At 54.0% G+C, this 57,131-nt stretch carries 57 protein-coding genes (2 of these 57 cut by a window edge); 6 read left to right on the top strand and 51 right to left on the bottom strand.

What is annotated here, in order from left to right:
• The 19 genes from M0R70_06610 to M0R70_06520 all read right to left on the bottom strand — a co-directional run.
• Positions 1-1,006 carry the 5' portion of a diguanylate cyclase gene (locus tag M0R70_06610; protein MCK9419031.1) on the bottom strand. Its footprint begins 326 nt before the window's first position, so only the first 1,006 of its 1,332 coding nucleotides appear in the window; the start codon lies at positions 1,004-1,006; its stop codon lies off the left edge, out of view.
• A 5-nt stretch (positions 1,007-1,011) separates the two neighbouring features.
• Positions 1,012-1,461, bottom strand: coding sequence for a response regulator (locus M0R70_06605; GenBank protein ID MCK9419030.1), 450 nt, complete (start codon positions 1,459-1,461; stop codon positions 1,012-1,014).
• A gap of 275 nt (positions 1,462-1,736) precedes the next feature.
• Entirely contained in the window at positions 1,737-2,180 is a 444-nt protein-coding gene (locus M0R70_06600) for a response regulator (GenBank protein ID MCK9419029.1), read from the bottom strand.
• Positions 2,167-4,092: an ATP-binding protein gene (locus M0R70_06595; GenBank protein MCK9419028.1), complete on the bottom strand. Its 1,926-nt coding sequence runs from the start codon at positions 4,090-4,092 to the stop codon at positions 2,167-2,169. Before M0R70_06595 ends, M0R70_06600 begins: the two co-directional genes overlap by 14 nt.
• A gap of 47 nt (positions 4,093-4,139) precedes the next feature.
• Positions 4,140-5,513, bottom strand: a complete 1,374-nt coding sequence (locus M0R70_06590) for a cache domain-containing protein (GenBank protein MCK9419027.1) — start codon at positions 5,511-5,513, stop codon at positions 4,140-4,142.
• Between the two features lie 104 nt (positions 5,514-5,617).
• Positions 5,618-7,534: a PAS domain S-box protein gene (locus M0R70_06585; protein ID MCK9419026.1), complete on the bottom strand. Its 1,917-nt coding sequence runs from the start codon at positions 7,532-7,534 to the stop codon at positions 5,618-5,620.
• Positions 7,535-7,592: 58 nt separating this feature from the next.
• On the bottom strand, positions 7,593-9,455 hold the full coding sequence (locus M0R70_06580) for an ATP-binding protein (GenBank protein ID MCK9419025.1): 1,863 nt from the start codon (positions 9,453-9,455) through the stop codon (positions 7,593-7,595).
• Complete coding sequence (locus M0R70_06575) at positions 9,455-9,841, bottom strand: DUF2892 domain-containing protein (protein MCK9419024.1); 387 nt, start codon at positions 9,839-9,841, stop codon at positions 9,455-9,457. The genes M0R70_06580 and M0R70_06575 overlap by 1 nt, the downstream gene beginning before the upstream one ends.
• Before the next feature lie 86 nt (positions 9,842-9,927).
• On the bottom strand, positions 9,928-10,371 hold the full coding sequence (locus M0R70_06570) for a response regulator (protein ID MCK9419023.1): 444 nt from the start codon (positions 10,369-10,371) through the stop codon (positions 9,928-9,930).
• A gap of 26 nt (positions 10,372-10,397) precedes the next feature.
• Positions 10,398-12,485, bottom strand: coding sequence for a PAS domain S-box protein (locus M0R70_06565; GenBank protein ID MCK9419022.1), 2,088 nt, complete (start codon positions 12,483-12,485; stop codon positions 10,398-10,400).
• On the bottom strand, positions 12,485-13,309 hold the full coding sequence (phnD, locus tag M0R70_06560) for a phosphate/phosphite/phosphonate ABC transporter substrate-binding protein (protein MCK9419021.1): 825 nt from the start codon (positions 13,307-13,309) through the stop codon (positions 12,485-12,487). The genes M0R70_06565 and phnD (M0R70_06560) overlap by 1 nt, the downstream gene beginning before the upstream one ends.
• 121 nt (positions 13,310-13,430) lie before the next feature.
• Positions 13,431-14,303, bottom strand: coding sequence for a phosphate/phosphite/phosphonate ABC transporter substrate-binding protein (gene phnD, locus M0R70_06555; GenBank protein MCK9419020.1), 873 nt, complete (start codon positions 14,301-14,303; stop codon positions 13,431-13,433).
• Between the two features lie 241 nt (positions 14,304-14,544).
• Positions 14,545-15,825: a Tol-Pal system beta propeller repeat protein TolB gene (gene tolB / locus M0R70_06550; protein MCK9419019.1), complete on the bottom strand. Its 1,281-nt coding sequence runs from the start codon at positions 15,823-15,825 to the stop codon at positions 14,545-14,547.
• Positions 15,826-15,907: 82 nt separating this feature from the next.
• Positions 15,908-16,696 (bottom strand): cell envelope integrity protein TolA, encoded by a 789-nt coding sequence (locus M0R70_06545; GenBank protein MCK9419018.1) that lies wholly within the window; start codon positions 16,694-16,696, stop codon positions 15,908-15,910.
• Positions 16,693-17,112, bottom strand: a complete 420-nt coding sequence (locus M0R70_06540; GenBank protein ID MCK9419017.1) for a biopolymer transporter ExbD — start codon at positions 17,110-17,112, stop codon at positions 16,693-16,695. Before M0R70_06540 ends, M0R70_06545 begins: the two co-directional genes overlap by 4 nt.
• The gene (locus M0R70_06535) at positions 17,109-17,825 is read right to left on the bottom strand and encodes a MotA/TolQ/ExbB proton channel family protein (protein MCK9419016.1); all 717 of its coding nucleotides are present in this window, start codon (positions 17,823-17,825) and stop codon (positions 17,109-17,111) included. The genes M0R70_06540 and M0R70_06535 overlap by 4 nt, the downstream gene beginning before the upstream one ends.
• 112 nt (positions 17,826-17,937) lie before the next feature.
• Positions 17,938-19,869, bottom strand: coding sequence for a molybdopterin biosynthesis protein (locus M0R70_06530; GenBank protein MCK9419015.1), 1,932 nt, complete (start codon positions 19,867-19,869; stop codon positions 17,938-17,940).
• Positions 19,870-19,916: 47 nt separating this feature from the next.
• A complete protein-coding gene (locus tag M0R70_06525) occupies positions 19,917-20,648 on the bottom strand; it encodes a PaeR7I family type II restriction endonuclease (protein ID MCK9419014.1) in 732 nt (243 codons plus the stop codon).
• A gap of 63 nt (positions 20,649-20,711) precedes the next feature.
• On the bottom strand, positions 20,712-21,242 hold the full coding sequence (locus M0R70_06520; protein MCK9419013.1) for a hypothetical protein: 531 nt from the start codon (positions 21,240-21,242) through the stop codon (positions 20,712-20,714).
• Between the two features lie 136 nt (positions 21,243-21,378).
• Between M0R70_06520 and M0R70_06515 the strand changes: the two genes are divergently transcribed.
• A complete protein-coding gene (locus M0R70_06515) occupies positions 21,379-21,636 on the top strand; it encodes a helix-turn-helix domain-containing protein (protein MCK9419012.1) in 258 nt (85 codons plus the stop codon).
• Positions 21,618-22,145 carry a hypothetical protein gene (locus tag M0R70_06510; GenBank protein MCK9419011.1) on the top strand — a complete coding sequence of 176 codons (528 nt, stop codon included), beginning with the start codon at positions 21,618-21,620 and terminating at the stop codon, positions 22,143-22,145. The genes M0R70_06515 and M0R70_06510 overlap by 19 nt, the downstream gene beginning before the upstream one ends.
• Here the strand turns inward: M0R70_06510 and M0R70_06505 are convergent.
• From M0R70_06505 to M0R70_06490, 4 genes are all read right to left on the bottom strand, one after another.
• A complete protein-coding gene (locus tag M0R70_06505; GenBank protein ID MCK9419010.1) occupies positions 22,108-22,935 on the bottom strand; it encodes a restriction endonuclease in 828 nt (275 codons plus the stop codon). The genes M0R70_06510 and M0R70_06505 overlap by 38 nt on opposite strands.
• A gap of 239 nt (positions 22,936-23,174) precedes the next feature.
• Positions 23,175-23,462, bottom strand: a complete 288-nt coding sequence (locus M0R70_06500) for an AbrB/MazE/SpoVT family DNA-binding domain-containing protein (GenBank protein ID MCK9419009.1) — start codon at positions 23,460-23,462, stop codon at positions 23,175-23,177.
• Between the two features lie 45 nt (positions 23,463-23,507).
• Complete coding sequence (locus tag M0R70_06495; GenBank protein ID MCK9419008.1) at positions 23,508-24,794, bottom strand: molybdopterin molybdotransferase MoeA; 1,287 nt, start codon at positions 24,792-24,794, stop codon at positions 23,508-23,510.
• 115 nt (positions 24,795-24,909) lie between these two features.
• Entirely contained in the window at positions 24,910-25,842 is a 933-nt protein-coding gene (locus M0R70_06490) for an FAD-dependent oxidoreductase (GenBank protein ID MCK9419007.1), read from the bottom strand.
• Positions 25,843-26,096: 254 nt separating this feature from the next.
• On the opposite strand from M0R70_06490, the gene M0R70_06485 reads away from it, so the two are divergent.
• Positions 26,097-26,270, top strand: coding sequence for a hypothetical protein (locus tag M0R70_06485; protein ID MCK9419006.1), 174 nt, complete (start codon positions 26,097-26,099; stop codon positions 26,268-26,270).
• A gap of 10 nt (positions 26,271-26,280) precedes the next feature.
• Here M0R70_06485 and M0R70_06480 read toward each other — a convergent pair whose 3' ends face one another.
• From M0R70_06480 to M0R70_06455, 6 genes are all read right to left on the bottom strand, one after another.
• The gene (locus tag M0R70_06480; GenBank protein MCK9419005.1) at positions 26,281-27,405 is read right to left on the bottom strand and encodes a sensor domain-containing diguanylate cyclase; all 1,125 of its coding nucleotides are present in this window, start codon (positions 27,403-27,405) and stop codon (positions 26,281-26,283) included.
• A gap of 400 nt (positions 27,406-27,805) precedes the next feature.
• The gene (clpB, locus tag M0R70_06475; protein ID MCK9419004.1) at positions 27,806-30,406 is read right to left on the bottom strand and encodes an ATP-dependent chaperone ClpB; all 2,601 of its coding nucleotides are present in this window, start codon (positions 30,404-30,406) and stop codon (positions 27,806-27,808) included.
• A 183-nt stretch (positions 30,407-30,589) separates the two neighbouring features.
• Positions 30,590-30,976 (bottom strand): helix-turn-helix transcriptional regulator, encoded by a 387-nt coding sequence (locus M0R70_06470; GenBank protein MCK9419003.1) that lies wholly within the window; start codon positions 30,974-30,976, stop codon positions 30,590-30,592.
• Positions 30,977-31,197: 221 nt separating this feature from the next.
• Positions 31,198-32,343 (bottom strand): molecular chaperone DnaJ, encoded by a 1,146-nt coding sequence (dnaJ, locus tag M0R70_06465; protein MCK9419002.1) that lies wholly within the window; start codon positions 32,341-32,343, stop codon positions 31,198-31,200.
• Positions 32,344-32,420: 77 nt separating this feature from the next.
• Positions 32,421-33,131: a hypothetical protein gene (locus tag M0R70_06460; protein ID MCK9419001.1), complete on the bottom strand. Its 711-nt coding sequence runs from the start codon at positions 33,129-33,131 to the stop codon at positions 32,421-32,423.
• 160 nt (positions 33,132-33,291) lie between these two features.
• Positions 33,292-34,509 (bottom strand): NAD(P)/FAD-dependent oxidoreductase, encoded by a 1,218-nt coding sequence (locus M0R70_06455; protein ID MCK9419000.1) that lies wholly within the window; start codon positions 34,507-34,509, stop codon positions 33,292-33,294.
• 235 nt (positions 34,510-34,744) lie between these two features.
• Here M0R70_06455 and M0R70_06450 point away from each other — a divergent pair, with 235 nt between their 5' ends.
• Complete coding sequence (locus M0R70_06450; protein ID MCK9418999.1) at positions 34,745-36,448, top strand: long-chain fatty acid--CoA ligase; 1,704 nt, start codon at positions 34,745-34,747, stop codon at positions 36,446-36,448.
• Between the two features lie 214 nt (positions 36,449-36,662).
• On the opposite strand, the gene M0R70_06445 is transcribed toward M0R70_06450, so the two are convergent.
• The 11 genes from M0R70_06445 to M0R70_06395 form a co-directional block, all read right to left on the bottom strand.
• Entirely contained in the window at positions 36,663-37,580 is a 918-nt protein-coding gene (locus M0R70_06445) for an electron transfer flavoprotein subunit alpha/FixB family protein (protein ID MCK9418998.1), read from the bottom strand.
• A 150-nt stretch (positions 37,581-37,730) separates the two neighbouring features.
• Positions 37,731-38,507 (bottom strand): electron transfer flavoprotein subunit beta/FixA family protein, encoded by a 777-nt coding sequence (locus M0R70_06440; GenBank protein MCK9418997.1) that lies wholly within the window; start codon positions 38,505-38,507, stop codon positions 37,731-37,733.
• A 154-nt stretch (positions 38,508-38,661) separates the two neighbouring features.
• Entirely contained in the window at positions 38,662-40,656 is a 1,995-nt protein-coding gene (locus tag M0R70_06435) for a heterodisulfide reductase-related iron-sulfur binding cluster (protein MCK9418996.1), read from the bottom strand.
• Between the two features lie 17 nt (positions 40,657-40,673).
• Positions 40,674-41,120, bottom strand: coding sequence for a type II toxin-antitoxin system VapC family toxin (locus M0R70_06430; protein ID MCK9418995.1), 447 nt, complete (start codon positions 41,118-41,120; stop codon positions 40,674-40,676).
• Complete coding sequence (locus M0R70_06425; protein ID MCK9418994.1) at positions 41,080-41,340, bottom strand: AbrB/MazE/SpoVT family DNA-binding domain-containing protein; 261 nt, start codon at positions 41,338-41,340, stop codon at positions 41,080-41,082. Before M0R70_06425 ends, M0R70_06430 begins: the two co-directional genes overlap by 41 nt.
• A gap of 173 nt (positions 41,341-41,513) precedes the next feature.
• Positions 41,514-42,152 (bottom strand): hypothetical protein, encoded by a 639-nt coding sequence (locus tag M0R70_06420; protein MCK9418993.1) that lies wholly within the window; start codon positions 42,150-42,152, stop codon positions 41,514-41,516.
• A gap of 356 nt (positions 42,153-42,508) precedes the next feature.
• Positions 42,509-42,784, bottom strand: a complete 276-nt coding sequence (locus tag M0R70_06415) for a type II toxin-antitoxin system mRNA interferase toxin, RelE/StbE family (GenBank protein ID MCK9418992.1) — start codon at positions 42,782-42,784, stop codon at positions 42,509-42,511.
• A gap of 3 nt (positions 42,785-42,787) precedes the next feature.
• A complete protein-coding gene (locus tag M0R70_06410; GenBank protein MCK9418991.1) occupies positions 42,788-43,051 on the bottom strand; it encodes a prevent-host-death protein in 264 nt (87 codons plus the stop codon).
• A 118-nt stretch (positions 43,052-43,169) separates the two neighbouring features.
• Positions 43,170-44,948, bottom strand: a complete 1,779-nt coding sequence (locus M0R70_06405) for an acyl-CoA dehydrogenase family protein (protein MCK9418990.1) — start codon at positions 44,946-44,948, stop codon at positions 43,170-43,172.
• 161 nt (positions 44,949-45,109) lie between these two features.
• Positions 45,110-46,282, bottom strand: a complete 1,173-nt coding sequence (locus M0R70_06400; GenBank protein ID MCK9418989.1) for an acetyl-CoA C-acyltransferase — start codon at positions 46,280-46,282, stop codon at positions 45,110-45,112.
• Between the two features lie 173 nt (positions 46,283-46,455).
• Positions 46,456-48,843 (bottom strand): 3-hydroxyacyl-CoA dehydrogenase/enoyl-CoA hydratase family protein, encoded by a 2,388-nt coding sequence (locus M0R70_06395; protein ID MCK9418988.1) that lies wholly within the window; start codon positions 48,841-48,843, stop codon positions 46,456-46,458.
• A gap of 467 nt (positions 48,844-49,310) precedes the next feature.
• On the opposite strand from M0R70_06395, the gene M0R70_06390 reads away from it, so the two are divergent.
• Positions 49,311-49,700, top strand: a complete 390-nt coding sequence (locus tag M0R70_06390) for a metalloregulator ArsR/SmtB family transcription factor (protein MCK9418987.1) — start codon at positions 49,311-49,313, stop codon at positions 49,698-49,700.
• Between the two features lie 434 nt (positions 49,701-50,134).
• The gene (locus M0R70_06385; GenBank protein MCK9418986.1) at positions 50,135-50,626 is read left to right on the top strand and encodes a DUF4149 domain-containing protein; all 492 of its coding nucleotides are present in this window, start codon (positions 50,135-50,137) and stop codon (positions 50,624-50,626) included.
• 183 nt (positions 50,627-50,809) lie between these two features.
• Here M0R70_06385 and M0R70_06380 read toward each other — a convergent pair whose 3' ends face one another.
• The 11 genes from M0R70_06380 to M0R70_06330 form a co-directional block, all read right to left on the bottom strand.
• On the bottom strand, positions 50,810-51,025 hold the full coding sequence (locus M0R70_06380) for a hypothetical protein (GenBank protein ID MCK9418985.1): 216 nt from the start codon (positions 51,023-51,025) through the stop codon (positions 50,810-50,812).
• A 49-nt stretch (positions 51,026-51,074) separates the two neighbouring features.
• Positions 51,075-51,497, bottom strand: a complete 423-nt coding sequence (locus tag M0R70_06375) for a DsrE/DsrF/DrsH-like family protein (GenBank protein MCK9418984.1) — start codon at positions 51,495-51,497, stop codon at positions 51,075-51,077.
• A gap of 46 nt (positions 51,498-51,543) precedes the next feature.
• Positions 51,544-52,731: an FAD-dependent oxidoreductase gene (locus M0R70_06370; GenBank protein MCK9418983.1), complete on the bottom strand. Its 1,188-nt coding sequence runs from the start codon at positions 52,729-52,731 to the stop codon at positions 51,544-51,546.
• A 157-nt stretch (positions 52,732-52,888) separates the two neighbouring features.
• Positions 52,889-53,119, bottom strand: coding sequence for a hypothetical protein (locus tag M0R70_06365; protein ID MCK9418982.1), 231 nt, complete (start codon positions 53,117-53,119; stop codon positions 52,889-52,891).
• 61 nt (positions 53,120-53,180) lie between these two features.
• A complete protein-coding gene (locus M0R70_06360) occupies positions 53,181-53,534 on the bottom strand; it encodes a DsrE family protein (protein MCK9418981.1) in 354 nt (117 codons plus the stop codon).
• A gap of 169 nt (positions 53,535-53,703) precedes the next feature.
• Positions 53,704-53,934 carry a DsrE family protein gene (locus tag M0R70_06355; protein MCK9418980.1) on the bottom strand — a complete coding sequence of 77 codons (231 nt, stop codon included), beginning with the start codon at positions 53,932-53,934 and terminating at the stop codon, positions 53,704-53,706.
• 175 nt (positions 53,935-54,109) lie between these two features.
• Entirely contained in the window at positions 54,110-54,889 is a 780-nt protein-coding gene (locus M0R70_06350) for a sulfite exporter TauE/SafE family protein (protein ID MCK9418979.1), read from the bottom strand.
• Entirely contained in the window at positions 54,890-55,936 is a 1,047-nt protein-coding gene (gene selD / locus M0R70_06345; protein ID MCK9418978.1) for a selenide, water dikinase SelD, read from the bottom strand.
• A 41-nt stretch (positions 55,937-55,977) separates the two neighbouring features.
• Entirely contained in the window at positions 55,978-56,319 is a 342-nt protein-coding gene (locus tag M0R70_06340) for a metalloregulator ArsR/SmtB family transcription factor (protein MCK9418977.1), read from the bottom strand.
• A gap of 338 nt (positions 56,320-56,657) precedes the next feature.
• A complete protein-coding gene (locus M0R70_06335) occupies positions 56,658-56,948 on the bottom strand; it encodes a hypothetical protein (GenBank protein MCK9418976.1) in 291 nt (96 codons plus the stop codon).
• Between the two features lie 73 nt (positions 56,949-57,021).
• Positions 57,022-57,131: the 3' end of a TVP38/TMEM64 family protein gene (locus M0R70_06330; protein ID MCK9418975.1), read on the bottom strand. 562 nt of this gene lie beyond the right edge of the window; only the last 110 of its 672 coding nucleotides appear in the window; its start codon lies beyond the right edge, outside the window; its stop codon occupies positions 57,022-57,024.

Raw genomic sequence — 57,131 nt, 5'->3', positions numbered from 1 at the left:
TCATCCTTTTCGAGGTCTCGGTCAGCACCAGGTCGCCCACTTCGTGGCCGAAGGTATCGTTAATATGCTTGAAGTTGTCCAGGTCCATGTACAGGAGCGCCAGCACATACTGGTTGCGTCTCGCGAGCGCCAGGAGCTGGTTCATGCGGTCAAAGAACAGCATGCGGTTCGGCAGTCCGGTGAGCGTATCGTACAGTGCCAGGTGCTCGAGCCGCTTCTCCACGCGTTTCCGTTCGGTGATGTCCTTGAAGAGCCTTTGCACCGCGTGCTTCCCCTGGTATACGAATTTGATGCCCGCGACCTCCACATCGATCACACCGCCGTCGAGCCGTACGTACTTCTCCTCGATCCACGGCACCATGTCCACCTCGTTCTCCAATTGCTCCATCCGCGTCTTCACCATTTCCCTGAAATCGGGATGCACGACATCCAGCGCGGACATCCCGATGATCTGGCCCGGATGCGACGCCCCGAGAATGCGCGCCCCGGCCGGATTGATGAACACGAACTTGTCCCCGGCATGAATTGAAATGCCGTCCGGCGACAGCTCGACCAGCTTTCTATACCGCGCTTCGCTTTCCCGGACCGCTTCTTCCATGCGCCGGCCATCATCAATAAGCTGTTGTTTGTAAAGGACCTGGCTGATGACCGCGGGGAGCAGCTCCAGATACTTCATGTCCACGTCTTTGACGATATAATCCGCCGCCCCCAGTTTGAGCGCTTCGACGGCGACCTCTTCGTTGCCCTCCCCGGTCACCATGATGACCGGAGGGAACTTCCCTTTCAAGGCAAGCGCGCGGATAACGTCGATCCCGCCGCGGACCGGCATGTAGTAATCAATAAGGAGAACATCGTACCGTGCTGCTTCGACCATCTTGAGCCCGTCCTCGCCGTTGGACGCGATATCGACGTGGAAACCGATCCGCTGCAGGCTTTTTTGCATCAGAACGGCGAGCCCCGGATCGTCCTCCATGTAGAGTATGCGGAGTATGGTGTTCTCGGTCATGGTTGTCACTCCTTATTTGGCGTTTTGACGATCGAGATAAACCTGCTGAGCTTCTGGATCGTGTCGGAAAACTTATCGTATTCCACCGGTTTCGTTATGTACATATTACAACCGAGATCATAGCACCGCTCGACCTCTTGCGGATTGTCGGTGGTCGTCAGGACCACAACGGGTACCTTTTTCGTGCGCTCGTCGTTCTTGATGATCTTCAGCACCTGATATCCGCTCAAAATCGGGAGATTGAGATCGAGGAGGATAAGGTCCGGCGCCGGGCGCTCATCCGTTGCATATTCCCCCTGCTTGAACAGGTAGTTCACCGCCTTCCGGCCGTCGTCGAGCACAACGATCTCGTGGGTAACTCCTCCCCGTTGAAGATTCTTTTTGATAAGCAAAGCATGGCCGGGATCATCTTCGACAAGAAGAATCGGCGCTGCGGTGGCATTGAGAATGCTCATAATCGCCCTCCCTTGGAAAGCGGTTCGCCGTTCACCCCGACGGAGACCGGCAACGAGAAGCTGAACGTCGTCCCGGCCCTCTCTTTGTCAGTACGTCCCGCGCCGGCGCGGGATCAGGTAAAGAAAGGCCAGGCGTCTTTGAAAAATGGACATCATCGACCGTAAGAAACGGTCAATTATAACGGTAAAATAGAATTACTTTTTTCGAGACCATCAATTATATAGTATCATACTATCATCGCCGGTAACGCAAAAAAGGGAAGCTCACCGGCCGATCACTCCTTTTCCGGAACCTTGACGATCGCAAGGAACAATCCGAGCGTCTTGACCGCTTCACTGAACTTTGCATACTCCACCGGTTTGGTGACATAGACATTGCACCCGAGTTCGTAACATCGCGAGACCTCGTGCGGGTTGTCGGTGGTCGTCAGCACCACAACAGGGATCTGCCTCGTGCGCTCGTCATTCTTTATGATCTTGAGCACCTGATAGCCGTTCAGGACCGGCAGGTTCAGATCGAGGAGGATGAGGAGCGGCGCCGGATGATTGGAACCGCTGAAGGCCTCCCTCTTGAAGAGGAAATCAACCGCCTGCTGTCCGTCATCGAGTTTAATGATGCTGTTCGCGATCCCCGCCCGCCGAAGGTTCTTTTCGATCAGCAGCGCATGACCCGCATCGTCCTCAACTAATAAAATCGTCACCGCATCATGATTCTCCATGGGTACTCTTTCCTCCTTCTGGTACTGTTTGTTCGGCATGCTGGACACTATGCGGGATCGTGAAACTGAATACGGATCCTTTCCCGGGCTCTGATTCGCACCAGATGCGGCCGCCGTGTCGGCGCACGAGCGTTTTTACATAGACGAGTCCCATCCCCTGACCGGGGCCCTCCTGTTTGCCCACCCGTCGGAATAGTTCAAATACCGTGGGGATGTCCTTCCGGGAGATGCCTTTCCCATTGTCCCGAATATGGAAAATGGTCTCCTGCGCGTTCTGTTCAGTGGTGATCTCGATCTCCCCTGCGCGGTCCGGGTCGAGGTATTTGAGACCATTGTCCAGGAGAAACTCCATGATCATATTCAAGGCTTTTCGATCCGCGTTGATAACCGGAGGCGAGTCGAATTTCAGGAGAACCGCGTCTTTCCCGCCGCCATCGGCCAGCTTTCCCCAGGCTGTCCGGACCACCGCCCCGGCGTCCACCGGCTCCACGCGCAGATTACGGTTCCCCATCCGCCAGAGTTCGAGCACGGACTTGATCAGAACATCCATCTTATTCACCGAATAGTCAATGAACCGGAGTGACTCCATTACCTCCTGCTCCAACTCCCGATGGCGTCTCACCCGCTCCTGATCGGCCGGGTCGCCGGCGCCCTGGATCTCGATCAGGGCTTTCAGGGACGTTTGCAGTTCGCTGGTAAAACCTTTAACGTTCACCAGCGGGGTACGAAGGTCATGAAAAAATATATTGGTGATATTTTTCAGCTCACTATGGGCGGCCTCCAGCTCCAGAGAATAGTTCTTGAGCTTCGCCTCGGTGTGTTTGCGCTCCGTGATATCGTGGGCCACGCACACGATACCCTGCACCCTGTTCAGAGAATCAACCAATGCCGAAGCGGAGAAAAGAACAGGCACTTTTCCCCCATCCCTGGCCAGATAGGTTTTCTCCGCATTGTTGATCGGTCCTTTCGTAAGCACATCGTGAATGTCGAAATTCCCGCCGGCAGGGTCCAGGAGGACCGAATTGATCGGCCGTCCGATAAGTTCATCCTCATCTCTGCCCAACAACGCGCAGGCGGCTGCGTTCATTCGCTGGATCGCGCCCTCGGTGGATACCATGATCAGCGTGTCCGTCATGTTTCTGAGAATGCTGTCGACATAGTCCCGGGATACGGTCGTCTTCTCCAGGTCCTTCGCCATCTGATTAAAGCTCCCGACAAGCTCCTGGATCTCGCCTGTTGCTGATATGGTTACCCGGGTTGAAAGGTCGCCCTTCGCAAAACGGGCGGCGGAACGGCCGAGTTCTATGATCGGGTCCAGGATCGTCTTTTTGGAAGAAATGAACAGGACCACGCCGAGAATAAATGCGAGGCTGAAGCTCATCGCAACGAGAAAGAGGACAGTTTTCATGATCTGCTTATGGATCTTGTGCTCGGACAGGCCGATCGTAACCGTGCCCAGGGTATCCACGCCCAGCATGATCGGCACGGATACCTCTTTGACACCCACCTGATGTTTGATGGCCGCAAGGATATCCGGCAACTCACAGTCTTTCGACAACCCCTGAAGGACGTCTTTCAGTCCCGGCCACTTATAGTTGATGCTCTCAAATTGCGTGGTAAGGATCTTGCCTTCGTTGTTCCTGATGATGGTATAGATGATCTCTTCATCCGTGTTCAATTCAGTGTAAACGGTATTCAAGCGGAGATTGCCGCTTATGATCAAGGCGTTTTCGTTGCGATTCGCGATATTGGCCGCAAGACCCATCCCCTTGCTCGTCAGGGAATCCTTGAGCATAGCTGCAACATTGTTCCCGATGACGGCACTGGTCACGCAGGTGCCGATAAAAAGGATGATGGAGATGTCCTTGAGGAATTTAAACCGGATGTTTTTCCTGAAATCTTTTTTAGTCATAGGTCATCATTCCGTCCCCCCCCCCCTGAGCGGGCCTTCGCGAACGACTACTCCACGGTCCTGGTAACATTTTTCATAAAATTCGACGGGACCTGAAACTGCCCGGCTTGTGCCGACTTCAGATTAAAGATCACATCGATTTTTTTCGGAAGCTCAATGGGAATTGACGACGGCGCTGCGCCTTGCAAAATCTTTGCGGCCTTTGCCCCTGCCAGAAGTCCTTCACTATAGGAATTTGCACATACCCCCATGAGCACCCCCTTGTCTACCATGTCTTCGAGATGGGTGATGGTGACCACCTTTGCCTTGTTCGCCATGTCGACAATGATCGGGGTCGTTGATCCGATAATACTGCTGCCGGTGAGATAGATCGCGTCCGCGGTATGGACGACCTCCATCATTATCTCGGCTACTTCTTCCTTCCGGGTCAACGGGACAGCGACGATCTTCATGGGTGAATTGGTTTGAAGTTTCTGCAGTTCCTTAAGCTGCGCCTCGGAGTTTTTTTCACCCGGCGTGTACAGCACCGCCAGTTTTTTCACCGGCGCGAACTCTTTCAGTTTTTGCAGAAGGACCGACATGGGTACGTGCGTGGTGGTGCCGGTCGTGTTGTTGCCGGAGCTTTCCAACTTCCTGGCGATACCCGCGTCGACAGGATCATATACCACACTGAAGACCACCGGGATGTCCTTGATCTCTTTTGTGACAGCGAGGGTGCCGACGGTGCCCAGAGTAAGGATCAAGTCCACCCTTGCTTCGGCAAACTTCCGTATCAGGTCCGCGGCCTTCACCCGACTTCCCATTGCATTTTCCATGATGAACGTGGTTGCGGGTTCTCCAAAACCTTCCCGGTCAAGTTGCTCCCGCATGCCTTGCAGGGCCTCGTGGTAGCGACTCTCCTCAAACATGATAAGAACGCCGATTTTTTTCACCTGCGCCTCTTTCCCGTAAACGCCTGCCCCTATCCAGAGACCGTCGTCAAGCTTTAATACATAGGCTATCTTATCTTCGATCTTTTTTGATATCGGGTTTGACCATTTATAGTAGTACCAGCCGCTCCCCTTTCTGGCGGTTTCGATCAGTCCCCTGATGAGGTACCTCCCGTCCGCATCCTGCATATCGATGAGATCCCTGCCTATCAGCTTTGGATTGGACCCGTGGGCAACATTAACCCCGTTAAAATCATAGGCGAATATATACAGGTCTCTATCGATAAACTCGCCCCTTTTCTCGGTTCCCGCCCGGGTGATTTCTGCAAGGGTCTTTTCTCTGCCATATTGCTTGTACCATTGCGCCGCCCTCTCTATCATCACCTTTGCTTCTTCTTTCGAGCCCTGGCCGACTTTTTGTCCGGCAAAGCCGGCGCTCATGGGCCCGAACAGGAACAAACCCGCCACCATAGACGCCAGGATCTTTTTCATATGCCTGCCTCACTTTCAACAGTCTCTCAGTATGAACTCCATGACAATCGTTCTCTTGTTTTGTTCACCAACGGGCGACCCTTATTCTTCAAGATCTATTCACGTCAAGGGACGCTGCCGGGGACCGTAAAGCTGAAGGTCGTTCCCTTGCCCCGCTCCGATTCGCACCATATCCGGCCGCCCTGTCTGCGGACCAGCGCCTTCACGTATGCGAGACCCATGCCTTCTCCGGGGACGTCCTGTTTTCCCGCCCTGCGGAAGATCTCGAAGACCTTGTGCATGTCCTCTTGTGCGATCCCGCGTCCGTTGTCGCTGACATGAAAGGTCGTTTCATGCGCGCCTTGCTCGGCGGTGATCACGACTTTCCCCTCGCGGCCCTGCTCCAGATACTTCAAGGCGTTGTCGAGCAGGTTGCCCATGATCTGCCCCATGGCGATCTTGTCGGCGGTGATCAGGGGAAGCCCTTCCACGATGACAGACGTTTTGCTCCGCTCGATCTGGTGCGCGAGCGAGCTGAGGATCGATCCCGTCAGGTCCTTCATATCGACGACTTCCGGTTTCAGTTCCCGATGTCCCTCGCGGGACAGCGCCAGGATCGCGTTGATAAGGCCGTCCATGCGGCTGACCGATGACTCGATGAACTTCATGGCAACCGGCGCGTCCTTCTGGATTGCCGTGTTGAGCCGCGCGCGTTCCTTCTCGCCCAGATGGGGGATGCACTGCGTGAGGACCGATTCAATGTCCTGTAACGCGTACTGCAGCTCTCCGGTAAATCCCTTGATGCTGACGAGGGGCGCGCGCAGATCGTGAGAAACGATATTCGCGAAGGACAACACGTCCTCGTTGCTCTGCTTTAATTCCGTCGCATACTGATGAAGCTGTTCCTCGGCCTTCTTCCGTTCCGAAATATCACGGTCAAATGAGAGAATATACCGGTGATCGCCGAGTTCCAGCAGGCCTGCACTCACTTCCACGGGAAAAGTCGTCCCATTCTTCCTGAAATGTCGCATCTCCGTTTTAATCCATTCTCCGCTCACGACGCGCTGAATCAGGTGAGGCGAATCCTGCCCTTCATCAGGAATGTCGAGGTCTTTGATGTTTTTCCCGATCAGTTCGTCGACCGTATAACCATGCGCTTCCGCCGCTGCTGTATTGGCAGCGATGATGTTTCCTGCCTGTGTACCTTCCGCCTCAAGGATAAAGATAGCGTCTCCCGCGCTCTCGAAGAGCATCCGAAACCGCTTTTCGCTTTCCTGCAGAATCTCCTCAGCCCGCCTCTTCTCGCTGACGTCCCTTGCAACATGAACGACCTGGACAATAGCGCCATCATTGTCTTTAATGGGCGACGCGGAGACCTCCACGTAGATTTTTTTTCCTTCTTTTGTATAGTGGATGTGTTCTTCCGTACAGTGCGTGCCTGTTTTGACGGTTTCCACGAGCGGACAGGCGTCGTCAGGAGGAGTGCATACGTCCCTGCGATGATGGGTCACCTCGTAGCAGGTCCTGCCAATGACTTCTTCCTCCTGTACTCCCAACCCTCGCAGGAACGGCTTATTGGCGAGAAGAATCTTGAAATCTTTGGTATCGATGGTCATTACCGCATCATTCAGACTGTCCAAAACGGTTTTCAAGAACGACTGCGATTGCTGAAGTTCCGCGGTTCGCGCTTGTATGCGATTTTCCAGGGTTTCATTGAGCTCTTTGAGATTTTCCTCGGCATTTTTTATCCTCGCAATGGTGTCCCTCGTAAGGCTGATCACGATATATACAAAGACCGCGCCTCCAAGAAAGACCAGCCCTGTTACCAGTTCCAGGGGAAACCTGATACGCCCGACCAGAACGGTCAGGAATGCAAGATACCCCGTGAGAAAAAAGACCATGAGCAAGATCATGACGCGCCATCGTCTCAGCACCTCTCGCGGAATATACTCCTTTGTCTTTTCGCCCCGAAGAATGGCGACAAACATGAAAAGGACCCCGCACAAAACCAACAGACCCGTCACGATCTCGACAACGTTCATAGAACACCTCAACCGGCTTTCTCCTATCCTCGTAGAGGATCGGTCCTCCAGAACGGCATCACGATGCTTTCTCTCCGGGCGGTGCTGATTTGTCCGGGATCGTAAAACTGAACACGGTTCCGATCCCTGGTTCTGATTCGCACCAGATACGGCCATCGTGGCTTTTGACCAGCGTTTTCACGTATGCCAATCCCATCCCTTCGCCGGCCACGTCCTGCTTCCCCGCCCTTCGGAAGATCTCGAAGACTTTTTGGATGTCGTCTTCGGCGATCCCCCGTCCGTTGTCCTTGACGCGCACGATCGTTTCCTTTTCCGAGCGTTCCGCGGTTATTTCGATCCTGCCCGGTCGCCCCGGTTCAAGGTATTTCAGGGCATTGTCCAGGAGGTTCCCCATGATCTGCTCCATGGCCGTCCTGTCCGCGACGATCACGGGCAGCGTGCCGATCGTGACAGTCGCTCGCTTTTGATCGATCTGGTGGGCAAATGTTGCAAGGAGAAATTGCATAAAGGCCGCCAGGTCAATGGATTCCGGACGAAGCTCCCGGCCGCCGAAGCGTGAAAGCTTGAGCATGGCGCCGATGAGCCCATCCATCCGGTCTATGGATGATCCAATGAACCCGGCGGACTCGGCGACATCTTCCCGAAACAGCTGGTTCAGCTTGTCCAGTTTTTCCTTGGGAAGAACGTGCGCGAAGGTCTCGATCAGTATAAGGGCCTCCCGCAGAGACCGTTCCAGCTCGACCGTAAAGCCCTTCACGTTCACCAGGGGAGCACGTAGGTCGTGGGACACGCTGTACACGAACGACTTCAATTCTTCATTGGTCTCCCGGAGTTTCTCGGCGGAGCGCGCGATCTGTTCCTCGGCGAGTTTTCGGTCCTTGATGCTGATAAAGCTCTCGATAAGCAGGGGCCGCCCCTGGAGTGACAACTGGACGACGGATTTCAGGATCGGGACGCGGTCACCCTGCGCCGTGATGAGTATCCGCTCCGAATTATCGACCGTTTCCCCGCCGTCCGTGATGGGGCAGTACCCTGCTCCGGCGGGACAGACAAACAAGTGGCAGGCGCGCCCGACAATCTCCTCTTTCGGCGCCCCGATCATTTCCGCTGCAAAGGAGTTTACCTGCACGATCTCGTGGGTATGGTAATCGATCACGACGATGCCTGCATGGATGGAATCAAGGATATTTTTCACATGTTCTTCGTTTTGCCTCAGCAGTTCTTCGGCCTGTTTCCGGACGGTCAGTTCCTGCTGGATCTGATCGATCATGCGGTCGAAAAAATTCGCGAGCGCGCCGAATTCATCCTGGCGGTCGCCGTTGAGCCGGACGGTAAGATCCCCCTGCATAACGGCCTTATTGGCGTTGATCAGGTCCCGAATGGGACGGGAAATGAATTTCAGGATGACCCAGGTGAGGAAAAAACCGAATACCAGCGTGGCGGCCCCGGTCCCTGCCAGCAGCGCGTTGCGGTGAGAAACCGCGTGGTCGTGCGTCGAACGGTGAAAGAAGGTGAGCAGCAAGACCGGCTGCCCTTCCGGTCCGCCGGGGGAAGCGAACAACCTTCGGTGGATTGAGGTCGAACCGGACGGAGGATCTCCAAGATGGACCGTTTCCCCGTCCCGGGAGATGGTGATTGCATCGAAACCGAACCGCGCGACATCGCTCTGCAGCGCTGCCGCGGCCTCCTGCACGGTCGCCGCTGTCCCGGGGTACAGTTCCTGCGCGGCCCGTAATGCGAACCGGTCGGCATTCTCGTCATACTGCCGGTTCAGTTCGCCCTCCATGTCGCGCATCAGGAATATGGCAACGGCGAAACCAACGGCGGCAACGGCATAGAGCACCGTTGCCGTGATCTTCACGGCAATGCTCGTCTGCCAGTTTTTTGTCCAGTCGCTGGTTGTCGCGAGGGGCCTTTCCATTATTTAAATCCTATTTTTTTCAAAAACATCGCCATGGGACAAATACCGCTGATGCCCGCCATGATAAGCGCAAATCCCAGGAACCAGGGGAAAAACCAGAGCGCGTCGCGAAATAACACGTAGGATATGATCAGAAAACCCGCGACTACCAGGCGCAGCGCCCGCTCTGCATCAAAACCGCGAGTCGTTGCGAAGGATTCCGTTCCTGACAGCCGGACGGATGTAGATCCGTATCGCAACCGTGACACCAAAAGCGGAACACGCCAGTTGGTGATCCCTTCAAATAGTTCGAAGCCGATGTATCCATAGACCGCATAGTCCCATCTCATGAAGAGGAACAGGATCAAGGTTGACCCGAGGATCAATCGGAAAAAACGCTCAGTCATAAAACCTCCTTCTTGCTCAGCATGGCGAAACAGCATCACCGGTCCCCGTACGGTCCGGTGAACGACTGTCCTGCCGGGAATAGTTCCTACTCTTTTTTCGGCACTTTGATGATGGAGAGAAGCAGTCCGAGGTTCTGAATTGCCTTGCTGAACGCCTCGTACTCCACCGGTTTCGTGACATACACGTTGCATCCCAGTTCGTAGCACTTCGCCACTTCCGCGGGGTTGTCCGTGGTCGTCAGTATGACGACGGGTATCTGCTTCGTACGCTCATCGTTCTTAATGATCTTGAGCACCTGGTAGCCGTCCAGAACAGGCAGGTTCAGGTCGAGCAGCATGACCATCGGGGCCGGATGGGTGTCGCCCGTGTAACCGTCCCTTTTCAGCAGGAAATCGACGGCCTTCTGGCCGTCATTGAGCATCATGATCTCATTGGCAATCCCGGCCCGCCTCAGGTTCTTCTCGATCAGCATCGCATGGCCGGGGTCGTCTTCAACTAATAAAATCATCACCGCCTCAAACTGTTCCATAAACGCTTCTCCTTTTTCCCCTCAAATTATGCACGCACGGCTGCCGGATGGGGGATCGTAAAACTGAAGGTCGTTCCCTTCCCCGGCTCCGATTCGCACCATATCCGGCCGCCCTGTCTGCGGACCAGCATCTTCACGTACGCGAGACCCATGCCTTCGCCGGGGACGTCCTGTTTCCCCGCCCTGCGGAAGATCTCGAAGACCTTGTGCATGTCCTCTTGCGCGATCCCTCGGCCATTATCAATGACATGGAAAACGACCTCTTCTTCATTGCGCTCGGCAGTAACGGTTATTTCCCCCGCGCGGACCGGATCAAGATACTTCAAGGCATTATCGAGAAGATTTCCCATGATCTGCTCCATGGCGAGCTTGTCAGCGGTAATTATCGGAAGATCTCCGATGGTTACGACTGTCTTCCGCTGTTCGATCTGGTGCGCGAGGGAACTGAGGATCGACTTCGCGAGCGCAGTCACATTGAGCGGTTCGGGTTTGAGTTCCCGGTGTCCCAACCGTGACAGGACCAGGACCGCATTGATGAGCCCGTCCATCCGGCCGACCGATGACGTGATAAAGTCCATTGCCACGGGCACATCCTTCCGGTACGTTGTCGCGAGTTGAGTCCTGTCCTGTTCGCTCAGGTGGGGCATGCACCGATCGAGGATCGGCTCTATTTCCTGCAACGCGTACTGCAGTTCGCCGGCAAATCCCTTGATGCTGACCAGGGGCGCGCGCAGATCGTGGGAAACGATATACGAGAACGACAAGACATCCTCATTGCTCTGTTTGAGTTCCGCGGCATACTGCTGGAGCTTCTGTTCCGCGCTCTTTTGGTCGGTGATATCGATAAACGCCTCGAGAAGCACCTGCTCGCCTTCGATCTCAATGGGCACCACGGTTTTTAATATGGGAATACGTTTGCCGTCTTTGGTGATGATGATTTTCTCGGCTTGATCCACCGTGGTATGCAGATCAATGAGCGGGCATTTATCGTCTTCGGTCGGACAGAACGATTTATTGCATATCTCGCCGACGATCTGCTCTTCCGAGTCATATCCCATGAGATCCAACGCCGCTTTATTGGCACTCCGGACCTTCTTGTCCATGCCCATTACAACGACGCCATAGGGTGTCGCGCTCAGGATCGTCTTTAACGTCTGTTGGGTGTGCAAAAGCTGGTATTCCGCGATCTTCCGCTCCGTGATGTCCCGGTCAAAGGCCAGGACGAGCTTGTGATCGCCGATCTCCAGCAAACCAGCGTTTACTTCCGCAAAAAAAACCGTTCCGTTCTTTCTGCGATGGGTTACCTCGTGGAATTGTATCCTCTCTCCGCCCAGGATACGCCGCATCAAGTGGGGGGCGTTTTGTGCGGTCTGCGGAGTGTCCAGCTCCCGGATATTTTTATTGATCAGTTCATCAACCGCATACCCGTGCATTTTCGCCGCTGTTTTGTTCAGCGCCACTATCTTCCCGGCCTCCTCGCCTTCCGCCTCAAGAATAAAAATGGCGTCGCCCGCGGTTTCAAACAGCATCCGGTACCGCTTCTCGCTTTCCTGGAGCAATTCATCCGCTTTTTTCCGTTCGGCGATCTCTTTCTCCAGGGGCTTCATCGCCGTTATATTCACGGTATACCATAAAAATAATCCCAACAGACCGATAAAGATGACCGAACCGCCGATGAGCTTGAAACTCAGTTTGTTAAGACTTTTTTCTATCATCGAAAAATCTTTGGCCAGCTCGAGGGTGATCAAATACTCCCCTTCGTACGAGACCTTTTGTTGTGCGCGGTAAAAATGTTTCACGGGCAGCGGGCTCTTATATTCCACAAGCACGAAATTGTTCGGGGCAATGGCCCTGATTTCGAGCACGTCCGGATGCTCCTTTCCCCATTGAATGAGAAAATTTTCCACCGTGCCGTAATCGTGCTTCAGCAAAGCTTCATGCACAAGGGCCCCCATGAGGTCCAGTTCATTCCTGACATCGTTCTGCCGGATATCCTTGAGAAACCTGCGCTGCTGAGACACAATGACCACGTCCGCCGCCACCAGGGAAACGAGCAGTACGGCAACGAACCAGAAGACCGGCCGGCTGTATTTGAAGGCTGAATCTCTCATCATTATTTGATCCCGATCTTTTCGAGCTGCCGGACGATCTCTCGCATGCTGTCGTAATCATTATCCTGTCCCGCTACGATGCCGGTCGCGCCTTCTTTTACCCCGGTGAGTATCGCTCTGCCCGAATTGTCGTTTTTCAGGTCCGATAACGCCTTGCGCAGGGCCTGCACCGTTTTTTCGGGGAGTTTGCCGGAGGCGACGATCAGATGGTCGGAAAATTCCGGGGTGCGGGCCAGCATTCTGAGGCCGCGTTTTTCATAATGCAAAAAAATATCCTCCCTCATGGCGCCGGCGTCAAAGTCGCCAGACAACACCCCGAGCGCGACATTTTGATGCCTGCCGAGAAACGCATGGGTCCCCAGTGTATCGATAGGTACCCCCGCCTTCCTCAACTGGTATAAAGGCACTAAATGACTCATCGTGGAATTGGTGTCTCCAAAGGCAAACCGCTTTCCCCGCAGGTCCGCGAGACTGCGTACGGGACTGTCTTTGGAGACAAAAATGACGCCGCGGAACGTGGCCTTTCCGTTAGTCTCGAAACGTCCGAGAATTGATTTTTTACCGTACCGGTCCGCCATCTTTATGTACGGCGCGGGCCCCATATAGGCAAGGTCAAATTTGTCCTTGCCCATTTTATCGATCTGTTCCTCGTAGTCCCGGGTAACGACGACCTTGATCGGTTGACCGATCTTTTGGCTGAGATAAGTCGCAAGCGGATCGAACCTCTCGTGGAGTTGCCCCTCAATCATGAAAGGGTGTATACCGAATAACAGAGGCTCCTGCGCGTATACGGTCCCTGCTGAAGATAACAGCAACGGCAAGAACATGAAGACTGAAAGAAAAACTGATCGAAGAATACTCATTGACGACCTCCCTAGTGTCTCACGAGTTGAACGCCGCGCCCTGAGTGCCCGCCCCCGCTATGATGCGATGAGCATTATCCATCATTCATTCAATGCTCATTTTTTTCAGCTCTTTTATTTTTTTCAGATCGTCCAAAATCGTCCGCAGATTGTCGTAATCCTTGTCTTCGACCTGCCCGATCGCGGTCAAGCCTTCCTTGATGGAAGTCATGATTGCGATGCCTTCAGGGCTGTTTTTCAGTTCATACAGCGCCTTGCGCAATATGGTTACCGTCTGTTCCGGAAGTTTATTGCTCGTGACAAATATATGTTCCGAAATATCGGGGGTCCTTTCGAGGACCCGAAGTCCTCTCGATTCATATTTAGCAAAGATTTCGTCCTTTACGGCCCCGGCATCAAAATCTCCGGCCAAAACTCCCAAGGCGACATTTTCGTGTTTATCAAGAAAGTTATACGTGTCGATTTGGTCCAGCGTTACACCGGCCTTCCAGAGCATTTGTAACGGCACCCTGGTCATGGTGGAGTTTTTGTCGCAGAAGGCGAACTTTTTCCCGCGCAGGTCTCGCAGGGTTTTTATGCTGCTGTCTTTCTTCACAAATATCATGCCGTGAAAATAACCTTTCCCCTTGTTTTCGATGCGGGCAAGAAGGGGCTTCCTGCCGTAAATAGTGACCATTTTGACATACTCGGAGGGCCCCATAAATGCAATGTCCAGCGCGTCCCTGCCGATGCTGTCAATTTGGTCCTGATAATCTCTCGTAATGACGATGGATACTTTTCTGCCGAGTTTTTTTTCAAAATACTCAACGAGCGGCGTAAACCGCTTGTGCAACTCCGTTGCGGCCAGATACGGATGGATGCCCAGTTTTAACGGCTCTGCCGCTGCTGTTTCCGATACCGGCAGAGACAGGAAAAGAAAGAATACGGATGCAAGACAATAAAGCGTACATTGTTTCATGATCGTTCTCCTCTTGAGATGATAAAAATGTTTTCCTCCGGGTTCGTGACCACGTACGTCAAGCTCTCTACGCTAACCGCGGGGAACCACCTGGCATGACAACTTGACAACGGGACCATGAAGGATGAGAACCGCAACACATAACGAATTAATTACAAGTATATCAAATAAATGAGAGCGACAAGGGAAATAATTGACAACGCAGGGGGAGGTGGTGGAGGAATAAACTCTGTTCGTTTCATCAGGGCGACCACGCCGGCGACGTGTAGTTCGCGTCGTTCGGGGTGATCCGCTCGAGGTCCGTGCCGTCGGCATTCATGATGTAAAGGTTTGACTTGCCCTCGCGGTTTGAGCTGAACAGGATCTGTCTGCCCGAGGGCGACCACGCGGGGTTCTCGTCGCTCCCCGGACCGCTCGTGAGGAGACGCATGTCCGACCCGTCCGGGTTCACCGTCGCGATCTTGAAAAGCCCCCTGATCTGAGAAACAAACACGATCCGGTCTCCCCGCGACGACCATTGGGGCGAGGCATTGTACGTTCCTTCGAAGGTGATCCGGCGTGCGTCGGTCCCATCTGCGCTCATGATGTAGAGCTGCGGCGAACCCGCCCTGCCCGAGGTGAACACGATCTCCCGTCCATTCGGCGACCAGGCCGGGGAAACATTATCGTAGGTCCCGTACGTAAGCCGCTCAAGATCGCCCCCCATCCTGTTCATGGTGTAGATCTGGGCGCCGCCGTCCTTGCTCATGGCCGCGGCCAGGCGTTTCCCGTTCGGCGACCAGGCCGGAGAGATGTTCAGCCCTTCATTGCCCGCCATCTTCCACCGCTTGCCCGTCTCCATGTCCAGCCCGAAAAGATCGGGGTTCCTGTCCTTGTACGAAACGTAGGCGAGCACTTTCCCCTCGGGGTTCCAGGCAGGGGACAGACAGATGGAGCGGTCCGCGGTGATCTTCATCGCGTTCTGGCCGTCGTAGTCCATGACGTAGAGCTCTTTGGCGCGGGTCTTGTCCGAGACGTAGGCGATACGGGTCCGCGCGATGCCCTTCTCGCCCGTGTACCGCGAAACGATCTCGTCGGCAAAGGTATGAACCATGCGCCGGAACGTTTCTTCATTACCGAAATAGTCCTTGTTCGTGATCCGCATTCCCGATGCCGCGTCATACAGTTTGCCGGACAGCACGACGTCCTTTCCCTTTCTCTGGATCCTGGCCCACACCACGCCGGTAAGGCCAAAGGTGCCGCCGCGCTTGATCAGGTCCGAGGCGGGCTCACTGTTTCCCGTTATCCTGAGGTCCAGTTTTTTCGGGTCCATGACCTCGAAGATCTGGGAGCGGCGCAGGTCCGATTGCAGCACTTCGAGCGCCATGTCGCGGAGCGCCGGAGATCCCGTTTCATCCTGAATATCGAGCACCGTGATGGGGATCTTTTTGGCCTCACCGCGGATCACCCCGAGATAATATTGGGCGGTCGCAGGAATCGCGGTCAGCAGAATAAGCGCTATGATGAAGAGAATGCGTTTCATGATTTTTCCTTATCAAACTTCAGGGCCGGCCGCACAGAACTGATTTTCCCCGGTCCCTGATTCCCTGACCCTCTCCTGGCACTCAATCTTCCGGAATCAAATCCACGGTGAATTCCAATGACTGTTGAAAAAATTCGTCCGGCAAACGCGGAAACGGGTTTGACGCTTGTATTGCGCGGTACGCAGCCTGCTTGAAGGTGAAGGAACCGTTCGAATAGTCGTCATCCAAACGAACAGCTACCAGCCAGCCGGATCGGTTGATTTTAAATATCACCCTCGCTTTTGCATTGATACTGTCCGGAGGAGGGTTCCAATTCTGCCTTATCTTTTCGCTGACGGTGTCGATATACCAGGAATATTTAAAGTCCTGCCGGGGTGTGACGTCAACCCCTTCGCTTTTCTTTCCCGCTGTCGCAGGTCCTTCGGCAGGAGCGGAAGGAATGGCAGGCGATTTTTTCGGCGTTGCCTCACTGGATTTTGTCTGTTCCATCGGCGCCGGCGTCTTCTTCTTCAGCGTAAGATCGGGAATGCTGTCTTTTTTTCTCGCCGCCTTTTTAAGCTCCACTGCCGCCTTTTTCGTCTTCGGAGACGGCTTCGCCGTATCCGGCATCGCTTCCTTTTTCGGGGGCACGGGAGCGGCTGCGGGTATCGGCACGGTTTCCTTCGGCTGCCCCACCAGTTTCACCTGATACGATGGAGGAAGAACTGTTTTCGGGATCACCAGGAAGTGCAGAAAAAGCGCGACAGCCACAATGGCGGCATGCAGAAAAAAGGAGTAGGAGACCGCAAGTGCAAGCGTATATTTTGACTGTTCAGGCCTCTTCCTCGAAGGTACTATCCTCGAAGGCCTCTTCCTCGAATGCAACTTCATCGAGCGGGCTCACCCCCGGGGGCGGCCTCGGTCACCATGCCGAGCCGGTCAATGCCCGCGCGTTTTACAATGTCCATTACCTGCACCACGGCCCCGTAGGGAGCGTCCTTGTCGGCGCGAAGATAGACATTGATAAGAGGCTTGGATTTACGGAGGGAGTTGAGCACATCCTTGAGTTTCGAAATGTCCACCCGCTCCTGCTCCACGAACAACGCCTGCGAACGGGTGACCGTCAGCACGACCCGGTCCTCCTGCTTCACCGTATTGGCCTCGGATTTGGGCAGGTTCACGTCCAGTCCCCGGCTCATCATCGGCGAGATAATCATGTAAAAGAAGAGCACCACGAGCAGCACGTCGATCAGCGGCACGAGATTGATCTCGCGCATAAGATGCCGTTCCCGTCGCTCGAAGCTCATGGTTTCCTCCGGAGCAGGTTCCGCTCGATGAAGCTCAGGAACTCCATGGAAAAGGAATCCATCCGCGTGGAGATGCTCCTGATCTTCTCCGAAAAATAGTTATAGGCGATCACCGCCGGGATGGCCACGAACAGCCCCATGGAGGTGTTGATGAGCGCCGCCGCGAGTCCCGGTGCAAGCGCGCCGATATCCCCCGTTCCCTTGAGGCCAATGCCGTAGAAGGCTTCCATGATGCCCCATACCGTGGCCAGGAGGCCCAGCAGCGGCCCTACGGTGCCCGTCGTGCCGAGGAATGCGAGGTAGCGCTCCATGTAGATGATCTCGTCCTGCGTGTTGATCTTGAGCGAGCGCTCAATTTCCTGGGAAATAAGCGGCCGCTCCTCCTCGGTCACCTTGCCGTCCGGCAGGGTCTTGATGATGGACTCGGCCTTCCGGTAGCCTTCCACGAAGAGCGTGGCAAGGGGACTGTATTTCTTCTCGTCAGCGATTTTAAAAAGCTCTTCGATCTTCTTTGTCTTCCGGAACGCGCTCAGGAAGGCGTGGGACTCATTCTCCGATCTTCTCAGGAACTGATACTTGAGAAGAATCATGGCCCAGGAGACCACGGAAAATCCCATCAGGATGAACACGATCACCTTGCCGAACCAACTGACCTCCCCGAAGAGTCCGACCACTCCTGTGCCTATTCCAGGCACCGCGCTGATTGCAAGCATAATTACCTCCGTAGACTAATTGGAAATTGAAGATTGGAAATTGGAAATTTTAAATTGAGGCAAAAAACAATTTGCAATCTAAAATTTCCAATTTGCAATTTCCAATTCGGTGTCAATAGACGCCGATCACCTTCCCCATTTCCGACACATCATACCCGCCCATGCTGACGATCCGCTCCCGGAAATCCTTGTCCTCACGAATGATCCCGAGCAACGCCTGCATCATCGGCGTATCATAAAAATCCCGCACTATGGCAAGATCATACCGCTCCTGCGCTACGGGGACGAAATCGAGATCGAGCGCCTGCGCCGCCGAGAGCACCGCCAGCCCGGTGTCCGCCGCGCCCGAAAGCACGGCTGCTGCAACCGCCATGTGGGTGAATTCTTCATGATAATACCCGTTTACTGCGCCCGGGTCAATCCGTAATTTTTTCAGATGCAGGTCGGTCAAAAGCCGCGTACCGGCGCCTGCCTGTCGGTTCACAAACACCACGTCCTTGCGTCTCAGATCGTCGAACCCCTGGATGCCTTTGGGGTTGCCCTTCGGAACGATGAAGCCCTGGGTCCGGTACACAAGGTTTACGAGCATGATCTTCGTATCCGGCAGAAGCTTCTTGATGTAACTTATATTATACTCTCCCGTTTCCTCATCGAGCAGATGCGTACCCGCGAGATGCGCTTCTCCGCGTTTGAGCGCGAGGAGGCCGCCCATGCTTCCCACGTGCGCGGATGAGAGCGAATACTCCGGATGTTTTTTCCTGAGATAATTGCCGAGCACGTCAAGGGCATTGTCATGCGAACCGATGCACACAATGGTGTTCTCGATCTCGCGGGCCGTGCGCAGTAACTCCACGGTCACTGCGTGACCGGCTGCAATCCCCTCGCTCTGCGCGGGAACACGGATGATACCGTCCGCGCGCACCAGCGACATGAGCGCCCCCGCCCCCCTGGTCACGGGCGTGGCGATCAGGTTGCCTGACACGCTCCCGAGCTTCACGCGGATGAACTCCTCCTGTCCGAGCGAGGACGCCACCTGCCTGCCGAGCTTTGCCGTGATCGTGTCCGGACCCGACGCTTTCAGGCCCAGGAATGCGTAGACCAGCGGTTTGACGAAAAGTGTGAAAGTAAGCGCCGCTGATACGGGATAGCCCGGGATGCCGATCACGGGTTTGCCGTTGACGATCCCGAGGATCACCGGCTTGCCCGGCTTGATGGAGACGCCATGAACAAGGACCTTCCCGAGTTCGGCGATCACATCGACGGTGAAATCTTCCCTGCCCGCGGATGATCCCGCGTTGATCACAACCAGATCGGAATCGGCAAGCGCGTCGAGAATGTTCTGTCTCAGAAGAGCGGCGCTGTCCTTTACGATATTCTTTCGAACAGCATGGGCGCCATACTCCGTAGCCGTCGCCGCAAGCATGGTTGAATTGAAATCGATGATATCGCCCCGCTTCAGGTCGCTGCCCGGCTCCACCAACTCGGTGCCGGTCGGGATAATCGAGACCACGGGCCTGCGCCGCACCATGACTGTGGAATGTCCGCTCGCGAGCATCGCGGCCATGTCAACAGGACGGACCACGTGGTTCTCGGAGATGATAAGCTCGGTTGCGACAATGTCCTCACCCACCAGACGCACATGCTGCCAGGGTGTAGCAGGTTTGAGTATCTCTATCTCCGATTCCGATATCTTCTCCACATCCTCGATCATGATAACGGCATCGAATCCATCCGGCATGGGGTCGCCGGTGTCGATCGCGACTGCCTGCGCCGGAACGTTGAGCCGCTTGGGCCTGGTCTCTGCGGCACCAAAGGTATCGACGAACTTAACGGCATAACCGTCCATTGCCGCGGAGTGGTAGAACGGCGACGATATTTTCGCGATCACGGCCTCGGAGGTCACGCGCCCGAGCGCGTCGCCAACAGGAATACGTTCACCGGAAAGAGGCGCACCGATACCGGCAGCCGTCAGCGCGTCATTATACTTTTTGATAGCGTCGGCAAGCGGTTCGTTGGAGAGATATTTTTTTTGTTTGAAGGTCATATCAGTTTAGTAAAATCTCGTACCCTTAACTTAATCTACGACTCCTATTATGCCACTTCCATCGCAACACGTGCCGCTAATCCCGCTACAAAAGACGTGAGCCCCGTCAGTTTGCTCATTTCGGAATATGCACCGGATTTGGAAGAGCTTCGGGGCGAAAGGATGACTGAAGCATCGATGTAAAACCCATCCATCATCAGCTTCGTGCAAAGGATTTTGAGACGCTTTGCATACGAAGCGTTACGATATTCCGGAACCAGGGGAAAGTTTGGAGAAATATCCTTGACCGGTGCGCGTAAGGCCGGGCTGTCTTCTATCAGACACAGATAGCCTACAAAAGGTCTTGCATACACTCCAAAGGTATCTCTTCGATAAGCAGCCTGCAGATCAACTGCCAAGCTGAGCGCCTGGTCACAACTGATTATGGTACTCTTCCTGAATGATGGGCCGACCTGGGCATCGAACTTTATGGCCGCGATCAGTTTTCCGTGGTTCATCACGAGCACATCCCATGATTTTACAGTGCAAAAATGGCCGGGAAGCGTAAGGCCCCGGCCTTTCCGGACGATGTCCGCATCGGGCAGGCCATTGGCATGGACAACATCGACAACAAGGTCTATAAACCCGTCCATGCTGCCGCCCGATGTCCCTGTGCTTCGCTTACGCTGGTCTTTACTACCGGCTGACTGCTTCCTCGTTCCGGATACTTTCCTGCTGGTCCAGAACGTCTTGACCGCTGAACGGGCCTTTATTTTATAATCGGCAAGATCAAGTGACATCACGAAACCCCAAAAGCATAATGAATCGTTTTCCGAAACTCTGCACAATGACTGCTGCTAATCCTAATAAGGACCGAGTAACCGTTTACCATTGAAATGGATAAGATGTGTCGGAGATTCGGCAATCCAGGCAACTGTTTCCCAAGCAATATCGTAGAGGTATTTTATCATCGTCCGCCGGTTGAGAAACGCGGTCACATAAACAATGCCTGCCTTCGACCCCGCAAACAGTTCCTTTAACTCCTGTCTGCGCTTAGGGCTTACGGGTCCGTGACTGGTCACCGCTTCAATAAGAAAGAGCCAGTCCTTCTCAACGTGATGCACCACAACATCCGGCATCTTTCCATGTTCTTCGATCTTTACACCAAGCGCCTTCAAAGCGTCGGTGTCAAAATAAACCAATTTCACTTTAGAATGGCTAATATAAAGCACACGCCCGGCTGGGGTATACAGTGCGCAAAAATCGGCAAGAACCTTTTGTATCAAAATATTTTGCCTGCCCGGCAAAAGAGTGATGTCCTCACTGTTTGACAGTATAACAGGAATCCGTGGCATTTCACGTTCTTTTCCGTGGCGACGTTCCAAAGTTTTCATAATTTGCCAGCACTCACTTTTGGCTTGCTAATTCGGCTTACTTGATTCCCGGAGCAGTTACAAGCTGTATATCCCGTTAAGTTTAACAATATCCCAAATTGGGTTTAATGTCAACATCATGGTATAAAGAGGCCGAATGAAAAACTCCACTTACGACATTGCCTATCTTGAATTACGTCGGATACTTAAAGACTTGCGAGAAGAGAAGCATCTGACCCAAGAGCAATTGGCCCGTAAACTTTCTGTTCCCCAAAGCTTCGTCAGCAAGTATGAGACCGGTGAACGACGGCTAGACGTTATAGAAACCTTGCAGATTTGCCAAGCGCTCGAAACTTCAATAAATCAGCTGTTATCTAAAATCTCGAAGAGGGTCAAATGGCCGGCAAACCGATAAAAAAGAAGTCAAGTATTCAAACTGCCAAATTGATTACTCCAACGACGGCTCTAATCGTAGAGAAAACAACAACGGGTAACGCTACTGCTCGCCGTGCAGCGCAAATTCTTGTAGAAAAACAAGAAGGCTTTGCTCTCCCTACACCTAAGCAGAAAAAAAATATTGTTGTCGCTTTTGTTAAAAAAGATATGATCGTTTATGGTCGTGCTTTTGACATTGTTAAGCTACTTGCTCCTGTCAATCTCGATGATTTAGCAGAAGTTGAAGCAAAAATTAACAAAATCCAGCTTTTCGAAATTAAATCGACAAACAAAGAGAAAATGGGCCTTAACTTTAGAGGATATTTTTTTAGTCTTACCGCTGCTGAGGTACTTGTCGCCCAAAGCCTCAAGCTGCAGTTCAAATTTGCATTGGTCAACACTTTAACGAAGCACTACGTCGAACTCAGCCTGAACGAGCTATTCGGTCGAGCTAAAGGCATCTATCCAACTTGGAGCATTCTGTTATAATCTTGGGATCGATGCTCTCGACATACTTCGCGGCATCGTCGGAAAACCTACCCGTTGTGATTAAGACGCCCTTCTTTGCTCTTTTCCCATGAAGCGCGCCGACGAATTTCTGAATCTCAGGCCGACCCACGGTGCCTTCCAAGCTCTTGGCCTGCAGGTAGATCACATCCAGCCCCAGACGATCTTCCTTGATAATTCCATCAATTCCTTCATCGCCGCTTTGACCGATGGACTTACCCGCGTCCGCACGCGAACCGCCGTAACCAAGCGCAACCATCGCATCGACAACCAGCCGCTCGAAGAACTGGGGAGAGTTGCCCTTGATGAGCTCCAGTATCTCGGATGCCAGGTCGGCCCGGATATTTAAATATGCTTTTTGAAGAATCTCTTCAGGAGTTTCTATAGGTGAAGAATCGGTATGGGTATTATCCGAAACTTGATCGGTCTTTGAGGTATGGAACTCGACAAATTCAGGAAATTGATTAAGGATCTTTACATCGATGCGGTCATGGCCTTTTTTGTGCAACTCCTTGCCTCTTTCGGTAATGCGAAACCAGCCTCTGCGAGGAGATTCAAAAACATTTGCCTGGACGAAATAGCTCTTTGCCCAGGCAATGCGGTTGTCGAATTTTGTTTGCATCCCGCTCGGAAGCAACTCACGAAGGTCAGCCTCGGCAATATTCATTCGCCTGGCAATGATCTCCCTCGCCTCCTTCATGGAATGCTCTTTGCCGTCCGCGGCAATGTCCAGCAAGGTCTTGAAGAACGACTGGAAATCAGGAACCGCCATGATCGATCTCCTTGCTAATTCTATCAGTATTGATGCCTCTTCTTAACCAAGGCAAGAATACAATAACGATGAGGAAATGGCAAGAGGATTCAAGCGAGTCACAAGACACATTGATGAGATGAGAAGGGTAGAACATGGTCTTCGTCCGGGTTAATATCGACAAAGATTTCACTACAAGAACTTCGTCGGAAATGACCTGATACGCTTTTTAGAGTCTTACGTTGGAGTCGAGTAATATCCTAACGGGGTTTTTTACCATACCGCTCGTTGTGCAAGGCCTCCCGTTCCCGGACCAGACCAGCAAGTATGTTCTCTACCGAGAGCCCCTTTTCCTTCAGAATCCTTGCGATGCGTCTTCTCGCTTCGTCCAGTTCGATCTTTCGAGGCATAATTATGACCACGTCTCCCACGGGCACCAGTGAAACAGTCTGGCCTTCCTCAAGATGCGTCATCCGGCGTAATTTCTTGGGGATGGTCAGTTTGCCCTGGGCCTTGATCTCTGCTGTATACGGTTTTGTTGCAAACATGCGTTGCTCCTTAAATCAGAAACGTAAAAATGTATTGAGTTGAACTCAAAACAACCTCACTTCCACTTCCTCCCCCACCTCGATGCCGATCATGTTGAGCGGCACCACCACCGTGCCCACAGCTTTGACGAGCGTGCTGATAAGCCCTGACGCACCGAAGATGGGCCGAGCCCAGAGCTGACCATCCTTCTTTTCGAGCGTCACGCGCACATGGTCTTCGCGGCCGGGGGCGGACGGGATGCTCCGGGCAAGTTTTGCCTTCACGGTGCGATAGGGAGGAATACCCTCGAGCGTTGGATCGGGGACAGCGCCGGTGAACCGCGTCAAAACCGGTTTCACGAACACATCGAAACAGATCGAGACCGCGGCCTGGTGCCCCGGCAGCCCGAAAACAGGGATGGCAACACCCGTCCTCTTTTCTTTCACCACTCCGAGAATGATCGGTTTTCCCGGTTTGATGGAGACGCCGTGAACAAGCACCCCTGGCGGTCCAAGGTCGTTGATGACTCTGGCCGTGTAATCTGCGGTGCCGACCGAGCTTCCGCCCGTGAAGAGGATGATATGACAGTCCAGCATGGCCTCTTTAAGCGCTTCACGCAGACGATCATAGTCATCGGGCAGGATGCCTTTCCTGACCGCCATACCGCCGGCCGATGCGATCAGGCCTTCAAGATTGTAGGAATTGCTGTCTCGTATCCGTCCCGGTCCGGGCACGGTGTCAGCGGGAACAAGCTCGTTTCCCGTCGAGATAATCGCGATCCTCGGCTTTTCGAAAACGGGAACCTGTACGAAACCCATGCTGGCAAGCGCGCCCATATCCTGCGGTCTGATCACGTGCCCCCTGCCCAGAACAGTCTCGCCTTTACGCATGTCGTCGCCGACCCGGCTTACGTTCTCCTGGGGAGCTACCGCTTTCACGACCTCAATGCTCTTCTCATCCACGGGCTGGGTCTGCTCGAACATCACCACCGCGTCCGCGCCCAGCGGCAGCGCGCCGCCGGTGGCGATCTTCATGACTTCGCCCTTGCCAATGCCGCGTTCCGGCATGGTACCCATGAGGATATCTCCGACCACGGTGAGTAAAGCCGGACGCGATTCAGCGGCGCCGAACGTGTCGGCGCTCCTGACGGCATACCCATCCATGGTGGAGCGATCGAATTCGGGGAGATTTTCGGGAGAGCGGATTTCCTCGGCCAGTACTCTGCCGAGGGAATGGCTGATATGAATTATTTCCGACTGTGGGTGAGGAACAGTGAAATGCTCTTCGAGCGTTTTGAGCGCGTCTTCCCGGGAAATCACACCGGAACGGCCGAGCATGTCCTTGAGCGTCATTTTAACAACCTCGCCGGTGGCGAGAATTTCAAAGTGCAAAAGTCAAAGTGAAAAATGCAAAATGGCGGAACAGCACATGTCGAAATTTGCACTCTGCATTTTGCACTTTGCATTACTATTTCCCTTCCGCCTTGGCCTTGATCTTCCGCACGTACGATGCGGCGCGCATTCCGGCGACCGAACCTTCGCCCGCCGCTGCTATGATCTGCATCCCGCCGCACGTACAATCGCCGGCGGCGAACACGCCATCGAGGTTCATACGCTGGTTCTTGTCCACGATCAGGCAGCCACGGTCATCGGTCAGCCCTCCTGCCTTCAGGATAAGCTGCGAGATGGGCGTGGAGCCCATGGCGATAAAGACCCCTTCGAGGGGAAGCACGGCCTCAACACCGTCACGGCTGATCTTGAGGCCGGTGACCAGTTCATCGCCGACAACCGCATGGATCTTCGCCACGGGAAGGATCTCCACGTTCGGCTTGGATTTGAGCCGGTTCATGACCGCGGAGACGATGTCGAGCTCCTTATGCGGGACCATGGTCACTTTCTCCGCAAGGTCCGCGAGGTGGAGCGCTTCTTCAGCGGCCTCGCTGTCCGATCCGACCACGGCCACCTTCCTGCCCTTGAAGAAGTTGCCGTCGCAGGTCGCGCAGTAGGACACCCCTTTGCCGAGGAACTCCTTGGCGCCCGGGACCTCGAGCTTTTTCCGGGCAACACCGATGGCGATGATCACCGCGTGCGCTTCGTACGCCTCTTCGCGGGTGCGCACGAGCTTTACCTCTCCCTTCAGTTCCATGTCCACTACTTCCACGGGATAAATGATGGTTGCGCCGAACTTCTCCGCCTGTTTGGCCATGATCTGGGTAAGGTCCATGCCGTTGACGGTCTCATATCCCGGATAGTTCTCGATATGGGCGATCTTGGCGGTATAGCCGCCTACAAAATCCTTTTCGAGCACGACACTCTTCTGGCCTGCCCGTCCGAGATAGAGCGCGGCAGTGAGGCCGGCGGGGCCCGAGCCGATAATGATTACGTCGTAGAACTGCGCCATAGATAATTCCTCCTTAGATGTGGTTGACCGCCGCTGGAAAAGCGCGTATTCCCGCGATTGCCAATAGTGACTGGATCCTGCGAAGGGTGCGTGCCCCCGATAGGCACAAGCGTCTTCCCCGTAAACGGCGTGAATGCTCCATTTTATCCGAGCAACGGAGACAAGTCAACACCGGAAACAGGTTAATCCAAATGGCGCTTGCATGATACGCAGGGCTTCGGGTATGATAGAGCGAAGATATGAGGAGGCACAACGTGACGCGGGAAAAAATGATCGAAGCTGTTCGCCTGGCATCGGTAAGCAACCGACTGAGTTGCGAGAAAGCTCATGAACTTGCAAAGGAACTGAACACTTCGTTACAGGAGATCGGCGTGCTCTGCAATGAGATGAAGATCAAGATCGCATCCTGCCAGCTCGGGTGTTTTTAAGGACCAATTCCTAATGGATACCGTGTTCCTCGTCTAATTTTACCCCGGGCATGGTCAGGGAACTGGAGAAGCAGGTCACCAGGTTCTTGCCCATCGCTTTTGAGCGATAGAGCGCAATGTCGGCCTCCTGGATCAACTCGGAATAGCTCTTTTCGATTTCATGCCCCATGTTCGCCAGGCCGAGACTTACCGTCACCTTTTCAAAGGGGTGGGAAACTTTCACCGAAAAGGGGTATTCCTCAATGGTCTTTCGCACCCGCTCGGCGACCGGCAGGGCTTCCTCGACGCTGGTCTCCGCGAGCAATATCGAGAATTCCTCCCCCCCGTAGCGGAAGCAGGTGTCTGTGCTCCCGGTCCTGCACGCCGCGTTCAACAGCGGCCCTATCTGCGCTATTAACCTGCTGCCTTCAAGATGGCCATAGCGGTCGTTGATGCGCTTGAAATCATCGATGTCGATCATGATGAAGCAGAACTCCCTGCCGGTGCGCACCTTTCTGCGGACCTCTTCTTCGAGCTTCTCGATGAGCACGCGGTAATTGAGCAGGCCGGTCAGTTCATCCACCCGCGCGAGCTCAAGCGTTTTCTTAAAGAGCGCCGCCTTCTCCAGTCCGGCGGATATCAGGTGGGAAAGCGTCCGCAGGAGGTCGAATTCCTCGACCTTGAAGGCGGATAGTTTGTTGTGGCTGAAACCCATGACTCCGACGATGCGGTTCTCATTCTTGAGCGGTATGCCGATATAGCTCCCGAGTTCCTTTTTTTCGTCCGGGTAATGAAGGAAACTTCCGAACAACGCGGTGTCGTCTAAAAAGATCGGCTCACCGCTTGCCGCGATCTCGCCTGGAGCGCCATGGTCAAAAGAAAGGGATTCCATTGTTCTGGCCTGCGATGCGGGTGGCTGAAAAAAGATCGGCTCCAAACCGGACATGTCCTTCTTTACCATATAGACGGAGGCATCCTGAAAGCTGACCGCCTTGCCGATGGATGACATGATCTTTTGGATAAGCTCGGAAGGTTCCAGTTCTGAGGCGATGATCTTGCCGACATCATAGAACAGGTGGGTATCGGTGAGCTTTTGGTAAAAAAGTGTCTTATAGTCGCGGTCGGGTGCGCTCCGCTTACTCTTTTTTTCTTTCACAATTTTCCGTTTCAGCATTGCCCACCTGCAAAGGAAAGGGATTAGTATATCTTAGTGGTCTATCTTAGTGAAGAATATACCACATTATGCGTTATCTAACCAGAATTAATTTTATTGCTCCCGGCGCATACGGACATCATGTCAAGATTTACCACATAGCTCACGAAGAAGGGATTGAATATATGGAGAAAGTGCCTCTGTGACATTTCTCTCCCTCAGCGCCTCTTTATTACCAGCGCCGTTTGTTTTTTTATTGAACCTCTTTTGGAGACGTTCCAACCACAGAGTTCACAGAGGTCCATATATCTAATAGATTTTCTCTGTGTTCTCTGCCTGCACCCGCGTTTTCGCAAGAGCAGGGTGTGGTTAAGTTTTGCCTGCGCCCGGCGATCCGGATCGATCACTTCACCCCGACCGTATGCGCTTCCGCTCTGAACACCAGCCTCCGGCCGCTCTTGTCGACAATTATCCGGGAGCCCTCCTTTACGTCGCCGGAGAGGATTTTCGACGCGAGCGGGTTCAGCACGTCCCGCTGGATCACCCGCTTGAGCGGCCGCGCCCCGTAGACCAGGTCGAACCCTTCTTCGGCAAGCAGTTCCTTCGCGCCGTCGGTAAGCTCGATCTCGATCTTTTTGTCCGCCAGCCGTTTCTGCACCAGCCCGACCTGGATCGTAACGATCTTTTTCAGCACCTCCGCGTCCAGGGAGTGGAAGATGACCGTATCGTCCACGCGATTCAGGAACTCGGGCCTGAAGTGCTGACGCATGGCATCCATCACCCGGCGCCGCATCTCCTCCTCGTCGTTCTGCAATTCCTGGATATACTGACTTCCGATGTTCGACGTCATGATCACCACGGTATTCTTAAAATCAACGGTCCGGCCGTGCCCATCCGTGAGCCTGCCGTCGTCGAGCAGCTGCAACAGCACGTTGAACACCTCCGGATGGGCCTTCTCGATCTCGTCGAACAGGATCACCGAGTACGGCCTCCTGCGCACCGCCTCGGTCAATTGTCCGCCCTCGTCATATCCCACGTATCCCGGAGGCGCACCAATGAGACGCGATACGGTGTGGCGCTCCTGATACTCGGACATATCGATGCGGATCATAGCCTGCTCGTCGTCGAAAAGGAACTCGGCAAGCGCCCGCGCAAGCTCGGTCTTTCCCACGCCCGTGGGGCCCATGAAAATGAAGCTTCCGATCGGCCGGTTCGGGTCCTGGATGCCTGCCCGCGCCCTGCGCACCGCGTCTGAAACGAGAACGATCGCCTCGTCCTGCCCCACAACGCGCATGCGCAGCCGGTCTTCCATGTGCAGAAGCTTCTGCATTTCGCCCTCGAGCATTCTGGTCACCGGAACCCCGGTCCACTTGGACACGATCTCCGCCACGTCCTCGTCGTCAACCTCTTCCTTCAGGATCTTTTGATGCTCCTGAACGGCGGCCAGTTTCCCTGATTCAGTTTCGAGCTGTTTCTGGAGCTCCAGGAACGTGCCGTAGCGCAGTTCGGCAGCGCGGCCAAGGTTGCCCTCGCGCTCGGCCTTGTCCGCATCGATCCTGGCCTGCTCGATCTGTTCCTTGATGGTCCGTATCTTCTGGATCCCGGCCTTTTCCGACTGCCACTGCGCCCGCTGGCCGCTCCGTTTCTCCGAAAGCTCGGCAATCTCCTTTTCGATCTTCGCAAGCCGCTCGCGCGACGCGGGATCCTGTTCCTTCTTCACCGCCTCACGTTCGATCTCGAGCTGCCTGATCCTGCGTTCCACCTCATCGAGCTCCGTGGGCATGCTGTCGATCTCCATGCGGAGCCGCGACGCGGCTTCATCGATCAGATCAATTGCCTTGTCCGGCAAAAAACGGTCCGCTATGTACCGGTGGGAAAGGACCGCAGCGTTCACGAGCGCCGAATCCTTGATCTTGACCCCGTGATGCACCTCGTACCGCTCCTTGAGACCGCGCAGGATGGAGATGGTGTCCTCCACCGACGGCTCGCGAACCACCACGGGCTGAAACCTGCGTTCGAGAGCCGGGTCCTTCTCGATATATTTGCGGTATTCGTTCAAGGTGGTGGCGCCCACGCACCTGAGCTCGCCGCGCGCAAGCGCGGGTTTGAGCATGTTCGACGCATCCATGGCGCCTTCAGCCGCGCCGGCCCCGACCACGGTGTGAAGTTCGTCGATGAACAGGATCACCTCGCCGCTCGCCTCGGTCACTTCCTTCAGCACGGCCTTCAGCCGGTCCTCGAACTCACCGCGGTACTTCGCGCCGGCGATCAGCGCTCCCATATCAAGGGCGATCACCCGTTTGTTCTTGAGCCCCTCAGGTACGTCGCCGCTCACCACGCGCTGCGCGAGCCCTTCGGCAATGGCGGTCTTGCCCACGCCGGGCTCGCCGATCAGCACGGGGTTGTTCTTGGTGCGCCGGGACAGCACCTGCACCACACGACGTATCTCTTCATCCCTGCCGATCACGGGATCGAGCTTGCCGCGCCGCGCCATGTCGGTAAGGTCCCTGCCGTATTTGGCAAGGGCCTGATATTTATCTTCGGGGTTCTGGTCCGTTACCCGCTGGGAACCGCGGATATCGACAAGGACCGTGAATATTTTGTCCTTTGAAACGCCATGGCGGGAAAGGATCTCACGCGCCGCGCCGTTACCGTCCACAGCAGCGATCAGGAGGTGCTCGGTGCTGATATACTCGTCCTTGAGCCGCTCCGCCTCCAGCTCGGCCCGCTCGAACAGCTTGTTGAGCCGCGGTGAAAGATAGGTCTGCGCCAGTCCCTCCACCTTCGGCAGTTTGTTGAGCGCCTCATCAATATCGACCTTGATCCTGCCGGGGTCCGCGCCCAGCTTCTTCAAGATGGGCACCACCACACCTTCAGGCTGGTCAATCAGGGCGAGCAGCAGGTGCTCGCTCTCGATCTGCTGATGACGGAGCTTTCCGGCCAGTTCCTGCGCCGCCTGCACCGCTTCCTGGGATTTTAATGTAAATTTGTCAAAACGCGCCATGGTTGCCTCCGTTTGTGAATCACGATGGACGATCGTTCGCATGAACTGCACGATGGACGAGAGACGACCGTTCACTTCGTTCACTAGGACGACGGACGCATAAGACTTTATTTCCTACGTCCTTCGTCCGTCGTCCCTCATCCCTCGTCCTACCTTCCTCGTCCGTCGTCCCTCGTCCTTCGTCTATCGTCCCTCGTCCTTCGTGATCTTTATTCTTCTCCCCACCGGCACCAGGGCATTTTTCATCTCTTCCCTGCGCCGTATCTCGCGTTCAAGTTCATCGTGGAGATGCAGGATCGTATTTTCCATTTCGCGCTGCATCTGCTCCATCTTCTCGCGCATCGAAAGGATCACTTCAACCCCGGCAAGGTTCACCCCAAGCTCGCGCGTGAGCCTCAGGATCATCTCAAGCTTCTCCACGTCCTCCTCGGAATAGAGCCTCGTGTTTCCTTCACTCCGCCTGGGTTTGATGAACCCCTCACGTTCATAGATCCGGAGCGTCTGCTGGTGGATTCCCAGCATTTCCGAGACCACGCTGATCATAAACAATCTGTCTTCACGAGCAGCCATATTTACCTCACTGCAAATTACGACGGACGATCTTGAACTGCACGATGGATGATGGACGACCGTTCGCACGAACTGCACGATGGATGATGGACGACCGTTCGCTTCGCTCTCTAGGACGACGGACGTAAAAAAACTTTACATCCTACATCCTACGTCTAACTTCCTACGTCCCTCGTCTATCGTCACTCGTCTCTCATCCGTCGTCCATCGTCCCTCATCCTTCATCTTTTTCTGAATCCCCTGAACGTTATGTCCTTACGCGGTTCGGACGGATGCATTTTGTCAACCTCGCGCAGAAGTTCCTTCCCGCGTTCTGAAAGCGCGGTCGGCGTGACAATCTTGATCGTCACATAATGGTCTCCCACGCCCCCTCCGCCGAAGTGCGGCACGCCCTTGCCTTTCAGTTTGAGCTGCTGCCCGGTCTGCACTCCCGGCGGCAACGTGAGCCAGACCATGCCGTCCACGGTCGGGATCTCGATCTTGTCGCCGAAGACCGCCTCTTTCACCGTGACATTCGCTTCGGAATACAGATTATCGCCCTTGCGCTCAAAATACCCGTGGGGCCTGACCTTGGTGATGATATACACATCTCCAGAAGGCCCTCCGCGCTCGCCGGGCCCGCCCATGCCCGCAACGCGCACCTTGGACCCATTGTCAACGCCGGCAGGTATCTTTACATTGATGCGTTCTGATTTTTGGACAACACCATGGCCCCCGCAGGCCCGGCAGGGACTGGGATTGATCGTCCCCTCTCCGCGGCAGGTCGAGCAAGGCTGGGCCATCTGCATAAATCCTTTCCCCTGGGCAATGCTCCCCGCTCCCATGCAGGTCGGACAGGTTCTGCGGGATGTCCCGGGTTGAGAACCCGATCCATTGCACGTTGAACAGGCCGCTTCGCGCTGCAGATCGACCTGCATGGTGCGTCCGAAGATCGCATCTTCAAGGTCAACTTCAACGGAATAGGTTGTGTCTTCTCCCTTACCCGGTCCCCGGGGCCTTGCCCGGTTGCCGAAGATATTTCCAAAGATGTCCTCAAACCCGCCGCCGCCTCCGCCGCCCCTGAAGTAGTCCGCGCCCTGCGTGAATCCCTCAAAACCATGACCCGGACCGGGCCCCTGCTGACCAAAACCCTGATCAAACGCCGCGTGCCCGAACTGATCGTACTGCTGTTTTTTCTTCGTATCGGAAAGGATTTCGTACGCTTCATTCATCTCCTTGAATTTCTGTTCCGCGGTCTTGTCATTGGGATTTACATCAGGATGGTACTTCCTAGCCAGCTTTCTGAATGCCTTCTTTAACTCGGCATCAGATGCGCCCTTCTTAACGCCCAGGATATCGTAATAATCTCTTTTCGTAGCAGCTCCCATATTCACCTCATAATTTAATGGCAACTATATTATAAAATATGAGTCATTCATTGTCAAGTATTAGACAAAAAAAATATCTATCTATTCATTTCGTATATTTTTAATTCATTCATCACATTTTTGACTGCATCACCCACCTCAATGTCAATAAATGCGCTATTTTTATATATCCATACCACTTTACCATCATTTTTCAGGTTAATTATGGCATTTTCTATTTTATCTTGATACTCCTTGCTCCATATATTTTTTTTACAAGCTATCGGCCACAATAACCTTATCAAATCAAGTATATATATCCTTATCATTGGATCTCCATCCGTAAGTGAACTGATTATTATTTTCTGATAATTCATGACCAGTTCAGGTGAAGTCTCCGCTATCCTCATCAGGGCATATATAACGCCGGGCCTGAACACTTTTTCTTCTATTTCGTACACCTCGGCGATAAGCGGAATGATATCGCTGAATTTCCCCGGGTCTGCGCTCACGATCTCGCCAAGGATCTCGGGCGCGGCCCATCCGATGCCGCCCGACTCGTCTGACAGGGACCACAACAGTTTTCGTATGGTCACTCTCAGAAATTCATCATCCGTCTTTACCAGCGCCTTTGCAACGCGACCGATCGCCTTGATCGCCCGCCATCCCGCGAGCGTGTCCTTATCATAGGCAATTCTGACAAGCTGACTCAACGCCCTCCTGTGCTGCTGCACGAGGGACACAACCGCATCAAGGTCGTTCTGCTCGAGCGCTTGCTGAATGGTCCTTTTTATTTCTAATTGGGTCATACGATTGATCAAATCGATCTTGTGACATTGTTAAGATTTACCACAGAGCACACAGAGCGTCTTCTTGACAAATAAACTCAACGTGCATGGGAATTCCCCGGGCATTCCTCCGTGCCCTCTGTGGTTTCTTTTTTTGTCCCTATTTTATATAATCATACGTTTACGCGAACTGCCCCGCGGCGTATCCGGAGGCCCAGGCCCAGTGGAGATTGTAGCCTCCCAGCAATCCGGTCACATCAACCACTTCGCCGATGAAATAGAGGCCGGGCGACTTCTTCGCCTCCATGGTCTTTGAGGACAGTTCGTCCGTATTCACCCCGCCCGCGGTCACCTCGGCAACATCATACCCTTCGGTCCCTTTGGGGATGATCTTCCAGGCATGAAGACCTTCCGCTATCTCTTTCAGCTCTTTATCAGAATATTGATTGATCGGTTTTGATGTGATCAGGTGATCGCACCAGGTCTGGACGAACCGCCTGGGGAGATGTCCTGCGAGCAGGGTATGCATCTCCAACCTGCTCTGCCGCGCGGACAGAAAGGTTTTCTGGATATCCAATGCAGGGAGGAGATCGATCTGCAACGGATCACCGGGCTCCCAGAAAAGCGATGCCTGGAGCGCGGCAGGTCCGCTCAGCCCGCGGTGGGTGAAGAGAATGTTCCCGCGAAAACTTTTTTTGCCGACGGAGACAGCGGCGGCAAAGGCAATGCCTGCCAGTCCCTTGAAGACCTTTTGGTCGCTGCCCGGGAACACGAAGGGAACGAGCGCCGGCCGGACCTGCGTGACCTTGAGTTTGAACTTCCTCGCCACCTCATGTCCAAAACCGCTCGCTCCCAGCTTGGAATAGGAGAGCCCGCCAGTGGCAATGATTAGCGAGTCCGATGAGAATACCCCCTCGTTCGTGGTGACCGTGAACACTCCTGCATGGCTGATATCTGATACGCGGCACTTGAGCCGTATCTCCACGCCCGCCCGGGCACACTCCTGTTCGAGCGCGGCGATGATCTCCCGGGAGCTCTTGACGCAGAACATCTGGCCCGCCTCTTTTTCGAAATAGGTAATGTGGTATTTCTCGATAAAAGAGAGGACATCGCGGGGCGTAAAGCGCGCAAGTGCCGATCTGCAAAAGTGGGAATTGCGGGAAAGATAGTGGTCAGGGGTGACGTTCAGGTTCGTGAAATTACAGCGTCCGCCGCCGGAGATGCGTATCTTGGAGCCTGTTTTTTCAGCATGGTCGATCACCAGCACGGACCGGTCGCGCTTGCCGCATTCGATAGCGCACAAGAGACCCGAGGCTCCGGCGCCGATGATGATGACGTTTTTTTTCACGGGCATGGGATTACCGACATTTACCGTTTTTTCAGCGGGGACATCAGCCATTCCAGTGTCCTATCGAGACCGCAGGGGCAACCACAGACACGTGCCCCGACCATGTGCAATTCAGGATATCATCAATTTTCCTCAAAGACAAGAAGTTATGAAGTGAATTTATATGAAAAATTCTTGGCAAGTACATCCTCCTTTTGCTATAGTTGTTCCAGGACGTTTTAAAATATCCGTTCTCCGCGAACACTGTTCACGGATCTTGACACCAGCACGACTAAGGAGGCAGCCGATGGAAACCGTACCTTCATATTCCGCACATCCCTGGATCCGTTTCTATGAAGAAGGAATTCCCGCACACCTGGAGTATCCCAATATCACCCTGGGAGAGATCCTGTCCCGCACCGTGTCGAAGTATCCGGACCATACCGCGCTCCTCTTCTTCGGGGCAAAGATATCCTATGGCCTGCTTGATGCGCTCGTGAACAAGTTCACCCATGCGCTCATCGGGCTTGGCGTAAAAAAAGGCGATCGGGTGGCGCTCATGCTCCCGAACATCCCGCAGATGGTCATTGCCTATTACGGGACGCTCAGGATGGGCGCCATTGCCGTTGCCACCAATCCCCTCTACCATGAGCACGAGCTCGAAGTACAGCTCAAGAACAGCGGCGCGGAAACGCTCGTGGCCGTCGATATGTTTTATCCCATTATCTCCCCTGTCCTTTCCAAGACAAGCGTCAAACATCTGATCCTCTGCGGCATCAAAGACTATCTGCCCTTCCCGCTGAACCTGCTCTATCCGATCAAGGCGAAGATCGAAAAGCAGTGGGTGCCCGTAAAGCGGGTGCCGCCGATCTACGACTTTTTGTCCCTGCTCGGCAAGGCACAGGCAACACCGGTGAACATCGCTGTTTCTCCCGACGACACTGCCATTCTGCAGTATACCGGGGGCACGACAGGTACGCCCAAGGGCGCGGTCCTTACGCATCGAAATCTCGTTGCCAATACCGTGCATAACAAGGTCTGGCTCACACGCGGGAAGGAGGGAGAGGAGAGGCTACTGGCCGTCATTCCCTTTTTCCATGTGTACGGCATGACCACGGCAATGAACCTCGGAGTGCTGCTCGGCGCCGAACTGATCCTCCTCCCCAAGTTCCATACCAAAGAGGTGCTCGAAGTTATCAATAAATATCGTCCCACGATCTTCCCGGGCATCCAGGCCATGTACCTGGCGATCGGCAACTACCCGAAGATCCATAAGTACGACCTCACCTCGATCAAGGCCGCGATCAGCGGCGCCGGCCCGCTCATGCACGAGGTGCAGGAACGGTTCGAACAGCTGACCAAGGCCCGGATCGTAGAAGGCTACGGCCTGTCCGAGGCCTCCCCCGTCACCCACTGCAATCCTGTTTTCGGCAGACGGAAGATGGGAAGCATCGGGTTGCCGTTCCCGGACATGGATGCAAAAATAGTGGACATCAAGACCGGAGAAAAGGAAATGCCCATTGGCGAAACCGGGGAGCTCGTGGTCAAAGGCCCGCAGGTGATGAAAGGCTATTGGAACAATCCCGAAGAAACAGCGCAGACACTCCGCGGGGGATGGCTCCACACCGGCGACATCGCCAAGATGGACGAGGAAGGTTACTTTTTCATCGTGGACCGCATCAAGGACATGATCAAGACCGTGGGCGAGAATGTCTACCCCCGGGAGGTTGAGGAGGTTCTGTTCACCCACCCCAAGGTAAAGGACGCCGTCGTTGTGGGCATTCCTCACGAGAAGTTCCTTGGCGAGAAGATCAAGGCATACATTGTGCTCAAGGACGGTGAGACTGCCACGGCGGAGGAGATCATTCAGTTTTGCAGGGAACAGCTCTCAAAATTCAAAGTACCGAAGGAAGTCGAGTTCCGGAGCCAGCTCCCGAAGACGCTCGTGGGCAAAGTACTGCGGAGGATCCTCCGGGATGAAGAGCTGAAGAAAACAGAAGCGAAGCAGTAGAAACCCGAAGGAGGATGGACGACCGTTCGCACGAACTTCACGATGGACGATAGACGATCACGCCACGGCGTGACTTTGCTCACTAGGACGACAGACGCATAAGACGTTACGTCCTACTCCTACTTCCTTCGTCCCTCGTCTATCGTCCCTCGTCCGTCATGCCCGGTTATGTCCTCAGCGCCTCTGCGGTGAAATAGTATTGTTTATGTCTCTATCATTTTTGAAGCTTTGCCGTTAACGCGGGAACAAACTGCATCACATCGGCCACCACCAGAACGTCCGCCACCTCGCCGATGGGAGCGTCCTTGTCCTTGTTGATGGCCACCACGAATTCCGATTTTTTCATCCCCGCCACATGCTGAATAGCGCCGGAAATGCCGCACGCCACGTAAAGCTTCGGCGCCACGATCTGGCCGGTGGTTCCGACCTGACGGCTGTGCTCGACCCATCCCGCATCGACCACCGGTCTGCTCGCCCCCAGCTCTCCCCCGAGGGCCTTGGCCAGCGCGACGATGATCGCCACGTTCTCTTTTTTGCCGACCCCTCTCCCGGCGCTGACGATCACCTCTGCCCGGGCCAGATCCACTTCCTTTTTCTGTGCAGGTTCATAGCCGACGAACTCCAGTGGAGAAACAGCATCGGTCAAGTCGATCTTTTCGATCTGCGCCTTCCCCTGGGGTTCCCCGGCAACGTTGAAGGCGCCGGCCTGAATGGTGAGGACCATCTTCCCCGTCTGTGGAGTAACGATCCGTCGCAGCTTTGCATTGCAGAGACCGACCTCGAATTTTCCTTCGTTGATGCCCGTGATCTCGGAAACCTGACCGACCTTGAGGGCCGCGGCCACCCGCGGGGCCAGGTCCCAACCATAGGAGGAATGGAGGAAAACGATAGTGTCGGGGTTTTCCCTCTTGACTGCTTCGAGTATGATCTTCTTATGCAGGTCCGGGTTGTATTCGCCGTATCGGGCAACATCGGCAAGGTAAACCTTGACGTTGACCCTGGGGACTTCCGCTTCTTTCCCGATCAGGACCATTGCCTTGTCAGCGCCCAGTTTGTCGGCAAAGGCCGCCAGTTCATAGCTGGAATCGAGGAGCTTCCCTTCCCGGTATTCACAAATGAGCAGTGCTTTCATGATGATCCTCCTGATCCGGAGAAACCGGAACCAAAATTTACCACGAAGACACGAAGGCACGAAGAAATACCTGCGCAGCTTCAAGGTTTCATTTACCCATTGGTCCTCAGACCTTCTTAGTGTCTTGGTGCCTTCGTGGTGAAAAGTTTTTTATTTTACAACCTTCGTCTTCTCTTTCAGAATGCCGACAAGCTTGCCGACCATTTCATTCACATCCCCTTCCAGAACAACGCCGCTCCCCTTCTTCGCCGGAGGATACGCGCTGGCGGTGGCGGTCAGTTCCTTCTCCTTAAGCAGGTCGGCGATGGGGAAGGCGAGGAGCTCCTTCTTTTTGGCCTTCATGATATTCGGAAGGGTCGGATAGCGGGGCGTATTGAGCCCCAGTTGACAGGTGACCAGCGCCGGCGATTTGAGCTTCACCACCGCCTTCACTCCCCCTTCAAGTTCCCGCTTTGCAATAATGACCCCGTCTGCAAAGGCAAAGCCGACCACGGTGGTAACGCAGGGGATGTTCAGGAGTTCGGCTGTAATGGGCCCGACCTGTGCCGAGCCCCGGTCCTGGGACTGCATCCCCATGAAGATCAGGTCGAAGTTCTTGTCGCGGCTGAATTCTGCGATGACCGAGGCTATCTGCCAGGGATCTTTCCGATAAGAGTCTTTGTCCTGAATGTGCACCCCGTGATCGCACCCCATGGCCAGTGCTTTCTTGATCACCTCGACGACCCGGTCAGGGCCGATGGAAAGGACGGTAATGTCCGGCGTGTTGCCCTGCTGCTCCTTGAACTGCACTGCCTGCTCAACGGCGAATTCATCATACTCGTTCATCCTGAAGGCCAGATCGGTCTCGTCATACCAGACCCCTTCCCCGTTGACCTTGAACCGGGATGCCATGTCGGGCACCTGCTTGATGCAGACCAGTATCTTCATCACATCCTCCTAATTCGGAACCACGAAAAACTGAGCTTTGTCCGCAGATTACGCAGATTCAAAATAAAGACCGTCATAGATCTTTGTTAAAAGATTCAATCTGTGAAATCTGCGCAATCTGCGGATAATATTTTGACCTAAGTATTTACGATTATTACTCCTTCGTAATTATCCTTGCCGCAATAATCTCAGCCAGATCAACCGCCTTCAGTTGTTCCTCGCAGTTGTTGGTCTTTATCCCGTCCTCGAACATCGTGAGACAGAATGGACAATTGGAGACCAGGAGCGGGGCCCCGGTTGCCTCGGCCATGGTTACCCGCGCTGCGTTGATCCTCGTCCCGAGCTTCTCCTCGGCCAGGATCCTGCCTCCGCCGCCGCCGCAGCAGAAGCTCGCGTACCCGGACTTTTCCATCTCCGTGATCCTGCCCCCGGCCGCCTTGAGCACCGCGCGCGGCTGGGTGGTGATATCCTTGTAGCGTCCCAGGTAGCAGGAGTCGTGATAGGTAAAATCAAAGACTGATGGTTTTATGTTGAGCCTGTTGTTCTTGATCAGCCCGTTGATAAAGGTGCTGTAGTGCTCAATATCGATATTCAGTCCAAGGTCCTTGTAATCTCTCCCCAGGGTGTTGAAACAGTGGGGGCAGGTGGTGACGATCTTCTTGACACCGTAGGCCTTGATCCGCTCGATGTTCTGGGCGGCCATCATCTGGTAGAGATATTCGTTCCCGAGCTTCCTTGGCGGCTCGCCGCAGCATTTTTCTTCTTTGCCGAGGATGCCGACACGGATGCCCGCCGCGTTGCAGATCCTGATGAAGCTTCGGGCAATGTCCCGGTTCCTCTTGTCAAAAGAAGCATAACAACCGACGAAGTAGAGGATGTCCACATTTCTGTCCCGCTCCATAATCTTCACGTCGAGCCCATCAGCCCATTCCCCCCGTGCCGCATAGGCGAGACCAAAGGGGTTGCCGTTCACTTCGATATCGTTAATTGCGGTCCGCACCTCGTCACCGGGGAAGACTCCCTCCATAAGAGAGAGGTTCCTGCGCATCTCGAGGATCTTGTTCACGTGCTCGATCGCTGCCGGGCAGATGTCCTGGCAGGCGTAGCAGGTGGTGCATGCCCAGAGAACGTCCTCGCCGATCGTTTCGACCAGGCCTGCCTGGGGTTTGGTGAATGCTACTTCGCCGATCTGTTTCACGACCTTCATCGGAGACAGGGGTTTGCTTGTTGCATAGGCCGGGCAGCGGTCCTGGCAGCGCTTGCAGCTTGTGCAGGCGTCGGCATCGAAAATGTCCTTCCACGTGAGGTCTGAGACTTTTGCCGCTCCGAACTGTTTGGCGTTTTCGTCCTCCAGGTTAATGGTGTCGATACTGCCCTTGGGCGAAAGGTCGGTGAACAAATAATTCGTGGAGGTGGTAAAGATGTGGCGCAGCTTGGTGAAGGGAATGATGACGATGAAGCCCATGCTCAGAAAAAAGTGTGCCCACCAGAGTGTCTTATGGGTACGGGACAATGCCTCGGGCGTCATACCGAGGAAGAAGAGCTTCCCGAAGAGCATGCCGACGGGAGAGAAGAGCGCCAGGCCGGGATTGGTCACGAGTTCGGTATCAGCGATCCGCAGCCCTTCGACGACAAAGCCGGTCAACAGGATTGCAAACAGCAGTGCGTGCACCACATAGTCGTCTCGGATGGTCTCCAATCCTTCCGGCTTTACGAAAAAGCGGCGCACGAGAAGCGCTCCGAGCATGACCAGCGCGACAAGGCCGGCCAGATCGAGAGCCAGGGAGAATAACTTGTAGAACGTCCCTTTGAGAAAGATCCACCCAAAGACCGGTTGGGTGAAATCAACCTGGGCCATGACAAGAAGTGTGCCGATGAAGAGGGTGCCGAAGCCCCAGAAAAAGAGGGCATGCAGAGAGCCGGGGCCGAGCACGCGAAGCACCTGCACCTGGGCAAACAGGTTTTTCAGCAGCAGGAATATCCGCTCCACCGGCCGGTCAAACCTGTTCAGAGCCTTTCCCTGTTTATAGGTGGCGAAGCGCCGGTAAAATCCGTACAGAAGCGCTGCGATGGCGAAAAAGGCGAAAAAGTACATCGGCACTATTACCCCGTGCCCGACGTTCCAGTATATTTCCCGCGTAGCTTCCATGGATGCTCCTAAGGGGACTATGGATGCAGCATATCGATACCGTCAATGCCCTTGAAATGCTTCCTGTCAAAGGTATAGACAGCCCGAACCTCGACAGTTTTGGCGAAGGCAACGATCCATGCATCTATGAAATCGATCACCTCATCGCGATAAATCGCAATGGCATCAGAGACGATGCCCTTGTCACTGACCTCGACACCGTGCGTGTGCAGGATTGCGTTCAGGAGCGGCACAATCTCGCTGCGTTCGAGTTTATAAAAGCTTTGAAGGATCCAGACCAGTTCCGCGATCACGATAGAGGGGATCAGCAGCCTGATCTCTCCCTGCGCCGCTTTGAGCAAAAGGCGTTTGACATCGTTTGCCTTGGATGGATCGTCCCCGGTCAGATAGCGGACGAGAAGATTGGTATCGATGACAGCGCGCTTACGGTCTTCCGCCACGCTTGCCCGCCTTTCTCCCGACATGCGTTCTGGCTGCCTCCCGGACAATGTCGACATCGGCATGTTTGGCCCGTCCCTTGAGATACCCCTTATAATCCAGAAGGGACTCCGCGGGTTTGATCACAAACGTATCATTCTCCTGCTCGAAAACAACCACGCCGCCTTCCCGAAGATGCAGGATATCCCGCACTTTCTTGGGAAGCGTGATCTGGCCTTTCGATGTAATCTTCGCGGTAACGGTCATGTCGCTTCTCCTTACCCTGGATGTTGCTCCTTACTTTTGATTATAACCAATGTCTTATACATTTTCAAGCGGAAATCAGAGGAGGAGGTGGGGTATCTCCGGAGGGCAACCGGTATGGGGCGGACGCGCTAATTTGACTCATGCAATTCAATTTTAAAATAATTGCGTTTGTATTATTGCTGCAATCCGCCTTCCTTTTCCGCCTTCAGTATTGCTTCCTCGATGCGGGAAGCAATAGCTTCCGGGTTCTGAACATCGACGCCTGACATATCAATGTCCTTGATGATCTTTTCAGTTTGGCGCATGAAATGCCCCAGGACAACGCGCTTTTCCGCCAAAATCCTGCGATCACGAGTCTCCCAAAATGCGCCTTCATCGTTCACCGTGAGATCTGAAATATATTTCTTCTTGAGATGATCGAATAGCTCTACGATTCGGATGTGAGCATCAATGTTCCCGAACTGGGTTTTGCACATGGTGAAGCGCTCGCTCCGTCCATTGTCGTCCAACCAGGATATCTGCTGCATCAAGTCTGTCAACACGCCGGACCTGTCGAAAAGGATGGCCAACGATTCTGCTTGCGGGTCAATGTTCACAATGATTCCCTTCAGCCCCACCGATCCCTCGATTTTGGCGCCCGGCAAGCCCGAGTCGCGTCGGGTCAATACTGCGTTCGGCTGCACATCAAAGTCATCGTCTATGACGTGATGTTTCCAGTTGTTTTCCTCAGCGACTTTTTTTAAATCGTCTATCACATGCGGGATGTCTTCGATACGATCAAGTTTGCCCGATGCGAATATCGTGATACCCATCCGGTTCCCCTCCCGAACAATGTGTTAGCCTGTAGGTTGGGCTGAATGGTTTCTTCGTGAAGCCCAACTTATCGTGTCGATAAATGTTGGGCAAGATGACCCATTTTGCCCAACCTACCAACTAAGGTCGCTTGTCGGTTAACACCATAAATTGAACAGATACACTCATCACGGCAAAGGTCCAGTGCTCCAGCCAATTCAGGGGGGTATATCGACACCAAAATCACAGTTCAGATCATTCGACTTTCGCTCATGATGGTAAGCATAAGTCGAACCAGTTCAGAGTTCAACGTTCAAGTCTTCATTAAGGAAAAAAGCGCGAGGTGCAATGTACGGAGCACACAACTGTTCCTGGTTTATCGGTAAACTTCATCGTGACTCCCGATATCGAGCAGGATAATTTCTTTTTCGGTGACCACAAGGGTGAGGGTGATTCGATATCCGTGGGTAAGGCTGACTGCCTGGCACCCTTTTAATTTTCCGCCGAGATTATGAAATGCGAGATGCGCTTGAAAAGGGTCCTTTTCAAGGTCCCGGAGGACGTCGGCAAGTTGTTTCTTCAGTTCCGGATGTCGTTTTGCAAATTTCTCTGCTGCCCGGGTAAAGTGGGCGGTCCAGACGAGGGTATACATTCTTCAGTCTTCCAGCCCCAGGTTTTTGATCAAGTCTTTCGCAGTCCCACGTTTTACCCGGCCGGCCTTGACGTCCGCAAGCGATAGCTGAACGCGCGCAATATAGGCCTCATCCTCCGCTTCGACCAACTGTTGGTATCGTTCCTCGGAAAGCACGACGTATTGCGGCTGGTTGTTCTTGATCACATGAACAGGCCCGTCTTTTATATCTTCATCAACTGCTGAGATTCCCCTCTTCTTGATTTCCTGAGCCGCGATGGTTTTCATTTTTATTTAGCACTCCATTCAGTACTTTATTTAGTACTCAAATGTTACCATAATCAGCACTAAATATCAAGTCATTTCAAGGATATATTTATAGACAGGCAATTCATCCGTGTTGGGCCTAAAAAATATACTTCTCCGCCTCAATGGCGGCATTAGCCAACAGACGCTTCTCCCGGAGGAGACCGGTGGCGTCGTATTTGGTGAACCGCCTGATCCCGCCGAGCAGAATGGTCAGGGTGTCTCCCTCTTCGATGAAGAAGGCCGCCTTGCGCGCCGCGGTGGCTGCACGCTCCGAGGCATTGAAGGTAAAGACCTTTACCGCGGCCGTGACAGCCGTTTTTTTTGCTTCGCTCAGCGTCGGCATGATCTTTTCAGCGCGCAGGACAGCGCTCTCGATGGCGAAGATGTTGATTGCCACGTCGGCGACCGCCAGGAGGACCTCCTGCTCATCCTTGATGGTTGTCATGAATTTTTGCACGCCGCTCCCCGCGATCACCAGGAAGACCTTTTTCAAATTGGCGAGGAGCGTCTTTTCCCCGGAAAAGGGGCCGCCGTCGCCTGACTCGTCGAGTGACGGGGTCGTGAGCGCTTCGATCGCCTTCATTGCCTCGCGCTGCAGCGGCAGCTCCCCTTTCAGGGACCGCGTCAGGATCATGCCCGGGATCAGGAGGCGGTTGATCTCGTTCGTGCCCTCGAAGATCCGGTTGATCCGTTCATCGCGGTAGAAGCGTTCGGCGGGATAGTCCTGGATGAAACCATAGCCCCCGTAGATCTGCACCACCTCGTCCACCACGTCGGCAAGCACCTCACTGCAGAACACCTTGGCGATGGCGCACTCGATGGCGTACTCCTCGATCCCCTTCTGGTAGATTTCGTAGTAGTTGGGAATGTCCTTGGAAATGGTCGCCAGCTTATTGTCGATCATCCCCGCCAGGCGATAGACAAGCGAATCCGAGGCAAAGATCGCGGCAGTCTGATCGGCGATCTTTTCCTTGATCGCGCCGAAGCTCGCAATGGGAACGCCGAACTGCTTCCTCTCCGTTGCGTACTTGATCCCTTCGCCAAGTGCGTGCTTCGCGGCCCCGGTCACTGCCGCGCCGAGCTTGAAACGACCGACGTTCAGAACGTTGAAGGCGATCTTGTGCCCCTTGCCGATCGTGCCGAGCAGGTTCTCCTTCGGCACCTTCGCGTTCTCGAGCACGACCTGCGTGGTGGATGTGCCCCTGATCCCGAGCTTTTTCTCCTCGGCCCCGATGGACAACCCCTCGGTGTTCTTTTCCACGAGGAATGCGGTAAAGTGCTCCTTGTCTATCTTGGCAAAGATCGTGAAGAGGTTTGCGAAGCCCCCGTTGGTAATGAACTGCTTCGTGCCGTTCAGCAGGTAGTATTTCCCGTCCGGGGAAAGGGTGGCGGTGGCCTTTGCCCCAAGAGCATCGCTCCCCGAGTCCGGCTCGGTCAGGCAGTAGGCGGCGACCCACTCGCCGCTGATGATCTTCTTCAGATATTTTTCCTTCTGCTCCTTGGTGCCGTAGTAGACGAGCGGAAGCGTGCCGATGCCGGTATGGGCCGAGTAGGTCACGGCAAAAGAGCCGGCAATAGAGATCTTCTCCGCCACCAGCATGCTGGTCGCCTTGTCGAGTTCCAGGCCGCCGTACTCCTCGGGCGCATCGATCATGAGCAGTCCCAGCTCGCCGCATTGTTTCATCAGCTGGACCGACGCGTCGAAATTGTGGTTCTCGATCTCCTCCAGACGGGGGAAGACCTCATTCAGCACAAACTGGGCGGTGGTCTCTCCGATCTGTTTCTGCTCGTCGGTGAAGTCCTCGGGTGTAAAGACATCGTCCTTGGTCACGTCGGTGATCAGGTACTCGGCCCCTTTGAACAGTTTTGCAGTCATGGTATTCACCTCGTCTGGTTTTTTATAATTGTATCGGCTCGGGTCTAAATATTATCCGCAGATTACGCTGATTCCACAGATTAAACCAAACCTGAATTACCTGCTTTAAAAAATCTGCGTCCATCTGCGAAATCTGCGGATAGACAGCTTTTTCTCGTCATTTACATCTTCTCAAATATCCCCGCCGCCCCCATGCCGCCGCCGATGCACATCGTGACCATCCCGTAGCGGACATTGCTCCTCTGCATCTCGTGGAGAAGGGTCGTGCTCAGCTTGGCGCCGGTGCACCCCAGGGGATGTCCCAGGGCAATTGCTCCGCCGCTCACATTGACCCGGGCAGGATCGAGCCCAAGTGTCCGGATGCAGGCCAGAGACTGGGCGGCGAATGCCTCGTTGAGCTCAATGAGACCGATCTCTTCCTGCTTCAACCCGGCAAGCTTCAGGGCTGCCGGGACTGCCTCAATGGGGCCGATGCCCATGATCTCGGGCGGCACCCCTTTCACGGCAAAGGCGACAAACCGCGCGAGAGGAGCTTTGCCCATTTTTTTCAGGAATTCCTCGGACACGACCAGCACCGCCGCGGCCCCATCGGTCATCTGCGATGAATTGCCGGCCGTGACCGTACCGTTCGTCTTAAAAGCGGGTTTCAGTTTTCCGAGGATCGCCGGGGTCGTGTCCCCCCGCACACCGTCATCGATACTCACGAGCTTTTTCTCTTTTTTCATTTTTCCGTTGACCAGCGTGCAGACCTCAACCTCGACAGGGATGATCTGCTCCTTGAATTTTCCCTGCTCGATGGCGGCCGCGGCCTTGACATGGCTCGCTGCGGCAAAGGCATCCTGGTCTTCCCGGGAAATGGTGTACTTTTCCGCCACCAGCTCGGCGGTGATCCCCATGATCGTGAACGATTCCGGCCAGGAGGCGGCCAGCGAGGGATTGACGCTGTACTTGTTTCCGCCCATCGGGATCATGCTCATGCTCTCCACACCGCCGGCGATGATACAGTCGGCAAAACCCGCCATGATCCGTTCGGCGGCAGAGGCTATCGTCTGCAGTCCCGATGAGCAGAAGCGGTTGACGGTCTGGGCCGGCACCTGGTAGGGAATCCCGGCCCTCATAGCCGCGATCCGCGCCATGTTCATTCCCTGCTCTCCCTCGGGGAAGGCGCACCCGATGATGACGTCTTCAACCAGCAGCGGGTCGATGGCCGTTCTCTCCAGAAGCCCTTTCAACGCTGCCGCTGCCAGGTCGTCGGGTCTGACATCCTTTAATTTCCCTTTTTTCGCCTTGCACCCGGGAGTACGGTAGGCAGCAAGGATATATGCGTTCCTCATCGGTATCCTCCGTTGTTTATATATTCTAAAAGCATCAGCTGATCTCTCGCAGAGGCGCAGAGTTCGCAGAGAAAAGCTTTAAAATATTCTGGGTAAAACCAAGACTTAAGGGTTTTGATCTAACTCCGCGTCCTCAGCGTGCTCTGCGAGAGACGCCTTTTGATTTCATGCTTCTAATTCCGCAGCGGTTTCCCCTTCTTCAGCATGAACTGAATCCGCTCCAGCGTCTTTTTCTGGCCGCACAGTTTGAGGAACGCCTCCCGCTCCAGCTGAAGCAGATACTCCTCGGTGATCAGGGTGCCGGCGGGAACATCACCACCGGTGATGACATCGGCGATCGTTCCGGCGAGGAGCTCTTCGAACTCAGTGACCTGTCCGCCCATCCTCATATTCCAGACCTGTGACTTGATGGTGGCGGCAATGCTCCTTCCCGGCGCCTTCAGGTCGATGAGCGGCTGTGCAGGACGGTAGTTGGCCGCAAGGGCGATCGTCTTCTGCTTGGCATCGAAGATCCGTTTGTCCATATCCATGGTGATGGCATCGCCGTGGCGCATGAAGCCCATCCCCCAGAGCTCTGCCGCGGACGTGCTCACTTTGGCCAGTGCAATGTTCGAAAAATTCTTAAAGATGAACGGGCTGATATCGGTCTCGTATTCCTCGGCAAGTTTTATAGCGCGTATCGCCATCTCCTTGGTCCCCCCGCCTGCGGGAAGGAGCCCGACCCCGATCTCCACGAGCCCCATATAGGTCTCGGCGTGGGGGTTCATCGCGTCGGAATGGAGGCAGATCTCGCACCCGCCTCCCATGACGAGGTTGTGAGGTGCGGCAACGACCGGTATCTTCGAGTACTTGATCGCCATCATCGCCTTCTGGAAGTTCTTGACCGTCAGGGCGATATCGTCATAGGCCCCCTCGGCAATGGCCATGGCAATAAGCATCAGGTTGGCGCCCGCGGAAAATACCCTTCCCTCGTTGGCAATGACAAGACCCACGCCTTCGTTTTCCGCCCGTTTGATTCCCTGGTGGACCATGGCGAGGATGTCGTTGCCGATCGCGTTCATCTTGGTGTGGAATTCAAGGCAGAAGACGCCGTCCCCCAGGTCGAGCACGGAAGCGCCGCTGCTCTTCTCCACCACCCGGTTGCTTTTTGTCAAGAAAGAGAGGCTGATATTCGCGGCAGGCCTGGAAATTTCGCGGTATTCCCCGGCAAGCATGTCATAGTAGTAGTCTTTGTTGTTCTCGAATTTGTAAAATTGTTCGATCGATTTAAGGACCGCCGGCACCTTCACCCCGTCCTGCTCCGCCCGCTTCACGAAATTTTTAACGCCGATGGCATCGAGCATCTCGAAGGGGCCGAGGTCCCAGTTGAATCCCCACTTCATGGCGTTGTCGATGTTCACAATGTCGTCGGCGACCTCGGGAATCATGCCGACCGTGTAGATCAGGGTATCGCGCAGGTTCTTCCAGGCGAACAGCGCCCCCTTGTCCGTGCCGGACAAGACCGTCTGCAATCGTTTTCCCGGATCATCGATCGGCTTGGCCGCTTCCGCGGAAGCGTACTTGGGCCGCACTGACGGCGCGTACTGCCCGGTCTTATAGTCATAGTAGAAATATGCGGTACCTTTTTCGTCCTTCTCCTTCTTGAAGAACCCCTGTTTGCTCTTGTTCCCGAGGAGGCCCTTCTTTACCATCTCGCTGACGAAACCGGGCAGGAAAAATGTCTCCCGCTGCTCGTCCTTCACCAGGGTTTCATGGGCGTTGTCCGCGACATGCTGCAGGGTGTCGAGACCCACCAGATCAGCAGTGCGGAAAATGGCGCTTTTCGGGCGGGCAGTGGCCGGCCCGGAAACGGCGTCCACCTCCTCCACGGTCATCTCCATCTCGATCATGTGGCGCATGCTGTTGCACATGGAATAGACGCCGATCCGGTTGGCGATGAAGTTGGGAGTGTCCTTGGCAAAGACGATCCCCTTCCCGAGGCGCTTCTCAATGAATCCTGCCATGAACCGGACAATGTCAGGATCGGTGAATTTGTTCGGGACGATCTCCAGAAGACGCATGTAGCGCGGGGGGTTGAAGAAATGGGTGATGAGGAAGTTTTTCCGTATTGGTCCCGGGAGGCTTTCGGCCATTTCGTTGACGGAAAGTCCGCTCGTGTTGCTGGAGAGGATGGCGCCCTCTTTCAGGTTCGGGGCGACCTTCTCGCTGAAGAGACGCTTCTTGATCTCCATCTTTTCAACAACGACCTCAATGATCCAGTCGCACTCCCGAAGTCTTTTGATATCGTCATCGAAGTTCCCCACCTCGATGAACGAGGCATAAGCAGGGATGAAGAACGCCGCGGGCTTGATCTTCTTGAGCCCTTCCAGTCCCGCTGCTGCGAATCGGTTCCGTACAGCGGGATCGTTCAGGGTAAGACCTGCCTTCTTCTCAGCCTCGTTCGGCTCGTTCGGCACAATATCGAGCAGGAGCACCTGGATACCGGCATTCGCGAGGTGGGCGGCAATGGTCGCTCCCATGACCCCCGCCCCAAGGACAGCCACTTTGTTGATCTGTTTCATCGCGTTCCTCCGTCGTTGCATTGCTTTCGGGAAATTATATGAAAATGCTTTTGGGTCGGCAAAAACATTGATTATTAAATCTCCCCTAAGGGGGATTTTCATTCGCCGTTGTGTCCCGACTCAGCGGGGCATGGACGTTTTCTTTTTTGTTCCTCGGCTAATTGTACCATCAACTTGAATTATTGTATAGATGTAACTATTCAGCTGTAACTATTCAGCAGGTCAGTCGCTGGGCGCAGATGCGGAAAGCCGGCGCATGCCAGCACGTAGACTGCATCGGTACGCGTGCCGAAGTCTTCTCTTTCAGCAAGAACACAGAGGCGCCGCTTATGGGCACTCAGCAGCAGATCGCCGATACCCCTTAAAGGTCAATAGGTATTTATGAGTGGTCTATACTTGAAAAAACACTTGACTTTATAGTATTCAGAGTATATAAGTAATTACTAATATACTTAAAGGAGTTGGGCGTGAAAGTTGAAGCAGAATCCTTCAAGGTGCTTGCTGTAGAAACCCGAATAAAAATAATCGAGTTGCTTAAGGCTGGACCATTGTCCGTTAATATAATAACCGATGCCTTGGGAATCAGTCAGTCTGCGGTTTCACAGCATCTTCGTGTACTAAAACAGGCGGGTTTAGTTACCGATGAAAGAAAGGGCTACTATATTTATTACACTCTCAACAAAGAGAGCCTTGATAAGTGCCAACATGAATTGATGAAAGTCTGCACCTGCGGCTGTGAATTCGGTAACAAGAAACAGGTCTCCGGCCCAAAGGAAGCCTTACTTGAGTATAAAAAACGCCTTGAGAGAGAATTGCAAGAGGTTAAGGGAAAGATTGCAGCGCTGGAAAAAAAGTAGTAGAATATTTTTTTATTTTTTATATAAGCGTATGCTCATAAACTAAAATGGGGAGGCAGCCCATGTGCCAAGAGCATGAGTGTACCAGTAGAGAGAAGCAATGCATTTGTGAACACGCAATTGACAATAGACTTCTTAGTAAAAATGAACTGCTGATCCGGCTTAAGGAGTATAAAAGGAATTTGGAATCAGAACTTGACGCGGTTAATAAAAATCTGGAATCATCGGCTACCGCCGAAGAAGGAGGTGACTAATCATGGCAGATGCGAAGAAAAACGAGAAAGCGGAAAAAACAGTAGAAAGCGCAAAGACATCGACCTGCGGCTGTGGATGCGGCTGTGTTCCACCGATGAAAAAGTAATAAAACTGATTATTCTAAATGATTCGTGGGGAGACAGCATTCTCCCCACGAAATTCTCCAGGAGGTTGAGTAAATGGACGGATTATTGTTGACCGTGACCGCATGGGTGCATTTGTTATCGGCAGTTGTCTGGATAGGTGGAATTTTTTTTATTTTATACGTTGCACTTCCGGTTGTGGGAAAAACCATAGACCAGCCGGGTAAAATCATGGGGCCTCTGAGCAAGCGTTTTATTCCGCTGGCAAACGTCAGTATTTTCCTGATCATCGCAACCGGCATCATCATGAGTGTTGCTTCGCGTGAATTTGCCGACCTCAGCAGGCTTTCCAGCCTACGGGAACAATCGCTTTTTATAAAGATTCTGCTCGTAGTAACGATGACAAGCATTCATATTTACCGTGGGTTGTTTCTGACACCGGGGATAGCACGGTTAGCGTCGAAAGGAAGCCATCCTGAAAAAGTTCAGAAGTTACAAACTTTATCCCTGAATCTAGTAAAGATCAACTTTTTTCTGGGCATCACAGTGCTCTTATTAACCAGTATGCTGTATGCTTACAGGGCCTGAATCTCCCAGTGAAGAACCCTGCGCCAAGAGCGCAGGGAGTTTTAAATCACTTGAAAGCGATTTTCTCAAAATATTCTCGGCGCCAAGATCAGAACTCATATCTAAGGTGCGTGTAAACGTTGTCATCCTTCGCCAGTTGCCCGAACCGGCCTCAGGGTTTGCCGCCGCCGAAAAGATTCCATCCTATGGCAACCCAGATTGCGAGTCCGTAAAATTATATTTTACTTCGGGATCCATCAGGTAATCTTCATCCGACAATCCATAAAGGGCGAAAAAAGAAAGCCTCAGGGTCTGATGAATCATGAACTGCGTAAGCCGCAGGGAAGCAAGCTGATGAAGCCATTTCTCCAGCGGTAAACCGGGGGGGGGAGATTTTGCACGAAAAACCTCTTCATGCATACCTCCTCCGATTTGCATAATCGTATATCGATATTTTCAGATGTCGGCCCTAAAAAGTCAGGTTCATATCCGCCGGGATCACAACGTCTTTATAGTAATGCACCGGATCGGCTACCTTGACACCGTCGATCAAATCCTTTTTGGCAATGTTGAACAACGCGACATTCAAGGGACAAGCAAGCACGGTTCCTCCCTCCGCGATCAGCATGAAGAACAGGTCCTCGACGCTCGGCAGGTTCATCTCCTCCATCTTCTTCATTACCGCGTCGCCCTCTTCCTTCGGCTGGTCGGGAAGACATTTGAGGTCCTTCACTTTTTCCTTGTGCACCGCATTGATGCCCCGTGAGCCGAAGAACATAGTGACCTTGGAGCCTTCCCGCAGAAGGCTCAGCGCGGTCATGAGGGCATTGTAGACCTGGCATAGCTCGTCGTGGAAACACATCACCGAAACATTTTTCACTATCTTTGGCATGGCAATTTTCCCCCTTTCAGGAACACGCAAGGAAATAGCGCAGATTCTACGGCCAGTTGCTCAAACCGTGCCTCATCTTGGAAAGGAAATATTTCTCAAAACCGAGCTTCATCCACTTCGCCCAGATCGCCTTCTTCATATAAGAGCTCTGCCGCGGCGGAAGGACCGGATACGCCTTCATAAAGGCGGCCGTATTGCCCAAATCCATGAGGCATACCACGCCAAGTTCTTCCGCAGGGGGCGGCGTCTTACCGGTGACATCAGAGGCGATCGTTGCCGCGGCGATCTCAGCCATCCTCACGGTCATGAATCCCGTCTTGGGAACACCCGTCGGCACGGGCGTGACCTCCGGCGGCGCTATCGCCATGGCAACGCCGACGGCAAAGATGTTTTTGTACTTCGTATGCCGGTAATTTTTGTCCACGGGGATGAAGCCCCGGGGATTACCAAGCGGAGCGACTGCGGGCACACCCCTGAACGGCGGCGCGATCATCGCGAGCTTGAAGGGTATCCTGGCGCCGCCCTTGAGCTTGATCTCCCCGGGCGTGACCTCCTCGATGGCCTGGCTCACCATGGGCTTGATATCACGCTCGGCGAATTCATCTTCGATAAATCGTTTTGAGTTGCCGAGCCCGCCCACACCCATGTGCCCTGGGTAGGGCTCTGAGGTGAGGTAGATAATGGGGACTTTGTGCCGCATCTTCAGCCTCCGAAGTTCGGCATCCATCTCGAAAGCGAGCTCATACGACGGGCCGAAGCAGCTCACCATCTGCGATGATCCGAGCACGATCGGCCCCGGCGTTTCGAGTACCGTTCTCCACGTCTGCGCGGTCTTCACCGCGTGGTTGAGCGTAAACGTGCAGGCGGTGAATCCCTTTTCCGGCCCAAGGCCGGGGATTTCATCAAAGGCAAGATGGGGACCGGTGGCGATAACGAGATAATCATAGGACAACCCCCGTGTGGTGGTGTACACCTTGGATGAATCCCCATCAACCTGCTTTGCAGCTTCATGGATAAAATCAATCCCTTTCGGCTTAAGAATGTTGCTCAGTCTGAGCGTTATGTCCTCAGGCTTCCTCCATCCCATAACAAGCCACGGCAGGGACGGCAGGAACACAAACCGGTCATCGTCACTAACCACTGTTACGTCGGCATTCTTCCCCAGCAGCCGTTTCAGTTCCAAGGCCGCGGTCAGTCCCCCGAACGATCCCCCTAACACAACGATCCTTGTCATAGTTCCTCCGCTGTGATCTACTTTGTCATCCCCGAATGTTTCTATCGGGGATCTGGTTCATCCGAACAGGTTAAACCGGATTCCCGCTCAAAGCCTGCCCCAGCATGATTTAAGCAGGGGCGGGAATGACGGATATGTGGCGATGCAAAAGGTCCCGCTAAAACATCCCCACAACCTTATCGCTTTCCATCATAAGGTCCGTCAGCCGGTCGTAGTCGATGGCCTGCACCCAATCATCGATCTCGGAAGCTTTCATTCCCCGCAAACGCTTATCATCATCCAACACATACACTGTGCCGGGAAAATCGCCGAGTCTTTTTTTCTGAGCGAAGATCACACCGTTCTGCAGCAGGACAAGATCAGCATTACCATCCCTCGCAAGGGTCACGCCCCTCATTCCGTCAGCGGTATCCGGCGCGCTTTTACTATCACGATCATGGGAGCCTCCCTCAAAAGATCATCGTTGTCTTCGCTTCTTTCACCAATTCTGCGATCTCCTTGCCACCGACCGCATTCACACCCTCGACCAGGTCACCAGTCTCCACACGCTGGGCCTTCAGCGAGGGGCCGTCCGCATAGACCGTGACGCCCATGTCAAGGCAGTCCTTGAGAGCGCCTTCAAGATTGGTATAGCCGGTCCCGGAATCATCCTGTCCCTTTTTCGCGAGCATGACGCCCCCATCCACGAGAATAAGATCCACGCTGCGTTCATCAGCGAGCGCTCCCAGGGCGTGTCGGACCGCCTCGGCCGCGTTAATATCGCCGTAGGGTGAGCGTTTCAGGATCATTGCTATTGCAGCCATATTTATTCTCCCTGGTGATTTAATTCCGCACTCCGCATTATAGTCACGCTCCCATATTCAGCCAGATATCCGTTTCGTCCATCGTCTTAAACAGCCCTTTGAGAGAACCGATGTCCGTGCCTGCAAGATAATCGTCCTTCGCCGCACGGCGAAAGTTCAGACAGCCGCCTCAGATATACACCCGCAGCCCTTTTTGTATGAGATGGGAGAATTCTTCTTCTGCGTTCAGGATGCCTTTTGCCTTCTGTTTTGTCAGGAAGCAGTAGACGCCGTCCGCTGATGCAATAAGATTGACCGTATGGCCCTTGTTCATGGCTGATTCAGCGATGCGAACGCTCGTCAAGGTGTTCTCGTACGAATACGGCGATGTGGACAGATAGAGGGAAAGGGTTTTCGGCATGGTGGCCTCCTCAGAAGACACGGATGATCATACGCGCCGCTTGTTTGCCTCGGAATAACTGATTTATAGCAAACGCAATAATTGTTGTTATGTCATTTGTAGGGCAACCCTTCAGGGTTGCTTAAAGCAAGGCTAAAGCCTTGCCCTACAGGTAACATTATTTTATGCGTTGGTTTTAGATGATATCCATCCAGACCTTTACGGCCGTGGCGGAAATAATCGCGGCCAATAGCCATCGGAGAAATTTCGTGTTGGTCTTGTTGCCGACGATGCTGCCCCACCGTGCAGCGGGCATTGCGCCGATGATAAGGGGCAATGCCATGATGAATGGCACCTGACCGGTCGCCACCTTGCCGACCAATCCAGCGGATGAAGAGAACAACCCGATCGCGAGCGTGCTTCCGAGTGTCACCCGGAGCGGGATCTTCAGGACATACAGCATCATCGGAATAAGTATGAATGCCCCGCCCTGCCCTACCAGACCGATGGAAAAGCCGAGGACAATACCGATCACGATCGCAGTACCTTTATGAAAAACAACGTGTTCCTCGGTCAGATCGTCCTGATGATAACTTCGAGGGATGAGCATCATCGCTGCCGCGATCAACGCCAGGGCACCGAAGACCATAAGCAAAGGTCCGTCGGGTATCTTCTTCGACATCAGCGCACCGATCAGCGATGAAAGAAATAGGGATAACCCAAGTGTAAGTACCAGTGACTTGTTCACCAGCGCGTTCTTGTTGTAGTAGAACATTGCCGTGAGCGCAGAGAAAAAGCCCTGTACCATCGTGAGACCGGTGATGCTCTTGACGTCGATCCCGCTGAATCCCAGGAACGGCGTCACGTAGAGCAGCAGCGGGAACATGACGATGCCGCCGCCGATGCCGAGCAATCCCGAGAGAAACCCGACAGAGGCGCCGACCAGCAGCAGGAACAAGGTGAAGGCGGCGTCCATTTATTGCACCACGAAGATCCGCGTCGATCCTTTTTCTTCTCCTTCGAGCACATCACCGATGTGGGCCGCCAGGATATGCTCTTTCTGCAAAGCCGCAATGAGCTTGTTCTTTCCGGCCTGAGGCATGAACATCAACAGACCGCCCGATGTTTGTGCGTCGTTCATCAACACCCGGTCGGTCAGCGAAACATCGCCGCTCCAGTCCACGAAGGGGTCATAACTTTTCTGATTGGCCCTCGTGCCTCCCGGTATCATTCCCTTCTCCGCGATCGTCACCGCCTCCTCGAAAAAAGGCACCCGACGTGCGTGGAGTCTGGCCGAACGGTTGCTCGCCGTCAGGACCTCCATCAGATGGCCGATGAGTCCGAATCCGGTGATGTCAGTGGCCGTACTGACGCCAACTTCAAGCATGATCTCGCCCGCCCGCTTATTCAGCGTTGCCATCGATTTTGTGAACGCGTCCGCGGTCGCTTCGCTGCACTTCCCGGATTTTATCCCCGTAGAGATCACTCCGGTGCCTATTCTCTTAGTGAGGATCAGGGCATCACCCTGCCTCGCTTTTGTGTTGTCAAGAATTCTCCCGGGATGAATGGATCCGAGTATGGCATATCCGAATTTCGGTTCCTTGTCCTTGATCGTGTGGCCGCCGATGATGGCCACCCCGGCCTCGGTCATCTTGTCGATACCGCCCTGCATGATCCGCTTGTTGATCTCGATGAACTCCGGCCCCGCGGGAAGCGCCGCAATGTTCAAGGCCACCAGCGGCTTGCCGCCCATTGCATACACATCCGACAACGAGTTTGCCGCCGCGATCGCGCCGAACCAGTAGGGGTCATCGACGATGGGCGTGAAAAAATCCGCCGTAAAGACCATTGCAGTCTCGTCATTGATACGGTAGACCCCGGCATCGTCTGCATTCGATGGGCCGACCAGCACGTTCGGGTCCATGATCTTCGGCAAGTGTCCCAGAACCTGGGACAGTTCAGCAAAGCTGAACTTTGCCGCTCAACCGGCGCAGCTGGAAAGTTGCGTAAGCTTGATTTCCATTGTTGTCTGACCTCCCCTCTGCATGGTGAATAAATAATCCTCTATCGCCTTCTCCCGCCGGGATACGTGCCCTTCCTGGTCACGGGACAGCACGCCGGAGCGGGTATGTCGTCGTCATATTCTTTTTTAAGAAGTTCAAGCAGGTCGGGGATCAATGGTTCCTTCAGGAAGTAGCATTTGAGCCTGCCATCAATGAAAAAATCGATGATTCCATTCGTGCGCAGGAGACTCAGGTGTTGAGACACGTTCGGCTGGCTGATGTCAAGGGTTTCCTCGAAATCGCTCACGCACTTCACGCCCTGCACCAGGTCTTCGAGGATCTTGATACGGACAGGATGGGCAATAACCTTGAGCAGTTCACCCCTTTTTTCTAACGGGATCATCTTGTTTTATTGCCTCATGTGGATGGTTTATTTTGGAACAGCAGCTTCCTGCAAGACATGTGCAAACATTATTATGTTATTGTAAAATTGTCAATAGATAATTCAGATTTGAGGAAACGGGAATGTATGCCCTACTCTGTATCTGATCTTATTTATAAGCGATAATAATAGAATTCGGCGTGATTCGTGCCTTTAACAGACGCGGACCTAAACAGGGGTGCGGTTTTCCGCACCCCTGTATCCGCTGATATTGCAAACATCGCCCGGTCCATGACAGGGGAGTATAGAGGATATCCCCCAAAGTTTTCTAAGAGTCGGTCGGGAATCGCTTATGTCGATTATTCGCAGCCTCCTGTAAATTTGCGAATTTTACTGCCGATATTCTTGCCATCCACGGTTACGTACGTAACTTGGCGTTTTTCATCTTCCTTAACATCGGAGAGCATGGCGGCATCTTCCATCACCACAATCACCTCGGAACCGGACTTTGTCTTGATGGTAACACTCTTGGTAGCGATGTCGATCTTGGAAACCTTGCCCTTCACCTTCTGCTGTTCTTGAGCGACGGCAACCATGCACAAAGAGAGCGAAACGAGAACGATAAGTGCCGCCACTATCATCTTCTTCATTGATATTCACCTCCTTCCCATGCTGTATTATCTTGAATGCCTGGCTTAACCGGTTTTAAATTAAATTTTGACACTACCTTCGCTTGAACTTCTGATAGAGCACCGGAACAAGGGCGAACATGCCCAGCAGGGCAAAGGACCCGAGCACCCGGGGCGAAGCGACTTCGCTCATGCTGGTGATTG

This window comes from Nitrospirota bacterium, assembly GCA_023229435.1.
GTDB lineage: Bacteria > Nitrospirota > UBA9217 > UBA9217 > UBA9217 > JALNZF01.
The sequence above is the reverse complement of the archived record's forward strand: the minus strand, read 5'-3'. Positions and strand labels throughout refer to the sequence as shown.

Excerpts from the sequence above, each read along its gene's own strand:
- M0R70_06605 (MCK9419030.1), bottom strand. The coding sequence starts at position 1,461 with ATGAGCATTCTCAATGCCACCGCAGCGCCGATTCTTCTTGTCGAAGAT.
- M0R70_06600 (MCK9419029.1), bottom strand. The coding sequence starts at position 2,180 with ATGGAGAATCATGATGCGGTGACGATTTTATTAGTTGAGGACGATGCG.
- M0R70_06595 (MCK9419028.1), bottom strand. The coding sequence starts at position 4,092 with ATGACTAAAAAAGATTTCAGGAAAAACATCCGGTTTAAATTCCTCAAG.
- M0R70_06590 (MCK9419027.1), bottom strand. The coding sequence starts at position 5,513 with ATGAAAAAGATCCTGGCGTCTATGGTGGCGGGTTTGTTCCTGTTCGGG.
- M0R70_06585 (MCK9419026.1), bottom strand. The coding sequence starts at position 7,534 with ATGAACGTTGTCGAGATCGTGACGGGTCTGTTGGTTTTGTGCGGGGTC.
- M0R70_06580 (MCK9419025.1), bottom strand. The coding sequence starts at position 9,455 with ATGGAAAGGCCCCTCGCGACAACCAGCGACTGGACAAAAAACTGGCAG.
- M0R70_06575 (MCK9419024.1), bottom strand. The coding sequence starts at position 9,841 with ATGACTGAGCGTTTTTTCCGATTGATCCTCGGGTCAACCTTGATCCTG.
- M0R70_06570 (MCK9419023.1), bottom strand. The coding sequence starts at position 10,371 with ATGGAACAGTTTGAGGCGGTGATGATTTTATTAGTTGAAGACGACCCC.
- M0R70_06565 (MCK9419022.1), bottom strand. The coding sequence starts at position 12,485 with ATGATGAGAGATTCAGCCTTCAAATACAGCCGGCCGGTCTTCTGGTTC.
- phnD (MCK9419021.1), bottom strand. The coding sequence starts at position 13,309 with ATGTTCTTGCCGTTGCTGTTATCTTCAGCAGGGACCGTATACGCGCAG.
- phnD (MCK9419020.1), bottom strand. The coding sequence starts at position 14,303 with ATGAAACAATGTACGCTTTATTGTCTTGCATCCGTATTCTTTCTTTTC.
- tolB (MCK9419019.1), bottom strand. The coding sequence starts at position 15,825 with ATGAAACGCATTCTCTTCATCATAGCGCTTATTCTGCTGACCGCGATT.
- M0R70_06545 (MCK9419018.1), bottom strand. The coding sequence starts at position 16,696 with ATGAAGTTGCATTCGAGGAAGAGGCCTTCGAGGATAGTACCTTCGAGG.
- M0R70_06540 (MCK9419017.1), bottom strand. The coding sequence starts at position 17,112 with ATGAGCTTCGAGCGACGGGAACGGCATCTTATGCGCGAGATCAATCTC.
- M0R70_06535 (MCK9419016.1), bottom strand. The coding sequence starts at position 17,825 with ATGCTTGCAATCAGCGCGGTGCCTGGAATAGGCACAGGAGTGGTCGGA.
- M0R70_06530 (MCK9419015.1), bottom strand. The coding sequence starts at position 19,869 with ATGACCTTCAAACAAAAAAAATATCTCTCCAACGAACCGCTTGCCGAC.
- M0R70_06525 (MCK9419014.1), bottom strand. The coding sequence starts at position 20,648 with ATGTCACTTGATCTTGCCGATTATAAAATAAAGGCCCGTTCAGCGGTC.
- M0R70_06520 (MCK9419013.1), bottom strand. The coding sequence starts at position 21,242 with ATGAAAACTTTGGAACGTCGCCACGGAAAAGAACGTGAAATGCCACGG.
- M0R70_06515 (MCK9419012.1), top strand. The coding sequence starts at position 21,379 with ATGAAAAACTCCACTTACGACATTGCCTATCTTGAATTACGTCGGATA.
- M0R70_06510 (MCK9419011.1), top strand. The coding sequence starts at position 21,618 with ATGGCCGGCAAACCGATAAAAAAGAAGTCAAGTATTCAAACTGCCAAA.
- M0R70_06505 (MCK9419010.1), bottom strand. The coding sequence starts at position 22,935 with ATGGCGGTTCCTGATTTCCAGTCGTTCTTCAAGACCTTGCTGGACATT.
- M0R70_06500 (MCK9419009.1), bottom strand. The coding sequence starts at position 23,462 with ATGTTTGCAACAAAACCGTATACAGCAGAGATCAAGGCCCAGGGCAAA.
- M0R70_06495 (MCK9419008.1), bottom strand. The coding sequence starts at position 24,794 with ATGACGCTCAAGGACATGCTCGGCCGTTCCGGTGTGATTTCCCGGGAA.
- M0R70_06490 (MCK9419007.1), bottom strand. The coding sequence starts at position 25,842 with ATGGCGCAGTTCTACGACGTAATCATTATCGGCTCGGGCCCCGCCGGC.
- clpB (MCK9419004.1), bottom strand. The coding sequence starts at position 30,406 with ATGGCGCGTTTTGACAAATTTACATTAAAATCCCAGGAAGCGGTGCAG.
- M0R70_06470 (MCK9419003.1), bottom strand. The coding sequence starts at position 30,976 with ATGGCTGCTCGTGAAGACAGATTGTTTATGATCAGCGTGGTCTCGGAA.
- dnaJ (MCK9419002.1), bottom strand. The coding sequence starts at position 32,343 with ATGGGAGCTGCTACGAAAAGAGATTATTACGATATCCTGGGCGTTAAG.
- M0R70_06460 (MCK9419001.1), bottom strand. The coding sequence starts at position 33,131 with ATGACCCAATTAGAAATAAAAAGGACCATTCAGCAAGCGCTCGAGCAG.
- M0R70_06455 (MCK9419000.1), bottom strand. The coding sequence starts at position 34,509 with ATGGCTGATGTCCCCGCTGAAAAAACGGTAAATGTCGGTAATCCCATG.
- M0R70_06450 (MCK9418999.1), top strand. The coding sequence starts at position 34,745 with ATGGAAACCGTACCTTCATATTCCGCACATCCCTGGATCCGTTTCTAT.
- M0R70_06445 (MCK9418998.1), bottom strand. The coding sequence starts at position 37,580 with ATGAAAGCACTGCTCATTTGTGAATACCGGGAAGGGAAGCTCCTCGAT.
- M0R70_06440 (MCK9418997.1), bottom strand. The coding sequence starts at position 38,507 with ATGAAGATACTGGTCTGCATCAAGCAGGTGCCCGACATGGCATCCCGG.
- M0R70_06435 (MCK9418996.1), bottom strand. The coding sequence starts at position 40,656 with ATGGAAGCTACGCGGGAAATATACTGGAACGTCGGGCACGGGGTAATA.
- M0R70_06430 (MCK9418995.1), bottom strand. The coding sequence starts at position 41,120 with ATGTCGGGAGAAAGGCGGGCAAGCGTGGCGGAAGACCGTAAGCGCGCT.
- M0R70_06425 (MCK9418994.1), bottom strand. The coding sequence starts at position 41,340 with ATGACCGTTACCGCGAAGATTACATCGAAAGGCCAGATCACGCTTCCC.
- M0R70_06420 (MCK9418993.1), bottom strand. The coding sequence starts at position 42,152 with ATGGGTATCACGATATTCGCATCGGGCAAACTTGATCGTATCGAAGAC.
- M0R70_06415 (MCK9418992.1), bottom strand. The coding sequence starts at position 42,784 with ATGTATACCCTCGTCTGGACCGCCCACTTTACCCGGGCAGCAGAGAAA.
- M0R70_06410 (MCK9418991.1), bottom strand. The coding sequence starts at position 43,051 with ATGAAAACCATCGCGGCTCAGGAAATCAAGAAGAGGGGAATCTCAGCA.
- M0R70_06405 (MCK9418990.1), bottom strand. The coding sequence starts at position 44,948 with ATGACTGCAAAACTGTTCAAAGGGGCCGAGTACCTGATCACCGACGTG.
- M0R70_06400 (MCK9418989.1), bottom strand. The coding sequence starts at position 46,282 with ATGAGGAACGCATATATCCTTGCTGCCTACCGTACTCCCGGGTGCAAG.
- M0R70_06395 (MCK9418988.1), bottom strand. The coding sequence starts at position 48,843 with ATGAAACAGATCAACAAAGTGGCTGTCCTTGGGGCGGGGGTCATGGGA.
- M0R70_06385 (MCK9418986.1), top strand. The coding sequence starts at position 50,135 with ATGGACGGATTATTGTTGACCGTGACCGCATGGGTGCATTTGTTATCG.
- M0R70_06380 (MCK9418985.1), bottom strand. The coding sequence starts at position 51,025 with ATGCATGAAGAGGTTTTTCGTGCAAAATCTCCCCCCCCCGGTTTACCG.
- M0R70_06375 (MCK9418984.1), bottom strand. The coding sequence starts at position 51,497 with ATGCCAAAGATAGTGAAAAATGTTTCGGTGATGTGTTTCCACGACGAG.
- M0R70_06370 (MCK9418983.1), bottom strand. The coding sequence starts at position 52,731 with ATGACAAGGATCGTTGTGTTAGGGGGATCGTTCGGGGGACTGACCGCG.
- M0R70_06360 (MCK9418981.1), bottom strand. The coding sequence starts at position 53,534 with ATGGCTGCAATAGCAATGATCCTGAAACGCTCACCCTACGGCGATATT.
- M0R70_06355 (MCK9418980.1), bottom strand. The coding sequence starts at position 53,934 with ATGCCGAAAACCCTTTCCCTCTATCTGTCCACATCGCCGTATTCGTAC.
- M0R70_06350 (MCK9418979.1), bottom strand. The coding sequence starts at position 54,889 with ATGGACGCCGCCTTCACCTTGTTCCTGCTGCTGGTCGGCGCCTCTGTC.
- M0R70_06340 (MCK9418977.1), bottom strand. The coding sequence starts at position 56,319 with ATGATCCCGTTAGAAAAAAGGGGTGAACTGCTCAAGGTTATTGCCCAT.
- M0R70_06335 (MCK9418976.1), bottom strand. The coding sequence starts at position 56,948 with ATGAAGAAGATGATAGTGGCGGCACTTATCGTTCTCGTTTCGCTCTCT.